General features: G+C 58.8%; 45 protein-coding genes and 1 riboswitch. Of the genes, 23 read left to right on the forward strand and 22 right to left on the reverse strand.

What is annotated here, in order from left to right:
• A riboswitch (cobalamin riboswitch) is annotated at positions 1-138 on the reverse strand.
• Between the two features lie 277 nt (positions 139-415).
• A complete protein-coding gene (locus tag K0F75_RS21195) occupies positions 416-1,741 on the forward strand; it encodes a sorbosone dehydrogenase family protein (RefSeq protein WP_219063926.1) in 1,326 nt (441 codons plus the stop codon).
• Between the two features lie 46 nt (positions 1,742-1,787).
• Here the strand turns inward: K0F75_RS21195 and K0F75_RS21200 are convergent, their stop codons facing one another.
• The 6 genes from K0F75_RS21200 to K0F75_RS21225 form a co-directional block, all read right to left on the reverse strand.
• A complete protein-coding gene (locus tag K0F75_RS21200; protein WP_219063927.1) occupies positions 1,788-2,333 on the reverse strand; it encodes a C40 family peptidase in 546 nt (181 codons plus the stop codon).
• 84 nt (positions 2,334-2,417) lie between these two features.
• Positions 2,418-3,071 carry a C40 family peptidase gene (locus K0F75_RS21205; RefSeq protein WP_219063928.1) on the reverse strand — a complete coding sequence of 218 codons (654 nt, stop codon included), beginning with the start codon at positions 3,069-3,071 and terminating at the stop codon, positions 2,418-2,420.
• 76 nt (positions 3,072-3,147) lie between these two features.
• Positions 3,148-3,912 carry an NAD-dependent deacylase gene (locus tag K0F75_RS21210; protein ID WP_219063929.1) on the reverse strand — a complete coding sequence of 255 codons (765 nt, stop codon included), beginning with the start codon at positions 3,910-3,912 and terminating at the stop codon, positions 3,148-3,150.
• 7 nt (positions 3,913-3,919) lie between these two features.
• A complete protein-coding gene (gene hda / locus K0F75_RS21215) occupies positions 3,920-4,624 on the reverse strand; it encodes a DnaA regulatory inactivator Hda (RefSeq protein ID WP_219063930.1) in 705 nt (234 codons plus the stop codon).
• A 152-nt stretch (positions 4,625-4,776) separates the two neighbouring features.
• Positions 4,777-5,850, reverse strand: a complete 1,074-nt coding sequence (locus tag K0F75_RS21220) for an AI-2E family transporter (protein WP_219063931.1) — start codon at positions 5,848-5,850, stop codon at positions 4,777-4,779.
• A 52-nt stretch (positions 5,851-5,902) separates the two neighbouring features.
• A complete protein-coding gene (locus K0F75_RS21225) occupies positions 5,903-6,955 on the reverse strand; it encodes a DUF2066 domain-containing protein (RefSeq protein ID WP_219063932.1) in 1,053 nt (350 codons plus the stop codon).
• Positions 6,956-7,304: 349 nt separating this feature from the next.
• Here K0F75_RS21225 and purM point away from each other — a divergent pair, with 349 nt between their 5' ends.
• From purM to K0F75_RS21245, 4 genes are all read left to right on the forward strand, one after another.
• On the forward strand, positions 7,305-8,363 hold the full coding sequence (gene purM / locus K0F75_RS21230) for a phosphoribosylformylglycinamidine cyclo-ligase (RefSeq protein WP_219063933.1): 1,059 nt from the start codon (positions 7,305-7,307) through the stop codon (positions 8,361-8,363).
• Positions 8,364-8,374: 11 nt separating this feature from the next.
• The gene (purN, locus tag K0F75_RS21235) at positions 8,375-9,025 is read left to right on the forward strand and encodes a phosphoribosylglycinamide formyltransferase (protein WP_219063974.1); all 651 of its coding nucleotides are present in this window, start codon (positions 8,375-8,377) and stop codon (positions 9,023-9,025) included.
• Positions 9,026-9,033: 8 nt separating this feature from the next.
• Positions 9,034-9,747: a DUF3108 domain-containing protein gene (locus tag K0F75_RS21240; protein WP_219063934.1), complete on the forward strand. Its 714-nt coding sequence runs from the start codon at positions 9,034-9,036 to the stop codon at positions 9,745-9,747.
• Positions 9,748-10,028: 281 nt separating this feature from the next.
• Positions 10,029-10,208 carry a hypothetical protein gene (locus K0F75_RS21245; RefSeq protein WP_219063935.1) on the forward strand — a complete coding sequence of 60 codons (180 nt, stop codon included), beginning with the start codon at positions 10,029-10,031 and terminating at the stop codon, positions 10,206-10,208.
• 69 nt (positions 10,209-10,277) lie between these two features.
• On the opposite strand, the gene K0F75_RS21250 is transcribed toward K0F75_RS21245, so the two are convergent.
• From K0F75_RS21250 to cysM, 5 genes are all read right to left on the reverse strand, one after another.
• Positions 10,278-10,817 (reverse strand): DUF2058 domain-containing protein, encoded by a 540-nt coding sequence (locus tag K0F75_RS21250; RefSeq protein ID WP_219063936.1) that lies wholly within the window; start codon positions 10,815-10,817, stop codon positions 10,278-10,280.
• The gene (gene mazG, locus K0F75_RS21255; protein WP_219063937.1) at positions 10,814-11,638 is read right to left on the reverse strand and encodes a nucleoside triphosphate pyrophosphohydrolase; all 825 of its coding nucleotides are present in this window, start codon (positions 11,636-11,638) and stop codon (positions 10,814-10,816) included. Before mazG ends, K0F75_RS21250 begins: the two co-directional genes overlap by 4 nt.
• Before the next feature lie 34 nt (positions 11,639-11,672).
• Entirely contained in the window at positions 11,673-13,916 is a 2,244-nt protein-coding gene (gene relA, locus K0F75_RS21260; protein ID WP_219063938.1) for a GTP diphosphokinase, read from the reverse strand.
• A gap of 161 nt (positions 13,917-14,077) precedes the next feature.
• Positions 14,078-15,433, reverse strand: a complete 1,356-nt coding sequence (gene rlmD, locus K0F75_RS21265; RefSeq protein WP_219063939.1) for a 23S rRNA (uracil(1939)-C(5))-methyltransferase RlmD — start codon at positions 15,431-15,433, stop codon at positions 14,078-14,080.
• The gene (gene cysM / locus K0F75_RS21270; RefSeq protein ID WP_219063940.1) at positions 15,433-16,335 is read right to left on the reverse strand and encodes a cysteine synthase CysM; all 903 of its coding nucleotides are present in this window, start codon (positions 16,333-16,335) and stop codon (positions 15,433-15,435) included. Before cysM ends, rlmD begins: the two co-directional genes overlap by 1 nt.
• Before the next feature lie 311 nt (positions 16,336-16,646).
• Here cysM and K0F75_RS21275 point away from each other — a divergent pair, with 311 nt between their 5' ends.
• From K0F75_RS21275 to K0F75_RS21290, 4 genes are all read left to right on the forward strand, one after another.
• A complete protein-coding gene (locus tag K0F75_RS21275; protein WP_219063941.1) occupies positions 16,647-19,406 on the forward strand; it encodes a response regulator in 2,760 nt (919 codons plus the stop codon).
• 86 nt (positions 19,407-19,492) lie between these two features.
• Entirely contained in the window at positions 19,493-20,482 is a 990-nt protein-coding gene (locus tag K0F75_RS21280) for a 2-hydroxyacid dehydrogenase (RefSeq protein ID WP_219063942.1), read from the forward strand.
• A gap of 42 nt (positions 20,483-20,524) precedes the next feature.
• Positions 20,525-20,962 (forward strand): hypothetical protein, encoded by a 438-nt coding sequence (locus K0F75_RS21285; protein ID WP_219063943.1) that lies wholly within the window; start codon positions 20,525-20,527, stop codon positions 20,960-20,962.
• The gene (locus K0F75_RS21290) at positions 20,959-21,363 is read left to right on the forward strand and encodes an META domain-containing protein (protein WP_219063944.1); all 405 of its coding nucleotides are present in this window, start codon (positions 20,959-20,961) and stop codon (positions 21,361-21,363) included. Before K0F75_RS21285 ends, K0F75_RS21290 begins: the two co-directional genes overlap by 4 nt.
• A gap of 104 nt (positions 21,364-21,467) precedes the next feature.
• Here the strand turns inward: K0F75_RS21290 and K0F75_RS21295 are convergent, their stop codons facing one another.
• Complete coding sequence (locus tag K0F75_RS21295; RefSeq protein ID WP_219063945.1) at positions 21,468-21,935, reverse strand: TlpA disulfide reductase family protein; 468 nt, start codon at positions 21,933-21,935, stop codon at positions 21,468-21,470.
• 116 nt (positions 21,936-22,051) lie between these two features.
• Between K0F75_RS21295 and arsC the strand changes: the two genes are divergently transcribed.
• Genes arsC through K0F75_RS21310 form a run of 3 tightly spaced genes read left to right on the forward strand, consistent with a single transcriptional unit; the run spans position 22,052 to position 23,416 of the window.
• On the forward strand, positions 22,052-22,405 hold the full coding sequence (gene arsC, locus K0F75_RS21300) for an arsenate reductase (glutaredoxin) (protein WP_219063946.1): 354 nt from the start codon (positions 22,052-22,054) through the stop codon (positions 22,403-22,405).
• The gene (gene wrbA / locus K0F75_RS21305) at positions 22,402-23,007 is read left to right on the forward strand and encodes an NAD(P)H:quinone oxidoreductase (RefSeq protein WP_219063947.1); all 606 of its coding nucleotides are present in this window, start codon (positions 22,402-22,404) and stop codon (positions 23,005-23,007) included. The genes arsC and wrbA overlap by 4 nt, the downstream gene beginning before the upstream one ends.
• Complete coding sequence (locus K0F75_RS21310; RefSeq protein ID WP_219063948.1) at positions 23,000-23,416, forward strand: DUF2069 domain-containing protein; 417 nt, start codon at positions 23,000-23,002, stop codon at positions 23,414-23,416. Before wrbA ends, K0F75_RS21310 begins: the two co-directional genes overlap by 8 nt.
• A 33-nt stretch (positions 23,417-23,449) precedes the next feature.
• Here the strand turns inward: K0F75_RS21310 and K0F75_RS21315 are convergent, their stop codons facing one another.
• Both K0F75_RS21315 and ttcA read right to left on the reverse strand, forming a co-directional pair.
• On the reverse strand, positions 23,450-24,121 hold the full coding sequence (locus K0F75_RS21315; protein WP_219063949.1) for a DNA-3-methyladenine glycosylase I: 672 nt from the start codon (positions 24,119-24,121) through the stop codon (positions 23,450-23,452).
• 87 nt (positions 24,122-24,208) lie between these two features.
• Positions 24,209-25,033 (reverse strand): tRNA 2-thiocytidine(32) synthetase TtcA, encoded by an 825-nt coding sequence (ttcA, locus tag K0F75_RS21320; RefSeq protein WP_219063950.1) that lies wholly within the window; start codon positions 25,031-25,033, stop codon positions 24,209-24,211.
• A gap of 285 nt (positions 25,034-25,318) precedes the next feature.
• Here ttcA and K0F75_RS21325 point away from each other — a divergent pair, with 285 nt between their 5' ends.
• Together K0F75_RS21325 and K0F75_RS21330 are read left to right on the forward strand one after the other, a co-directional pair.
• Complete coding sequence (locus K0F75_RS21325; RefSeq protein WP_219063951.1) at positions 25,319-25,921, forward strand: Yip1 family protein; 603 nt, start codon at positions 25,319-25,321, stop codon at positions 25,919-25,921.
• Between the two features lie 130 nt (positions 25,922-26,051).
• Complete coding sequence (locus tag K0F75_RS21330) at positions 26,052-26,546, forward strand: SprT family zinc-dependent metalloprotease (protein WP_219063952.1); 495 nt, start codon at positions 26,052-26,054, stop codon at positions 26,544-26,546.
• Between the two features lie 573 nt (positions 26,547-27,119).
• On the opposite strand, the gene K0F75_RS21335 is transcribed toward K0F75_RS21330, so the two are convergent.
• Entirely contained in the window at positions 27,120-28,301 is a 1,182-nt protein-coding gene (locus K0F75_RS21335; RefSeq protein WP_219063953.1) for a CaiB/BaiF CoA-transferase family protein, read from the reverse strand.
• Positions 28,302-28,470: 169 nt separating this feature from the next.
• A complete protein-coding gene (locus K0F75_RS21340; RefSeq protein WP_219063954.1) occupies positions 28,471-29,826 on the reverse strand; it encodes a dicarboxylate/amino acid:cation symporter in 1,356 nt (451 codons plus the stop codon).
• Between the two features lie 341 nt (positions 29,827-30,167).
• On the opposite strand from K0F75_RS21340, the gene K0F75_RS21345 reads away from it, so the two are divergent.
• Positions 30,168-31,166, forward strand: a complete 999-nt coding sequence (locus K0F75_RS21345; protein ID WP_219063955.1) for an AraC family transcriptional regulator — start codon at positions 30,168-30,170, stop codon at positions 31,164-31,166.
• A gap of 52 nt (positions 31,167-31,218) precedes the next feature.
• On the opposite strand, the gene K0F75_RS21350 is transcribed toward K0F75_RS21345, so the two are convergent.
• From K0F75_RS21350 to K0F75_RS21360, 3 genes are all read right to left on the reverse strand, one after another.
• A complete protein-coding gene (locus K0F75_RS21350) occupies positions 31,219-32,565 on the reverse strand; it encodes an ATP-binding protein (RefSeq protein ID WP_219063956.1) in 1,347 nt (448 codons plus the stop codon).
• A complete protein-coding gene (locus K0F75_RS21355) occupies positions 32,562-33,239 on the reverse strand; it encodes a response regulator (protein WP_219063957.1) in 678 nt (225 codons plus the stop codon). Before K0F75_RS21355 ends, K0F75_RS21350 begins: the two co-directional genes overlap by 4 nt.
• 126 nt (positions 33,240-33,365) lie before the next feature.
• Positions 33,366-33,629 (reverse strand): hypothetical protein, encoded by a 264-nt coding sequence (locus K0F75_RS21360; protein WP_219063958.1) that lies wholly within the window; start codon positions 33,627-33,629, stop codon positions 33,366-33,368.
• Between the two features lie 181 nt (positions 33,630-33,810).
• Here K0F75_RS21360 and K0F75_RS21365 point away from each other — a divergent pair, with 181 nt between their 5' ends.
• Both K0F75_RS21365 and K0F75_RS21370 read left to right on the forward strand, forming a co-directional pair.
• The gene (locus K0F75_RS21365) at positions 33,811-34,599 is read left to right on the forward strand and encodes a dienelactone hydrolase family protein (RefSeq protein WP_219063959.1); all 789 of its coding nucleotides are present in this window, start codon (positions 33,811-33,813) and stop codon (positions 34,597-34,599) included.
• 169 nt (positions 34,600-34,768) lie between these two features.
• The gene (locus K0F75_RS21370) at positions 34,769-35,497 is read left to right on the forward strand and encodes a 4'-phosphopantetheinyl transferase (protein ID WP_219063960.1); all 729 of its coding nucleotides are present in this window, start codon (positions 34,769-34,771) and stop codon (positions 35,495-35,497) included.
• A gap of 1 nt (position 35,498) precedes the next feature.
• Here the strand turns inward: K0F75_RS21370 and K0F75_RS21375 are convergent, their stop codons facing one another.
• Together K0F75_RS21375 and K0F75_RS21380 are read right to left on the reverse strand one after the other, a co-directional pair.
• The gene (locus K0F75_RS21375; protein WP_219063961.1) at positions 35,499-37,109 is read right to left on the reverse strand and encodes an ATP-binding protein; all 1,611 of its coding nucleotides are present in this window, start codon (positions 37,107-37,109) and stop codon (positions 35,499-35,501) included.
• A gap of 4 nt (positions 37,110-37,113) precedes the next feature.
• Positions 37,114-37,854, reverse strand: a complete 741-nt coding sequence (locus K0F75_RS21380; RefSeq protein ID WP_219063962.1) for a response regulator transcription factor — start codon at positions 37,852-37,854, stop codon at positions 37,114-37,116.
• Positions 37,855-38,577: 723 nt separating this feature from the next.
• Between K0F75_RS21380 and K0F75_RS21385 the strand changes: the two genes are divergently transcribed.
• Both K0F75_RS21385 and K0F75_RS21390 read left to right on the forward strand, forming a co-directional pair.
• Positions 38,578-41,466 carry a ribonucleoside-diphosphate reductase subunit alpha gene (locus K0F75_RS21385; RefSeq protein WP_219063963.1) on the forward strand — a complete coding sequence of 963 codons (2,889 nt, stop codon included), beginning with the start codon at positions 38,578-38,580 and terminating at the stop codon, positions 41,464-41,466.
• A gap of 262 nt (positions 41,467-41,728) precedes the next feature.
• Positions 41,729-42,976, forward strand: coding sequence for a ribonucleotide-diphosphate reductase subunit beta (locus tag K0F75_RS21390; protein WP_219063964.1), 1,248 nt, complete (start codon positions 41,729-41,731; stop codon positions 42,974-42,976).
• A 257-nt stretch (positions 42,977-43,233) separates the two neighbouring features.
• Here K0F75_RS21390 and K0F75_RS26075 read toward each other — a convergent pair whose 3' ends face one another.
• Positions 43,234-43,494 carry a hypothetical protein gene (locus tag K0F75_RS26075; RefSeq protein ID WP_306823068.1) on the reverse strand — a complete coding sequence of 87 codons (261 nt, stop codon included), beginning with the start codon at positions 43,492-43,494 and terminating at the stop codon, positions 43,234-43,236.
• Between K0F75_RS26075 and K0F75_RS21395 the strand changes: the two genes are divergently transcribed.
• From K0F75_RS21395 to K0F75_RS21410, 4 genes are all read left to right on the forward strand, one after another.
• Positions 43,427-43,615, forward strand: a complete 189-nt coding sequence (locus tag K0F75_RS21395) for a hypothetical protein (protein WP_219063965.1) — start codon at positions 43,427-43,429, stop codon at positions 43,613-43,615. The genes K0F75_RS26075 and K0F75_RS21395 overlap by 68 nt on opposite strands.
• Before the next feature lie 72 nt (positions 43,616-43,687).
• Positions 43,688-44,419, forward strand: coding sequence for an HNH endonuclease (locus K0F75_RS26080; RefSeq protein WP_219063966.1), 732 nt, complete (start codon positions 43,688-43,690; stop codon positions 44,417-44,419).
• Positions 44,420-44,606: 187 nt separating this feature from the next.
• On the forward strand, positions 44,607-45,860 hold the full coding sequence (locus K0F75_RS21405) for a ferric reductase-like transmembrane domain-containing protein (RefSeq protein WP_219063967.1): 1,254 nt from the start codon (positions 44,607-44,609) through the stop codon (positions 45,858-45,860).
• A gap of 9 nt (positions 45,861-45,869) precedes the next feature.
• Positions 45,870-46,790, forward strand: a complete 921-nt coding sequence (locus K0F75_RS21410) for a restriction endonuclease (RefSeq protein ID WP_219063968.1) — start codon at positions 45,870-45,872, stop codon at positions 46,788-46,790.
• Positions 46,791-47,157: the final 367 nt, after the last annotated feature.

Here is a 47,157-nt window from a genome sequence, read left to right on the forward strand (position 1 = left end):
CGGACTCATGAGCGGGCTTTGCCCTCACTGCGCGCCTTCCCACATCCTTTACGATGCAGTGACTGAATGCGCAGCTTTGACTCATTTACCGTTGCGGGGGCAGCGCCGGAATCGGTCGCTGGACGCGCCCTCACCGGCTTCCCTGTTTCACTCAGCCCATCAACGATGGCTGAGCACCTGAAACACGTCGCGAAGGGTAGAGGGTTGGGGGTAGAGCGTCAATCGAAGCGCCCTTTCCTTTCGCTGAATAACGCTGTTTGCCCCGTGCGAGGCATATTGATTGATAGTAAACGACAGCCCTCTCGCGTCACCTACTAAGCTTGCTAACTATCAACTCACCTGTAAAAGGTTGAACCTCGACAGCCCACCCTCCTCTACTGCTTTACGCGCACCTTTCGTTTTCATGGAGATCCTCATGTTCGCACTCAGACCTCAGTTGGCAGTATTGTTTGTACTGATGGCCGGCCTTGCTGCTTGCGGCGAGACCGCCCGCCTGCAAGTAGCGGAAGGCACCGGCCCGCAACCGAAGCTGCCGGAACCGAACAAAACCCTGATCCCGACCGTGAACATCGCCCCCGCAGTGGGCTGGGCAAAGGGTGCGAAGCCTGTCGCTGCACCGGGCACCCAGGTGGCGGCGTTTGCCGAAGACCTGGATCACCCGCGCTGGCTGTACGTGTTGCCTAATGGCGATGTGCTGGTCGCCGAAACCAACTCGCCCGCCAAGCCCGATGACAGCAAGGGCATTCGGGGCTGGGTCATGAACAAGGTCATGGGCCGTGCGGGTGCGGGCGTAGCGTCCGCCAACCGAATCACCCTGCTGCGCGACAAAGACCATGATGGCGTTGCTGAAACCCGCACCGTGTTCCTGCAAAACCTCAATTCACCCTTTGGCATGGCCTTGGTCGGCAACGATTTCTATGTCGCTGACACCGATCAACTGCTGCGCTTCCATTATGAAAACGGGCAAACCTCGATTACCGGCAAGCCAAGCAAGGTGACAGAACTGCCCGCAGGGACACTCAATCACCACTGGACCAAGAACGTCATTGCCAGCAAAGACGGTAAAAAGCTGTACGTGACCGTGGGCTCCAACAGCAATGTCGGCGAAAACGGTCTGGACAAGGAAGAAGGCCGCGCCGCGATCTGGGAAGTCGATGCCGCGACAGGCGCGCACCGGATCTTTGCCTCCGGCCTGCGCAACCCCAATGGCATGGACTGGGAACCGCAGACGGGCAAGCTGTGGACCGCCGTCAATGAGCGCGACGAAATCGGCAGCGATCTGGTGCCCGATTACATTACGTCAGTGAAGGATGGCGCGTTTTATGGTTGGCCGTTCAGCTACTACGGCCAGCATGTGGATGTGCGTGTCTCACCCCAGAACCCGGCGTTGGTGGCCAAGGCCATTGCACCGGATTACGCCGTCGGACCCCACACGGCGTCGCTGGGTCTGACCTTCAGTGACGGCAAATCGCTGCCGGCACCGTTCACCCAAGGCGTATTCATCGGCCAGCACGGCTCGTGGAACCGCAAACCCCACAGTGGTTACAAGGTGATATTCGTACCGTTCGCCAACGGCAAACCCAGCGGCGCGCCCGTCGACCTGTTGACCGGTTTCCTCAACGCAGACGACAAGGCCCAGGGCCGTCCGGTGGGCGTGATCAATGATCAGCATGGCGGCGTGCTGGTGGCCGATGACGTGGGGAATAAAATCTGGCGGGTGACAGCAGCGAAGGCGCAGTAAGCCCCGTGTTCGACGGGGCAGGATCTACTGCACGATCACGTCAAAATCAGGGGTTATTACGCGCCAGATGCTCTGGCTGAATGACACGCTTGGCGTTGAGGTAGGTTTTTTGCCAATAGCTGTTGTCGAGGCTGTCCAGGCGCACTGTGCCGCCCGTTGCCGGCGCGTGCACAAAGCGCCCTTCCCCCACGTAGATCGCGGCGTGGCTGACCTGCGAACCGCCTGAAGTGGCGAAGAACAACAGATCACCTGACTGCAAAGCGTTACGCCCGACATCCGGCGCGTGCATCACAATCAACTCACGGGTCGAGCGTGGTAGCGCGATGCCGGCTGCGTCACGGTAGACATAACCAATCAACCCACTGCAATCGAAGCCCGAATCAGGCGTATTGCCGCCCCAGCGATAAGGCGTGCCGACCAGGCCCAGCGCGCGAAACAACACGTCTTCAGCGGCAGGCGAGGAATACTCGGAAGTCATAGGCGCAACAGGTCGAACAACCCGTGGCTTTGAAGGGGGTGGAGCGTGGCTTGCGCAAGCGCCAAGAAGCGCAGCAACCAATGTAATCAACCCTAGGCGTACCGTAATCGACATAAACACAACAACCTGATCTGGATGCGGCTTACTCTGCCGGGAGCCCGAACTGCGTGTAACGTGAGTTACACGCTCCGGTAATGACTAGCGTTGGCTTTGGATTGTAGTCGGCGCCATCGCTAACGCACGTTTAGCTTCGATGAAGGTCTTCTTCCAGTAGCTGTCGTCCAGGCTATCGACCCGAACACCACCGCTGCGGCTGCTGCTGGAATGGATGAATTGATCATCGCCCAGGTAGATGCCGGCATGGCTGACACGACCGCGACCTTTGGTACTGAAGAACAGCAGATCACCCGGCTTCAGGTTGTTGCGAGCAACCAGCGGAGCATTCAGGTTGATCATGTCGCGAGTGGAGCGTGGCAACGTCATGCCCGCTTCTTCACGAAAAAGGTAATTGATGAATCCGCTGCAATCGAAACCGGCTTCCGACGTACCGCCTACACGATAACGGGTACCGATCAGGGACATGCCGCGTTCCAGGATGCTGTCGGCAAGGACTGGCATGCGGTAAGGCTTGCTGTCAGAAAACTCGGCCAGTTCTTTTTCAGTGATCAACTCTTCGGACAGCACGGAGTCAGATCCGTCGGCCATCTGGGAGGAGCGTGCAGACTGTGCAGTAATCGAGGTATGAGCCTGATTCTGGACGTGCTGCTGGTTCGAGGCAGGCATGTGAGCCGCGCAACCAAAAAGGAGTGAAACCAGTGCGAGAGGCACGAGGGGTGCGAAGCGATTTAGCATGGGCACGACCGTGGCTGATGATGTAAAGGAGGTGAGACTATGCCTTCTATCACCCTCATTTGCAAATTCAATCGATCTAAATGTGACTTACCAGTTCCTCCATAACTTCTAAGGCTCTACAGCCCAGGAAAACATCCATGCCTGCGCTGTGGTCGGTCGGCGTCGGATTTATCTCGGCGGTAAAGCCTCCCGACACCCGCGCCCGCAGGACCGGCTCGTGAATATACGGGAAGCTGGCGGTGGTGCCGATGCTCAATACAGCGTCGAAACCCTTGGCCATTTCTTCGTACAACGTTTCCAGCGCCCGCTCGGGCAACATCTCTTCGAACAACACCACTGGCGGGCGCAAGACCCCATGGCAGTGCTTGCACAAAGGCGGCAATGGCCGTTGCAGGTGCTCGCTCAGCTCCGGGTCGACCGCGCCACAGGATTGGCAAAACAACGGCGCCAGCTGCCCGTGGATTTCGATCAAGCGTTCAGGTGGGCTGCCAGCGGCACGATGATAGCCATCGACATTCTGCGTCAGAACCCAGCATTCAGGCTTGAGCCGCTGTAACTGAGCAATGGCGTAATGGGCGGCATTGGGTTGCGCACCAAGACAAGCCCTGCCCAACTCGGCGATATATTTCCAGCACAGCGCAGGGTCGCGGCGCAACATCGGGCCGGACAGCGCCATTTCGATGGGCAGCCCGTCCGCCGTCTTTGCGTTATACAGCCCGCCAACACCCCGATAAGTCGGGAGGCCCGAGTCGGCCGACAAGCCAGCCCCGGTAATAATCAGAATGCGCCGGGCATGACGCAGCGCCGCCGCTGTTTGCAGCAACAGCTCGCGATCTACCACGGCCGCGCTACCAACCCAACGTTTCCTTCAGGAAAGGAATCGTCAGTTTGCGTTGCGCTTGCAGCGACGCCTGATCGAGACGTTCGAGCAGGTCGAAGAGCGCGCTCATGCTGCGGGTGCCGCGCGTCAGAATGAAATGACCGACTTCATCAGTCAGGTGCAGGCCACGGCGCGAAGCGCGCAGCTGCAAGGCGCGCAGCTTGTCTTCATCGGACAGGCCACGCATCTGGAACACCAGGGCCATGGTCAGCCGTGATTTGAGGTCGAGAAGTTTGACCGGCAATTCCCGTGGAGACTGGGACGCTGCGATCAACAGGCGACGGCCGCTGTCGCGCAGGCGATTGAACAAATGGAACAGCGCCTCTTCCCACTCCGGCTTGCCAACCACCGCTTGCAGGTCATCCAGGCAAACCAGCTCGTACTGCTCGAGATTGTCGAGCAGCTCGACGCCTTGATCCATCACCTCTGCCAACGGCAGGTAAACCGCCAGTTCGCCCAACTGCTCGAAGCGCAAGCAGGCGGCTTGCAGCAAGTGCGTACGCCCGACGCCGTCCTTGCCCCAGAGATAAATCAGGCTTTCGGTCCAGCCAGCGTCGGCTTCGCACAGCCGCTCAACATAGCCGAGTGCTGCGGCATTGGCGCCGGGATAGTAATTGATGAAGGTGGCGTCATCACGCAGACGCACACCCAAGGGCAGCTGAATCGGTTTCATGCTGGCTGAACGGCTCAAGCGAGCCGCTAGGGGCCTCTGTGTAAAGTGGGCAAAGTTTATACCGGTGACGCCGGGCGCACAATGCGGCAGACCACAAGCAAAATCAAAGGTTTGCGATTGCTTCGCGTCATGCGGCGTAGCAGACGGATCACCTACAGATCAGGATCTCCCATACCACCGTAAATATCCGACTCTTTATAGAGGTCGTGCACATGGCGCACCAAAACCATGATGACGGCCGCCACCGGCAGCGCCAGTAGCACACCCGTGAAACCGAACAGCTCACCGCCCGCCAGAATCGCGAAGATCACCGCCACCGGGTGCAGACCAATCCGGTCACCCACCAGCAACGGGGTGAGAACCATGCCTTCCAGGGCCTGACCGACCATGAACACCGCGACGATGCCCATCATTGGGTACAGATCGCCACCGAACTGGAACAGCCCGGCGATGACGGCGGCACCGATGCCGATTACAAACCCCATGTACGGCACAATCGCAGCAAGACCGGCAATCACACCGATCAACAAGCCCAACTCCAGACCTACCAGCATCAAGCCGGCGGCATAGATAAAGCCCAGCGCAACCATGACCAATAACTGACCACGAATAAAGGCACCCAGCACTTCATGGCACTCGCCTGCCAGCTTGACGATCTGTCCTTCGCGATGGCGCGGCAACAGGCTGCGGACTTTGGCCATCATCACGTCCCAGTCGCGCAGCAGGTAGAAACACACCACAGGGATCAGCACCAGATTGGTCAGCCAGCCAATCAACGCCAGACCGGATGCGGTCGCCTGAGCCAGCACCACACTGACGATATCGCCCGTCTGCCCCATGTGTTCGGAAATGGCGGCCTTGACCTTGTCGAACTTCCAGAAACCATCAGCCAGCCCCAGTTTGGCCTGGGTCCATGGCAATGCCGTGTGCTGCAACCAATCGAGTATCTGTGGCGCCAGCTCATAAAGGCGGAACAACTGCTTGGCCAGCATCGGCACCAGCACCAGCAGCAGCGCCATGAGAATCATGGTGAACAAGCCGAACACCGCGACCACACCCAAGGTGCGCGACAGCCCGGCAGCTTCCAGCCGATCGACCAAAGGGTCGGCCATATAGGCCAAAAGCAGCGCAATCAGAAAGGGCGTCAGGATCGGATGCAGCAAAAACACAAACACACACAGCAGGACAACCCCGCCAATCCAGAACCAACGACGTGAGTCAGCCATTACCGCCCCTCAAACCCAAGAATAAAAACCAATCCGATGCGCCTTCCAGCCGTTACCAACGAAAGTGCAACTGCGGTGCAGAAGACGGTTGTGTCACGGGGGCAGCACCATCGACCGGAGGTTGCTGCGCCGGAACTGCAGCACTCACCTCGCCCGCAGGGACTTCCTGCAATTTGGCCAGGGACAATTGCGAACGAAGTTGATCGGCACTGCCGTTGACCTCGTAGGTGATGCGATCACCGCTCACCGTTTTCAGCTTGGCGCCAAATGGATCGAGCAAGCGACTCAACTGAGCGTAACGTTCAAGGTTCATGCCCTGCACTTCCAGCACCAGCCCGGTCGACGCGCCCGGCTTGACCACATAGCGCGGCGCCAGACGCTGGCTGACCGCCAGCAGTACAGCATCGGCCAAGGCTCCGCTGTCCGCGCCGGTGGCCGTGCCCTGCTCACTCTGCTGGCCCAGCCACAAACGCCATTTACCCTGCCATTGACCGTTCTCTTCACGGGCATGCACCGCCAGCAAACCATCGGCGCCATATCGCTCGGAAGCGGCCTTCAACGGCGCGGAGTCAGTGCCTTCAAGATTCTTGGCCGTCGCGACGATCTGCTCGCTCAAGTCCGCCAAAGGCAGACGCAACGGCAAACCACGGTGCTGCGCCGCACGACGCAGGGGTTCGGCGGCACTCTGACCGTCACCCACCAGATTGGAGCCGTCAGTGGCGTCGCTCAACCACCAACCGAGAATCGTCGGACGGTTACTGCCCCACACAGGCAAGCCTGCCTGATGCAGCGAGCGTTCGGTGCTGGCGGGATCGAAATCAACCAGCAAGCTCTCTGGCGGACCCGCTTCGTAGCCGAACTGAGTGATGATTTGTTGCGGGTCTTTGCGCACCCCGGCCAGGCCAGCGCTTTGCAGGGCCTTGGGATCACCCGTCAGCCGCAGAATCAGGGTTTCCAACGCGCGTTGCGTGGCCTGAGTGCGCTCATCAGGGGTTTGCCCACTGACGGTTTCACGCACTTGATACAAGTTGCTCACGGTTTCAGCAACGCTGGGCAGGCTGATCAACGAAAGGCAGCCCACAAACAATAATTTAGAAAGACGCATGGAAGGTTCCCGACGGGCAAAAGCGGCATGAAAAAGGCCGCGTGAAAACGACTGACATGGTTCAGACCACACATCGAGCCGAATCATTCATACAAAATCATAGCGACACCTTATACAGCCGCCGACAAACGAGCCAGCTTGAGCGCATGCATCGATTATTTTGGGTTCTAATAAGCCTGCCCGTCGGCCTAAGGATGGCCGCTGCCCTGTAAGCCTGATAAAATCGCGCGCCTTCGCAGACTGGCGATGGCGGTGGCCCCTGAAAACGCAGCATTCCTTGTATGCAGCGTTTTTCGAGAGGCCCTGCCGACTTCGGTCGACCCCCCGAATCCCCTTAAAGGCCTGGATTATGAGCAAGCAACCCTCCCTGAGCTACAAAGACGCCGGTGTAGACATCGACGCCGGTGAAGCATTGGTCGAACGCATCAAGAGCGTGGCCAAGCGCACCAAGCGTCCGGAAGTCATGGGCGGCCTGGGTGGCTTCGGCGCCCTCTGCGAAATCCCGGCCGGCTACAAGCAGCCTGTACTGGTCTCCGGCACCGACGGCGTGGGCACCAAGCTGCGTCTGGCGCTGAACCTGAACAAACACGACACCATCGGCATCGATCTGGTCGCCATGTGCGTCAACGACCTGGTGGTTTGCGGCGCAGAGCCGCTGTTCTTCCTCGATTACTACGCCACCGGCAAACTCAACGTCGAGACCGCGACTCAGGTCGTGACCGGCATCGGCGCTGGCTGTGAGCTGTCCGGTTGCTCGCTGGTAGGCGGCGAAACAGCAGAAATGCCTGGCATGTACGAAGGCGAAGACTATGACCTGGCTGGCTTCTGCGTCGGTGTCGTGGAAAAAGCCGACATTATCGACGGTTCGAAAGTCGCCGCCGGTGATGCCCTGCTCGCCCTGCCGTCTTCCGGTCCGCACTCCAACGGTTACTCGCTGATCCGCAAGATCATCGAAGTGGCCGGTGCCGACATCGAAAACATCCAGCTCGACGGCAAACCGCTGACCGACCTGCTGATGGCGCCCACCCGCATTTACGTCAAACCGTTGCTCAAGCTGATCAAGGACACTGGCGCAGTCAAGGCCATGGCCCACATCACTGGCGGCGGCCTGCTGGACAACATCCCGCGCGTACTGCCAGCAGGCGCTCAGGCGGTGGTCGATGTCGCCAGCTGGCAGCGTCCTGCCGTGTTCGACTGGCTGCAGCAGCAAGGCAATGTCGCTGAAACAGAAATGCACCGCGTCCTGAACTGTGGCGTGGGCATGGTCATCTGCGTCGCTCAGGAGCACGTCGAAGTGGCCTTGAACGTGCTGCGTGAAGCTGGCGAGCAACCTTGGGTCATCGGTCAGATCGCCACTGCTGCTGAAGGCGCTGCGCAGGTCGAGCTGAAAAACCTCAAGGTACATTGATGTCAGTGCAGATACCTGCAACGTGTGATGTGGTGGTGCTGCTGTCTGGCACCGGCAGCAACCTGCAAGCCATGATCGACAGCTTCAAGGGTGTCGACAACCCTGTCCGTATCCGCGCGGTGATCTCCAACCGCGCCGATGCGTTCGGTCTGCAGCGCGCCAGGGACGCAGGCATCGAAGCCCGCGTCCTCGATCACAAGGCGTTCGAAGGTCGAGAGGCCTTCGATGCCGCGCTGATCGAGCTGATCGACACCTTTCAGCCGAAGCTGGTGGTGCTCGCCGGATTCATGCGCATATTGAGTGCGACATTCGTCCGTCACTATCAGGGCCGCCTGCTTAATATCCATCCTTCTCTGCTGCCGCTTTATAAGGGCTTGCATACTCACCAGCGAGTGCTTGAAGCTGGTGACAGCGAACACGGCTGCAGCGTGCATTTCGTGACAGAGGAACTCGATGGGGGTCCACTGGTCGTACAGGCAGTAATCCCGGTAGAGTTGAACGACTCGCCAGCCAGCCTGGCACACCGGGTTCATGCTCAGGAACACGAGATTTATCCGCTGGCAATACGATGGTTTGCCGAAGGAAGACTAAGCCTCGGCGAACAGGGCGCATTACTGGATGGCCAGTTACTCCCGGCCAGTGGCCACTTGATTCGAATCTAGGAGATATTATGCGTCGCGCTTTGCTCTTCGCTTTCGCTCTGCTCGCACTGCCTGCTGTTCAGGCAGCAGACCTTCAGCCGTTTTCCGCCAGCTACACCGCTGACTGGAAACAGCTGCCCATGAGCGGCACCGCCGAACGCAGCCTCACGAAAAACGCGAACGACACCTGGACCCTGAGTTTCAAGGCTTCCATGATGATCGCCAGCCTGACCGAGGTCAGCACCCTGCGTGTCGACAAGGGCACCCTGCTGCCACAATCCTATAATTTCGAACGCGGCGGTCTGGGTAAAACCAAAAAAATCGACATGGCGTTCGACTGGAGCAGCAAGGTGGTAAGCGGCACAGATCGCGGTGACGTGATCAACCTGCCCATCAACCCCGGCGTGCTCGACAAGTCGACCTACCAGTTGGCGTTGCAAAAAGACGTGGCTGCCGGCAAGAAGAGCATGAGCTACCAGGTGGTCGACGGTGACTCTGTAGACACCTACGATTTCCGCGTATTGGGTTCGGAAAAAGTCGATACCAAAGCTGGCAAGATCGACGCCATCAAGGTCGAGCGTGTACGCGACCCGACGCAAAACAAACGCATTACCGTGATGTGGTTCGCCAAGGATTGGGATTACCTGCTGGTTCGCCTGCAACAGGTCGAAACCGACGGTAAGGAATACAACATCATGCTGTTGAACGGCACCGTCAATGGCAATGCGGTCAAAGGCAGCTAACAGGCCTGAGTTCGCCAGCAAGACCCAAGCCTCCGCTTTTCAGCGGGGGCTTTTTATTGCGCGCAGGACCAAGGCAAAACTGAACGTAACCTGTCTAAGACGCCAACACCACAAACCCCCAACCTCCGCGACCGCCATACAGCCTGCGCCCTCGAGCCATTCCTCCACTTTCTGCAAAGGTGTGTTACCGCTTTCAGTCATTTACTTAGATAGCTAGCTAACGATATAACAGGGACCTGCGACGTGTTGCCGCAGTTAGCCAGAGTCAGGAGCTTACAAAGATGACCGTAAAAGTTACTGAACGCGACGCTTCCCATATCTCCCACGAAAGCAACGCTGCGGGCGTACAGATCTGGGATGTGCACCAGCAGGATTTGCTGGTCGGGATGTTCCATAACGAGACGGACGCTCATCAATACAAAGCAGAACTGGAAACACTGGAAAGCCAGCGCACTGCGTAAGACGTTATTTCGGAATCGCTGTAAAAACAAAACCCGCAGAAGCGGGTTTTGTTTGTCTGGGTCCTGGGTTTACCACATCAGGTCATCAGGCACCTGATAGGCCGCGTACGGATCATCGGCATCCGGTGCTTCGGTCGGCGTGTTAAGCAACACGACTCGGCGTGGGTCGCGTTCCTGGATCTTCAGCGCCGCTTCACGCGGGATGATCTCGTAACCGCCGCCATGATGAACGATGGCGAGCGAGCCGCTGCTGAGCTTGTTACGCATCAGCGTGTTGACCGAGATGCGCTTGACCTTCTTGTCGTCGACGAAGTTGTAGTAGTCCTCGGTGGTCAGCTTCGGCAGCCGAGAGACTTCGATCAACTGCTTGACCTGAGCGGTGCGGGCTTTGAGCTCGACCTTTTCCTGCTGCTGGCGATTGAGCTCCTGATCACGCTTGGCTTTTTCGGCCATAGCGTCCTGCGCGGCACGCTTTTGCGAGTCATCGGCTTCGATCTGGCCCTTGTGCACCAGGCGTTGTTCTTTTTGCTTGTCTTTGCTGACCTGCTTGGCCTGCTTTTGGTTGACCAGACCTGCTTTGAGCAACTGGTCGCGAAGGGAAATGCTCATGATGCGTTCTTTTCCTGACGTTTGGCTTCGCCCCAGAGAGCGTCCAGTTCTTCGAGGGTGCAATTTTCAATGGGACGATGGGTCTGGCGCAATGCCTGTTCGATAAATCGGAAGCGTCTTTCGAATTTAGTGTTCGCCGCACGCAAGGCGCTTTCAGGATCGACCTTAAGGTGCCGGGCCAGATTCACCACCGCAAACAGCAGGTCACCGACCTCATCCGCGATGGCCGGGGCGTCATTGTCCGCCATGGCTTCCAGCACTTCATCGAGCTCTTCACGCACCTTGTCGACCACCGGCAAGGCGTCTGGCCAGTCGAAACCGACCTGCGCCGCGCGCTTCTGCAACTTCGCCGAGCGGGACAAGGCTGGCAGCACGCAGGGGACATCATCGAGCAGGGACAATTGCTCAGGCACGTCAGTCTTGGCCGCTCGCTCTTCGGCTTTGATTTCCTCCCAGCGTTGCTTGACCTGGGCCTCGTCCAACTGCGGCGTTTCCAGCGGCGCATACAGATCGCCAGTAGGGAACACATGCGGGTGACGACGAATCAGTTTTCGGGTGATGCTGTCGACCACACCATCGAACTCGAAGCGCCCTTCTTCACGTGCCAACTGGCTGTAATAAACCACCTGGAACAACAGATCGCCCAGCTCGCCCTGCAAGTGATCGAAATCACCGCGCTCAATGGCGTCGGCGACTTCGTAGGCTTCTTCTAGCGTGTGAGGCACGATACTGGCGTAGGTTTGTTTGACATCCCACGGGCACCCGAACTGCGGGTCACGCAGTCGGGCCATCAGGTGCAGCAAGTCTTCGAGTGTGTACATCGATTGTTCTCATTCAAACCAAAGCCGCAGGTACTCAAGGTGTGCGGTTGCGCCGCGTCTCGATGATGTTCGGCAACTGGGAAATCCGTCCCAGGAGCCGTCCTAGCGCATCCAGGCCCGGAATTTCGATGGTCAACGACATCAGCGCGGTGTTGTCTTCCTTGTTCGAGCGGGTGTTGACCGCCAGCACGTTGATCCGCTCGTTGAGCAGAACCTGAGAAACGTCACGCAGCAAACCGGAGCGGTCGTAGGCACGGATGACAATGTCCACCGGGTAGGTGAGCACCGGCACCGGGCCCCAGTTGACCTGGATGATCCGCTCAGGCTCGCGACTGCCCAACTGCAACACTGCAGCGCAGTCCTGGCGGTGAATACTCACGCCACGGCCCTGAGTGATGTAGCCAACAATGGCATCGCCGGGCAGCGGTTGGCAGCAACCGGCCATTTGCGTCATCAGGTTGCCGACGCCCTGAATCTGGATATCGCCACGTTTGCCGGGCTTGTAGCCGGTGGCTTTGCGCGGGATCAACTCCAGCTGTTCGTTGCCGCGTTCCGGCTCGACCAGTTGTTGCGCGGCATTGACCAACTGCGTCAGACGCAGGTCGCCCGCACCCAGAGCGGCAAACATGTCTTCGGCGGTCTTCAGATTGGCTTTTTCTGCCAATTTGTCGAAATCCACCTGTGGCAATCCCACGCGCGCCAGTTCACGTTCCAGCAGGGTTTTACCGGCCGCGACGTTCTGGTCACGCGCCTGTAATTTGTACCAGTGGACGACCTTCGCCCGCGCCCGCGAGGTGGTGATATAGCCAAGGTTCGAGTTCAGCCAGTCGCGACTCGGCGTACCGTGTTTACTGGTGATGATCTCAACCTGCTCACCGGTCTGCAGGCTGTAGTTGAGCGGTACGATACGCCCGTTGATCTTCGCGCCACGGCAGTTGTGACCGATTTCGGTGTGCACGCGATAAGCGAAGTCCAGCGGCGTCGAGCCTTTGGGCAGGTCGATGGCATGACCATCCGGGGTGAACACGTACACCCGGTCGGGCTCGATATCGACCCGCAGTTGATCCGCCAGCCCGCCAATATCGCCCAGCTCTTCATGCCACTCGAGTACCTGCCGCAGCCAGGAAATTTTCTCTTCGTATTGATTGGAGCCGGATTTGACGTCGGTGCCTTTGTAGCGCCAGTGCGCGCACACGCCCAGCTCTGCCTCTTCGTGCATGGCGTGGGTGCGAATCTGCACTTCCAGCACCTTGCCTTCGGGGCCAATCACCGCAGTGTGCAAAGAGCGATAGCCGTTTTCCTTGGGGTTGGCGATGTAGTCGTCAAACTCCTTGGGGATGTGCCGCCAAAGCGTATGCACGATGCCCAGCGCGGTATAGCAGTCGCGGACTTCAGGCACCAACACGCGCACGGCACGCACATCGTAGATCTGGCTGAATTCCAGACCCTTGCGCTGCATTTTGCGCCAGATCGAATAGATGTGTTTGGCCCGACCGCTGATATCGGCTTTCACCCCGGTGCTCAGCAGTTCGTTTTCCAGTTGGCCCATGACATCGCTGATAAAACGCTCGCGATCGAGGCGGCGCTCATGCAGCAATTTTGCGATCTGTTTGTACTGTTCGGGCTCCAGGTAGCGGAAGGACAAATCCTCCAGTTCCCATTTGATGTGACCGATACCCAACCGGTGCGCCAGTGGCGCATAGATGTCGAACACTTCCCGGGCAACGCGGTTGCGCTTTTCTTCGTCGGCGTTCTTGACCGCACGAATCGCGCAGGTGCGCTCAGCCAGCTTGATCAGCGGGACGCGCACGTCATCGACCATTGCCACCAGCATCTTGCGCAGGTTTTCTACCTGGGCCTGAGACCCCATCACCAACGACTCGCGAGGGCTCAGACTGGCACTGATAGCCGCCATGCGAAGCACGCCGTCGATCAGTTTGGTCACCGTCGGACCAAAACGCTGACTGACGTCCGCCAAGGGGATCTTGCCCTCGCGCACGCCCCGGTAGATCACGGCGGCGACCAGTGAGTCCTGATCGAGCTTGAGGTCAGCGAGGATCTCTGCGATTTCCAGGCCAGCCTGAAAACTGGAGGCCCCTTCTGCCCATAAATTCTTTGATGCATTGTCCTGTTGCTCGGCATGGCGGGCAAACTCGCAAGCCTCTTTCAAGGCCTGTCGGTCCAATGCAAGGTCGACGCTGACTATATGATCGAGCCATGCATCAAGATTGATACTGCCATCGGTGTTGATCGGCTGGTGCGCTCTCACCTGTACCATGTTGCTTACCTTCCCTACGGCGCGATAAAAAGCGCCTTCAGTCGCTGGGCTTCTTGGGCAAACGCTCCTTGCTGGGCAGGCAAGGGCTGTGCGTCCGCGGGCCAGTCGGATTAAACGAGATTCCCTGTGAGCGGCTGACTCATTTCCTTAAGCCGTGTCGCTCACTTACTCGCTTCAAATAAAGCCATCGCCTCGACATGAGCCGTTTGCGGGAACATATCGAGGATTCCGGCGCGTTTTAATCTATAGCCCTGCTTGATCAATTCGACCGTGTCGCGCGCCAAAGTTGCAGGGTTGCATGACACATAAAGCAACCTTTTGGCACCTAATGTCGACAGCTTGCGCACCACCTCAAAAGCACCGTCGCGCGGTGGGTCCAAGAGTACCGCAGAAAAGCCGTTTTCGGCCCAGCTCGCGTCTGCCAGCGGCTGCATCAAATCGGCCTGAATGAACTGCACATTGTGCAGATCATTGCTCATTGCATTGCCCGTGGCACGTTCGACCATCGTCGCGACGCCTTCTACCGCCACCACTTCGCGGGCCTGTCTGGCCAATGGTAATGCGAAGTTACCCAGCCCGCAGAACAGGTCCAGAATCCGCTCGTCCGCCGTGGGCGCCAGCCAGTCCAGTGCCTGCGCAACCATCGCGGCATTAACCGCGGCGTTGACCTGAATGAAATCCCCAGGCCGGTAGGCCAATTGCAAATTCCACTGTTCCAGTCGATAGCCCAATTGCTGACTCGGGTCGACCGGTTGCGGCTCGCCCTCGCCGTGCAGCCAAAGCTGGGCGTCATGGGCCTGACAGAAAGCGATCAGAGTCGCCAGATCGGCCTCGGCCAACGGCGCGGTATGGCGCAGCAGCACGGCCGTCGACGAACCGCTGAACAACTCGACGTGCCCCACGACCTGCGGCTTGCTGAAACGACGCAGCATGGCCGGCAATTCGGTCATGATCGGTTGCAAGGCCTGTACCAGCACCGGGCATTCGTCGATGGCGACGATGTCCTGACTGGACGCAGCCCGGAATCCCACATCAAGCCGTTTGGCCTTGGCATCCCAGCGCACGGCAATGCGAGCCCGGCGTCGGTAGGCGAACTCTGGACCGGTCAAGGGGGCTGCCCACTCCTCGGGCTCGACACCCGCAACCCGGGTCAACTGCTCGGCGAGCATGCGCTGTTTCAGGGCAAGCTGTTCGCTATGGGGCAAATGCTGGACGCTGCAACCGCCACACCGACCGAAATGCACACAGGGTGCCGGCCGGCGCAGAGGGCTGGGCTGGAATACCCGCTCAGTGCGCGCTTCCACGACTTTGCCGTGGGCGTTGAGCACCCGCGCCTCGACCTCTTCACCGGCCAGACTGCCGGCCACAAACCAGGTGCGACCTTCGACGAATGCAATACCGCGTCCGTCATTGGCCAGGCGCTCGATGGTCAACCGCTGTTTCTTGCCGGTCGGCACCTGGGGCACCTTTGTGCCGCCAGTGGGCTGGAAGCGCAGGCCTCTCTCTTGCTTGGCCATCAGTTAGGCACATCGTAGACGCCGGTCGACAAGTAACGGTCGCCTCGGTCACAAATGATCGCGACCATGACTGCATTCTCGACTTCCCGGGACAAGCGCAACATGCCGGCGACGGCACCACCGGACGACACACCGCAGAAGATGCCTTCTTCGCGGGCCAGTCGGCGCATGACGTCTTCGGCTTCGGCCTGGGCCATGTCGACGATCCGGTCAACGCGGTCGGCGTTGTAGATCTTCGGCAGATATTCTGTCGGCCAGCGACGGATGCCGGGGATGGAGGCCCCGTCCATCGGTTGCAGACCAATGATCTGCACCTTGGGGTTTTGCTCCTTGAGGTAACGCGAAACACCCATGATGGTGCCCGTGGTGCCCATGGAACTGATGAAGTGGGTGATGGTGCCGCCGGTCTGCTGCCAGATTTCCGGGCCGGTGCTGACGTAATGCGCTTCCGGGTTATCCCCGTTGGCGAATTGATCGAGCACCTTGCCACGGCCTTCGGCCTGCATGCGTTCAGCCAGGTCGCGGGCGCCTTCCATGCCCTCGTCCTTGCTGACCAGAATCAGCTCGGCGCCATAAGCGGTCATTGCCGCCTTGCGTTCGGCACTGGAGTTATCCGGCATGATCAGAATCATCCGGTAGCCTTTGATCGCGGCGGCCATGGCCAGCGCGATGCCGGTGTTGCCGGAAGTCGCTTCGATCAGGGTATCGCCCTGATGGATCTGCCCGCGCAACTCGGCGCGAGTGATCATCGACAGCGCCGGGCGGTCCTTGACCGATCCGGCAGGGTTGTTGCCCTCAAGCTTCAACAGCAAGGTATTAGTAGTCTCACCCGGCAGGCGCTGCAAACGGACCAGCGGGGTGTTGCCGACGCAGTCGGCGATGGTTTGATACTGCAGGGTCATGACGTCTTCGCAATCCAGACTGCGGGGGCGCCTATCATAACGGCAAACGCCTAAACCCCATATCACGCAAAGTGCGTTGCATAGGGCGAAAAGATATAAGCAGTCAATCCGGGCTCAACTGCGTTATATAAATAGCCTTCGCGAATGATTTAGCTCACAGCGGGATTGTTGCCTGGAACGTGCCTCCGCTTTGGGCCGACGTAGACATGGGTAATTTGCCGAGATTGCCCGCGAGCAACTCGCTACACTGCCGGAATATCGATCGCCGGATGCGGTCTTGAACAAAGTGGCGTGGCTGCTGGAGAAATAGCGTGCTGAACAAGCTGGGTATCAAAGGCCGTGTGCTGCTGTTGACCATTGTNATTGTCCCCGCGCTGCTGATGGCAGTGGTGCTGGGCGGTTACTTCACCTGGATGCAACTGTCCGACCTGCAAAGCCAGCTGCTGCAACGCGGTGAAATGATCGCCGAAGAACTCGCACCGCTGGCCGCCCCGGCGCTGGGCCATAGCGACCGCGCGCTGCTCGAACGCATCGCCGGGCAGGCGCTGGAGCAAACGGACGTGCGAGCTGTGTCCTTCCTCGGCCCCGACCGCGACCTGCTGGCCCATGCCGGGCCGAGCATGATCAACCAGTCGCCCATCGGCAACAGCACTCACTTGCTGCAGCGCTCCGGGAACGACGCCACCCGCTATCTGCTGCCAGTATTCGGTCGTCAACGCCACCTGAGTGGCGATCTGATCCCTGAGGAGGCCGACCGCCTGCTCGGCTGGGTCGAGCTGGAACTGTCCCATAACGGGACCTTGTTACGTGGTTATCGCAGCCTGTTCGCCAGCCTGCTCCTGATCGTTACGGGGTTGGTGTTGACTGCGATTGTGGCGATACGCATGAGCCGCACCATCAACGAGCCGATCAGCCGGATCAAAATGGCGGTGGCGCAACTCAAAGACGGTAATCTTGAAACTCGCCTGCCGCCGCTGGGCAGTCTGGAACTGGATGAGCTCGCTTCCGGCATCAACCGCATGGCCGCGACCTTGCAGAATGCCCAGGAAGAATTGCAGCACAGCATCGATCAGGCCACTGAAGACGTGCGGCAGAATCTGGAAACCATCGAAATCCAGAACATCGAGCTGGACCTGGCGCGCAAAGAAGCGCTTGAGGCCAGCCGGATCAAATCCGAATTCCTCGCCAACATGAGCCACGAGATTCGCACCCCGCTCAATGGCATTCTCGGCTTCACTCATCTGCTGCAAAAAAGCGAGCTGACCCCGCGCCAACTGGATTATCTGGACACCATCGAAAAATCCGCCGACAACCTGTTGGGCATCATCAACGAAATTCTCGATTTTTCGAAAATCGAAGCCGGCAAGCTGGTGCTGGACAGCGTTCCGTTCAACCTGCGCGACTTGTTGCAGGATGTCCTGACCATTCTTGCCCCGGCCGCACATGCCAAGCAGTTGGAACTGGTCAGCCTGGTGTACCGCGACACGCCGTTGTCGCTGCTCGGCGATCCATTGCGGCTCAGGCAGATCCTGACCAATCTGGTCAGCAATGCGATCAAGTTCACCCGCGAAGGCACCATCGTCGCCCGCGCGATGCTCGAAGATGAGCAAGAAGACAGCGTGCAACTGCGCATCAGCGTGCAGGACACCGGCATCGGCCTGTCCAGCCAGGACGTGCGGTCGCTGTTTCAGGCGTTCAGTCAGGCGGACAATTCGCTGTCGCGACAACCGGGCGGCACCGGGTTGGGGTTGGTCATTTCCAAACGACTGATCGAGCAAATGGGCGGTGAAATAGGGGTCGACAGTACGCCGGGTGAAGGTTCGGAGTTCTGGATCAGCCTGAACCTGCCCAAAGCCCGCGATGACCTGGAAGACCTGCCATCCCCGCCCCTTCTCGGGCGTCGGGTCGCGGTGCTGGAAAATCATGAACTGGCACGCCAGGCCTTGCAGCACCAGTTGGAAGATTGCGGTCTGGAAGCGGTGGTCTTCAACAACCTGGAAAGCCTGATCAACGGGGTCACGGCGGCGTATCAAACAGCGCAGGCCATCGACTTGACAGTGCTGGGCATCACCGCCCACGAACTGCCGCCCGAACGGCTGCGTCAACATATCTGGGACCTTGAAAACCTCGGCTGCAAGGTGTTGGTGCTGTGCCCGACCACCGAACAGGCGCAGTTCCAGTTGGCCGTGCCCAACGCCCACAGCCAGTTACAGGTAAAACCGGCCTGCACGCGCAAGCTGCGGCGCAGCCTGTCCGAACTGATCAGCCCCAAACAACAGCGCATCGATACCTCTACCCCCCTGTCCAGTCGGGCACCGCACTTGCTCTGCGTCGATGACAACCCGGCCAACCTGTTGCTGGTGCAAACACTGCTCGAAGACATGGGCGCCAAAGTGCTGGCCGTCGACAGTGGATATGCCGCGGTCAAGGCGATACAGAAAGAAACCTTCGACCTGGTGCTGATGGACGTACAGATGCCCGGTATGGACGGGCGTCAAGCCACTGAAGCGATCCGGGCCTGGGAGGTCGAACAGCAACGTACCTCGCTACCCATAGTCGCCCTCACCGCCCATGCCATGGCCAACGAAAAGCGCGCCCTGCTGCACAGCGGCATGGACGACTACCTGACCAAGCCCATCAGTGAGCGGCAATTGGCCCAGGTGGTGCTCAAATGGACCGGTCTGGCACTGCGCAATCATGTGCCAAAACGTCACAGCGACAGCACACGTCACAGTATCGACCAACAGGTGCTCGACCCTGACGAGGGCTTGCGTCTGGCGGCGGGCAAGGCTGATCTGGCAGCGGACATGCTGGCGATGCTCCTGGCCTCGCTGGACACCGACCGTGAAGCCATCCGCTACGCCCGCGAGGCCCACGACAAACTGGCGTTGATCGAAAGGGTCCATCGCCTGCACGGCGCAACCCGTTATTGCGGGGTGCCGCAACTGCGCGCAGCCTGTCAACGCAGTGAAACCTTACTCAAGCAGGATGCACCCGAGGCCAACGCCGCCCTCGACGAGCTGGACATGGCAATCACACGGCTGGCCGTCGAAGCACGCGTGAGCGTTTGAAGGGTGATCCCTTTGCATGAACGGCCTTCGGACGTTATCGCGGGCAAGCGGGCTCCTGCCAGGAAACATCGCCACAAGGAGATTTTATGCGGACCCTTTTATTCAGCAGTCAGAACTATGACCGCGACAGCTTTCTTGCGGCCCGCTTACCGGGCGGAGTGGATCTGCATTTCCAACCGGCACGCCTGAACCTGGACACGGTTGCACTGGCCAACCACTATCCGGTGGTCTGCGCCTTTATCAATGACGACCTCAGCGCGCCCGTACTCGAACAACTGGCCGCAGGCGGCACGCGTCTGATCGCCTTGCGCTCGGCGGGTTATAACCATGTGAACCTGGCAACTGCGCACGCCCTCGGCCTCAAGGTCGTGCGCGTGCCGGCCTACTCCCCGCACGCCGTGGCCGAACATGCCGTGGCCTTGATTCTGGCCCTTAACCGTCATCTGCACCGCGCATACAACCGCACCCGCGACGGCGACTTCACCCTGCATGGGCTGACCGGCTTCGATCTGGTGGGCAAAACCGTCGGCGTCGTCGGCACCGGGCAGATCGGCGCGACCTTCGCCCGGATCATGTCCGGGTTCGGCTGCACGTTGCTGGCGCACGACCCCTACCCTAACCCGCAAGTCGAAGCCTTGGGCGCCCGCTACCTGAGTTTGCCGGACCTGCTGGCGCAGGCGCAGATCATCAGCCTGCACTGCCCGCTGACCGCGCACAGCAAACACCTGATCAACAGCGCGTCCCTGGCGCAGATGCAACCCGGCGCGATGCTGATCAACACCGGTCGCGGCGCGCTGGTCGACACACCGGCGCTGATCGAAGCACTAAAAAGCGGGCAATTGGGCTATCTGGGACTGGATGTGTATGAAGAAGAAGCGCAATTGTTCTTCGAAGACCGTTCCGACCTGCCACTGCAGGACGATGTGCTGGCCCGCCTGCTGACGTTTCCCAACGTGATCATTACCGCTCATCAGGCTTTTCTGACCCGCGAAGCGCTGGGGGCCATTGCACAGACCACTCTGGACAATATTGCCGCCTGGGCCGAGGGTTCGCCGCAGAATCTGGTCGAGGGTTAATCACAGGCTGCATGTTAGGATGCGCGCAGATTTGGAGGACCCATGGTCGAACACGATTTCCGCTACACCCTGTTTAACCCACAACACACGCTGATCGAATGCCGCGCGCTGGCCCCCGGTCGTTATCAAGTCACCGGCAACGGCGGCTCGATCCACGCTGATGATGTGCTTTTGGTCACGCTCAAAGGGAGCAAGGACTTGTCCATGCGCCTGACCGTGGAAAAAGTCCGGCACCTGATCAACCCTCGCGGCCAATGGGTCGCGGTGGCGCAGGGGCCGGTCTTCGCTGAACTGGCGATTCATCAGTGGAAGGCCCATTGCAACGGTTGCGCGACCGAGCTGAACGTCGAGTTCGCGGTCGATGCCAAGCTCGGCATCAAAGCGCAAAAGCCGGCTGCTGCCGCTCGCATTGCCGAACTGGGCTGGAAAACCGAGGGCGACAAACACTTCTGTCCGAAATGTCAGGAGAACGCCGCATGATTCGCGCCGTCCTGTTTGGCCTGCTCGGCAGTACCCTGATGGGCTGCGCCGCCAAGCCGGTAGAATTGACACGCGATCGGGGCTACATGCTGGAATGGATCGGTGAAAATCCGCTGGTCGACCGCAGCCACCTGACCATGACCCTTGGTGAGGACGGCCGAGCCTACGGCACTGCAGGCTGCAACCATTGGTTCGCGCCGTATACGGTGGAAGACGACACGATCAGCTTCGGCATGGTCGGCAGCACCCGCAAGATGTGCGCGCCCGCCCTGATGGAGCAAGAACAACGCTTCCTCGACGCCCTGACCAAAGTGCAACGCTGGGACATCTCGCCGATCGACCAACTGCGCCTCTGGCCTGTCGAAGGCAAACCGCTACGGTTTTGGCTGGAAGACAGCTGATTTAATGGCGGCTGTACCGCCTTCACGAATGAATTCACTCCCACAGATACGCACTATCGTGGGAGCGAATTCATTCGCGAATGGCTCGCGGTGACTGACCTGCGCTACCCCTCGCCCCGCAATACCGCCAACCGCTGACTCACACCGGCTGCGGTCTGCTCGCCGAGCAATTGCTCCCGCACCTTGCCCTTGTCATCAATGATGTACGTCACCGGCAGCGCTTCGCTATGGGGCAGGTCGTAACGTTCGGCCGGGTCCAGGGCCAGGACAGTGAACGTGATACCCAAGGCCGCAGTGGCGGACTTCAGGTCTTCGCCTTGCAGGCCGTCGAAGTTGACCCCGAACACACTCACCTGCCTGTCTTTGAGCTGATTGGCCAACGCGTTGAGTTCCGGGATCTCCGTACGGCATGGCCCGCACCACTCAGCCCAGTAATTGATCACCAGCCAATGCTTGTCGACCCGCTCGCTGGCAACCTTCTGCCCGTTTTGATCAGGCCCCAGGTCTGCGCCACAACCACTGAGCAGCAAACTGCCGATGAGCGCTGCCATCGCTGCCAATCGCCTTGTCATGTGCCCTTCCTTCATCCAGATATTCACTTTAACTGCGACCAATCACCGCCCAAGGTTCAGGAGCGGACCTCACACAGGTAGAATAGCCGCCACCTTACGCAAGATGCGACCCGCAAATGACCGATCTGACGCTTTATCACAACCCGCGCTGCTCGAAATCTCGCGGTGCGCTGGAACTGCTTGAGGCCCGCGGCCTGACGCCGACCATCATCCGCTACTTGGAAACCCCGCCAGACGCCGCGCAATTGCGCGACCTGCTGGGCAAGCTCGGCATCGGCGCCCGGGAGCTGCTGCGGACAGGTGAAGAGGAATACAAAGCCCTGAACCTGGCGGACACCGGCCTGAGCGACGAGCAACTGATCTCCGCCATGGCCGCCCACCCCAAGTTGATCGAGCGACCGATTCTGGTGGTAGGCGACAAGGCCATCATTGGCCGTCCACCAGAAAGCGTGCTGGGGATCCTGGCATGAGTGCCCCGTACATCCTGGTCTTGTTCTACAGCCGCAATGGCTCAACCAGCGAGATGGCTCGGCAGATTGCCCGGGGTGTCGAGTTGGGTGGCATGGAAGCGCGACTGCGCACCGTGCCCGCGATTTCGTCCGAAATCGAAGCGGTCGCGCCAAGCATCCCCGAGCAAGGCTGCTTATATGCCAGCCTCGACGACCTGAAAAACTGCTCCGGCCTGGCCCTGGGCAGCCCGACGCGCTTCGGCAATATGGCCGCGCCGCTGAAATACTTCCTCGACGGCACCAGCACCCTGTGGCTGACCGGCGCCCTGGTGGGCAAGCCCGCCAGCGTGTTCACGTCGACTGCCAGCCTGCACGGCGGCCAGGAAACCACGCTGATGTCGATGTTATTGCCGTTGTTGCACCACGGCATGCTGGTCGCAGGCCTGCCCTACAGCGAAGCCGCGTTGCTGGAAACCAGCGGCGGTGGTACGCCTTATGGCGCCAGTCACCATGCCGGTGCCGACGGTAAACGCGCACTGGATCAACACGAAATCACCCTGTGTCGTGCGCTCGGTCAGCGCCTGGCTAAAACCGCTTTGCTGTTGGAGACGCCTCGTGGCTAAAAAGCCTAAAGTCCTGCCCCCGCTGGAATGGCTGGAGCCGCGAGTGCGCCTGAGCCGGATCGCCAGTCTGATCTGTTTTTTCGGCCTGATCCTGCTGCTGGCCGCGTATTACCTGGTCTTCGCCGACCTGCATGGCGCGCGCCCTTGGGTGATCCTGCTCATCGAACTGGTGCCGCTGATCCTGCTCGCTCCGGGCATGATCAGCGGCAGCGCCCGCGGTCATTCGTGGACCTGCTTTGTGATCAACCTGTACTTCATCAAAGGCGCACTGGCCGTTTACGACCCGAACCGCAGCCTGTTCGGCGCCCTGGAGATGCTCGCGAGCCTGGCAGTGTTCGTCAGCGCCTTGCTGTATGTGCGCTGGCGTTTTCAGTACAACCGCAAGCTGGCGGGAGAAGGAGCCCTCTGACAGACCGTCATCGCGCATGGCATTGATGCGAAGTCAGTGGTTGACCGTATACGCCAGCATCAGCGACAGCTGACACATCGGTCGTCCACTCTCTGCGTGCCACTGGTTGAACGCACCTTGCACAGTGGCGAGGTCCTTGAGGCTGGTCGGCACTTTGTCGATGATGCCCTGCGCGTTGAGCCCGGCGACCACGTCGTAGGTCGGGATGAACGTGTCCTTGCCGACCATGCGCAGAAAACTCGGCGCTGACATCCCGCCCAATTGATGCCCGTGTTTGGCCAGGTACTTCCACAGGCCGACGATATCGGTCACGGGCCAATCGGCGATGAAATGACCGAAGCTGCCCTTCTCCTTGCTGATGTCCAGAATCATCTGCGCATTGCGTGGCACACTTTTCAGCTTGCCCAAATGACGAATGATTCGTGCGTCCTGCATCAGGCGCTCCAGGTGCTCGGCGCCCATCAGCACGACTTTCTCGGGATCGAAGCGAAAGAACACTTCTTCGAACATCGGCCATTTGGCGTCTACCAGGCTGTGCTTGAGGCCTGCGCGAAACACCCGTCGGGCGAGGGCCGACAGGTAACGGTCATTGCTGATTGCACGGAGTTGCGCCGGGGAATTGGGAACAGGCAGATGCGCTTCGAGCGCCGAGGCCGAGCCAAAGCGGTTCAGGCAATATTCATGAAGCCATTTGTAATCGCGCATGCTCTTTCCTACTGACAATTGATAGAGGTCTGACACTTCGCCGAGGCCAGGTGTCATGCAGCAAATAGAACAGAGTGTCGGGATCGATCAGAGGTTCACGACATTGACGAAGCGCGAGGCCGCGGTTTCATCGATGCGCAGGTTGGCGAAGTCGAACAGAGTGCGGTCCGCCAGTTGCGACGGCTGCACGTTCTGCAACGCACGGAAGATGCTTTCGGTACGGCCCGGGGTGGTGCGCTCCCACTCCGACAGCATGTCCTTGACCACCTGACGCTGCAGGTTTTGCTGAGAACCGCAGAGGTTGCAGGGAATGATCGGAAACGCTTTCAGATCGGAAAAAGCCTGAATATCACGCTCATTACAGTACGCCAGCGGACGAATCACCACATTACGACCGTCGTCAGCCCGCAGTTTGGGCGGCATGGCCTTGAGCGTACCCGTGAAGAACAGGTTGAGAAAAAAGGTCTCGATGATGTCGTTGCGGTGATGACCCAGCGCCATCTTGGTCGCGCCGATTTCATCGGCAAAGGTGTACAGCGTGCCACGGCGCAGGCGCGAACACAGCGAGCACGTGGTCTTGCCTTCAGGGATAAGCTCTTTGACCACCGAATAGGTGTCTTTTTCGACGACGTGGTACTCCACACCCAGCGCTTCGAGGTACGCAGGCAGCACATGCTCGGGGAAGCCTGGTTGTTTCTGGTCCATGTTCACAACGACGATATCGAATTTGATCGGCGCCACTTTCTGCATATGCAGCAGCACATCGAGCAAGGTGTAGCTGTCTTTACCGCCCGACAGACACACCATGATCTTGTCGCCTTCCTCAATCATGTTGAAGTCGGCCACCGCTTCGCCCGCGAGCCGACGCAGACGTTTCTGCAGTTTGTTTTGATTGACTGAAAGGGTGCCCATGGCGCAGATATCCGCTAACGATGACTCGGTAAAAGGCCGGCATTTTACGCGACAAGGGTCATAGGCGTATGCCGATTTATTGCTGGCACTCAAATAGCGCATTGCGATTAACAGCAGTCTCTAGAGCACAATTTACTCTAAAGCGTCGCGTCTTCCCTTCCTATACTGCGTCATAGGGTCGCACCCATTCCTGTAGCGAGGCTGTGGCCTTACACCTGTCGTGGCACTTAGGCCCGACAGGCGCTCCGCTGGGGGGCGACGGTAAAACAAAAAGGAGTGACCGGCATGATCCATCACGTTATCGGACTGTTCACCCATCCTGATCAAGAATGGCAGCAAATACGTGGCGAAAAAGAAGAAAGCATCGGCCACATGTACCTCACGCATACCCTGATTCTTGCGGCGATTCCCGCAGTCTCGGCTTATATCGGCACCACTCAGGTGGGCTGGGTGATTGGCAGCCGAGCGGCGGTCATGCTGACCCCCGTAAGCGCGCTGTGGATGACCATCATGTCCTACCTCGCCATGCTGGCCGGCGTGGCTGTCATGGGAGCATTCATCCACTGGATGGCGCGCACGTACGACGCCAGTCCGAGCCTGGCGCGCTGTGTCGCCTTCGCCACCTACACCGCAACACCGCTGTTCATTGGCGGGCTGGCGGCACTGTATCCGCATATGTGGCTGGGAATGATGGTCGGCCTCGCGGCCATTTGTTACACGGTCTACCTGCTCTACGTCGGCTTGCCGACGTTCATGAACATCCCGTCCGATGAGGGCTTCATGTTCTCAAGCTCCGTATTGGCCGTGGGCTTGGTGGTGCTGGTCGCCATCATGGCGTTCACCGTCGTCCTGTGGGGCGTCGGTGTAGGGCCTGAATACACCAACTGATACGGTTAACCGTTGACCATGAGCCGCCTTTGAGGCGGCTCATGCGTTTTACCATGACCATTGGGCGCCTTCAGTTTTCGGCAGGCCAGGGCTTTACGGCATACTTGCCACCTCTGGAGAGCCTTTAAGAATGCCCGAGCAGCTCAATACCCGCGTCGAAGTCTGTTATCAGCAAGCCGAAGCCTTTTTCAAACGCCCCTTCAAACGGCCGGTGGTCAGCCTCAAGCTGCGCGGTCAAAAAGCGGGCGTCGCCCATCTGCACGAGAATCTGTTGCGCTTCAACCCACAGCTGTACCGGGAAAACAGTGAAGATTTTCTCAAGCAGACTGTCGCCCACGAAGTCGCACACTTGATCGCCCATCAATTGTTTGGCGAGCGTATTCAGCCCCACGGCGAAGAATGGCAATTAATCATGCGCGGGGTATACGAACTCCCGCCCAATCGCTGCCACACTTACGCGATCAAACGTCGCCGCATGACCCGCTACATCTACCGATGCCCTTGCGCCAACAGCGATTTCCCCTTCTCTGCCCAGCGCCACCTGCTGGTCGGGAAAGGCCGACGCTATTTGTGCCGTCGCTGCCGAGAGACGTTGGTGTTCAGTGGAGAAGTGCGGGTCGAGTGATGAAGGAATCAAGTACTCCGCGCACAGCCATTCGCCCCTATCAAACGACCCATAACCATTTGAAATATAAAATTATTTGTAGGAGCTGACTTGTCTGCGAACAAGCCCGGTACGGGCTTCCGTCAGGTTTGGGTTTGACCGCATGACCATGATCTGGGTCGAGGGGCGGCAGGTAGACCGTGTTGAATGGTCTTCGCAGCGGGACGCGTAGTTACAAGTCAGCTCCCACGCCGTAGCGGTATCTCCGACCAAACAACCTATAACCATCTGAAATATAAGATCATTTGTAGGAGCTGACTTGTCTGCGAACAAGCCCGGCACGGGCTTCCGTCAGGTTTGGGTTTGACCACATGACCATGATCTGGATCGAGGGGCGGCTGGTAGACCGCGTTGAATGGTCTTCGCAGCGGGACGCGTAGTTACAAGTCAGCTCCCACGCCGTAGCGGTANACCTATAACCATCTGAAATATAAGATCATTTGTAGGAGCTGACTTGTCTGCGAACAAGCCCGGTACGGGCTTTGAACTGCGATTGTGCGCAGGCTGTGTGGGCGAATTCACTCGCGACAGCGGTCAGGCAATAACCCCCGCCGCCCGCAACTCAGCGATGCGTTCAGTGCTGTAGCCCAACGCCGCCAGCACTTCCTCGCTGTGTGCCCCCAACGTCGCGCCGATATGCCGGGGCGCGGGCAGGCCGTCGGAGAACTTCAGCGGGCAGGCCATCTGCGCCTGCAAGCTGCCGTCTTCACGGGGCACTTGGCAGACCAGCTCACGCGCCTGCAACTGTGGGTGCTCGACCGCTTCGGCAACGCTCAGCACCGGTTCGACACACGCATCCAGACCGGCAAAGCACGCGCACAGCTCTTCGAAAGAACGTTTCTCGAATTCAATTTTCAGCTCGTCCTTCAACAACGCCTGCACCTCGGGACTCGACGACAGGCCGAGCGCGGCCAGCTCCGGTCGGCCCAGCGCGGCGCACAGAGGTTGCATGAACGCAGGCTCCAGGCTGCCCACGGAGAACCAACGGCCATCGCGACAACAGTAGTAATCATAAAAACTACCGCCGTTGAGCATCTGGCTTTCCCGGGCCGGCTCCACGCCGCACGCCAGATAGCCCGCCCCGGCCATGGCATTCAGGCTGAACACACAGTCGGTCATGCTGACATCGACGTATTGCCCGAGCCCGGTTTGCTGGCGAGCGATCACGGCAGCCAGCAGACCGACCACCCCATGCAGCGACCCTCCCGCCACATCCGCCGCCTGAATGCCCAATGGCACCGGCCCACTGTCATGGCGCCCGGTATAGCTGGCGATGCCCGACAGTGCAAGGTAGTTGATGTCATGCCCGGCGCGATCCCGATAAGGGCCTGTCTGGCCGTAGCCGGTGATCGACACATAAATCAGCTTCGGGTTGATCGCCTTCAACGCCTCGTAGCCCAGCCCCAGCCGCGCCATGACACCCGGTCGAAACTGTTCGAGCACGATGTCGTATTCAGCCACCAGTTGCCGGACCACTTCGAGCGCCTGCGGTTGTTTCAGGTCCAGGGCGAGGCTGCGCTTGTTGCGATTGAGGTAGGCGTGGCTGGCAGACGTGCCGTGATCGTGAGGCGGCAACAGCTTCAGAAGGTCCATGCGCGTCGGTGATTCGATGCGCAACACGTCGGCCCCCATGTCGGCGAGCAGCAACGAAGCGAACGGTCCCGGCAACAAGGTGGAAAAATCGAGAATCTTGAGCGATGACAATGGCCCTTGCATGCTTACTCCCTTAGCAGTCCTGTATCCAGACCTTACACCTGAGGCTTTCAGAGTAAGCAACCCCAGGCCACCCTTCAATGGCCTCAGCACTCATCGTCGCTGACTGATTCGATCAATTGACAGGCAAAAAAAACCCATCCGGAGATGGGTTTTTCATCACTGCGCCGCGTTATGCAATTTTAGGCGCGGTGCTGGTTACCGTCGCTGGAATCGGGCCTTCATTCACGCCCAGGTCATCTTCCGGGCCTGTGTTGGAGATCCCGCGACCACCGGAAGCCAGTTCGATTTGCAGCTTGTCTTCGTCCAGTTCTTTAACCCACTTGGCCACAACCAGGGTCGCAACAGCGTTACCAACCAGGTTGGTCAGCGCGCGGGCTTCAGACATGAAGCGGTCGATACCCAGGATCAGCGCCAGACCGGCAACCGGCAAGTGGCCAACGGCGGACAGGGTGGCGGCCAACACGATGAAGCCACTGCCGGTCACACCGGCTGCGCCCTTGGAGGACAGCAACAGCACCACCAACAAGGTGATCTGGTGAGTGATGTCCATGTGGGTGTCGGTCGCTTGGGCGATGAACACGGCAGCCATGGTCAGGTAGATTGCAGTACCGTCGAGGTTGAAGGAGTAACCCGTCGGAATAACCAGACCGACAACGGACTTCTGCGCGCCCAGGCGTTCCATCTTGACCAGCATGCGCGGCAAAGCGGATTCCGAGGATGACGTACCCAACACGATCAGCAGCTCTTCACGGATGTAGCGAATCAGCTTGAGTATGCTGAAGCCGTGAGCGCGAGCGATGCCGCCCAGCACAATCAGGACGAAGAGTGCGCAGGTGATGTAGAAGCACAGCATCAATTGACCGAGCTGCACCAGCGAACCGACACCGTAAGCGCCGATGGTGAAGGCCATCGCGCCGAAAGCACCCAGCGGAGCCAGCTTCATGATCATGTTGATGATGTTGAACATCACGTGAGCGAAACGATCGATGAAGTCGAGCAGCGGTTTGCCGTAGGCACCCAGGCGATGCAGGGCGAAACCGAAAATCACCGAGAACATCAGCACTTGCAGGATATCGCCGGTCGCAAAAGCGCCAACGATGGTGCTTGGGATGACGTTGAGCAGGAAGCCGGTGATGCTCTGGTCAGCGCCTGCAGCAACGTAGGCCGCGACCTTGGAAGCATCCAGCGTTGCCACGTCGATGTGCATGCCTGCACCCGGTTGAACGACGTTAACCACGACCAGACCGATCAGCAGTGCGATGGTGGACACGATTTCGAAGTACAGAAGCGCATAACCGCCGGTTTTACCGACTGACTTCATGCTCTGCATGCCAGCGATACCGCTGACGACCGTGCAGAAAATGATCGGGGCGATGATCATTTTGATCAGTTTGATGAACCCGTCACCCAGCGGTTTGAGCGACACACCGGCTTGAGGATAGAAGTGGCCGATCAGAATGCCAATGACAATGGCTACGATGACCTGGAGATACAGGGATTTATACAGCGGCTGACGAGTCGTCATTGCAAGTTCCTCAAGAGCCTCGCCGGTCATCATCCATCTGATGCGAGCGATGCCATAAAGCGCTAACCCTCCTGCACTGGAGGGATTTGTTTTGGCGAGTTGCGCGGGCGGACCCATCGCAAACCTCTGCTGGTGTTATTGCAGGGCGCGTGCCACTTCCGACAAAACCGCTCTAGATCAACAAACGCGCTGACCTTCGCCTGAATTCCGGGGCGTTACCGGCCAGGAATGTGGCGGATTTCCGCCCATTACCGCAAAAATACCCCCTGCATTGGCGGGTATCCGCCTTGTCCGTTGCCCGTGCGATGACTACCATCGGCCGTTCACCGGATGAGCACCCTATGCGCCAACGCACGATCGCCAGTCACTTCGCCCGCGCTGCCCTCGGTGGCGTGCAACGGCGTGGCATCGATTGTTCGAACCTGCTGCAACAATCGGGGATCCAGCCTGAGCTGTTGAGCGAGCCTCGCGCCCGCATCGCTCCGGAACAGTTTGCTTGCCTGATTCAATTGGTCTGGCAGCAGCTGGACGATGAATACATGGGCTTCGGCCATGGCCCGAGTACGCGCGGTACGTTCGCCATGATGTGCCATGCGCTGATCCACTGCCGCAGTCTGGAAAAGGCACTCGCACGCGGCCTGTTGTTTTATGGCTTGTTCCCCGACGCGCCGCGCCTGAGCTTGCGTCGCGAGGGGGATTGGGCGCGGCTGAGCCTGGACGACTCGGCGCTGCGGGACCCGGACCATTTTCTCAGCGAGTGCCTGCTGGTGATCTGGCACCGGCTAGGCAGTTGGCTGATCGGCCAGCGCATCCGCCTGGAGCAAGCGACATTCAGTTATGACAGGCCGGAGCACAGCGGCGAATACGACCTGCTGTTCCCGTGCCCGATCCTGTTCAACGCCGAAACCACCAGCCTGCTGTTTCACGCGCGCTACCTGAGCATGCCGCTGTTGCAGGACGAACGCACGCTCAAGCATTTTCTCGAACGCTCCCCCGCCGATCTGCTGGCCCGTCCCGATGATGGCGACAGCCTGAGTAACCAGCTGCGACGCTTGCTCAGCCGCGATTGCAACCGCTGGCCCGATCTGGAAAGCGTCGCCGAGCAGATGCACATCAGCCCGCAGACCCTGCGCCGGCATCTGCGTGAAGAAGGCACGAGTTTTCAGGGATTGAAGGATCAACTGCGCCGCGACATGGCGATTTATCACTTGAGCCGCGCCGAGCTGTCATTGCAACAGATTGCCGAACAGCTCGGTTTTTCCGAGCCGTCGGCCTTTCATCGCGCGTTCAAGAAGTGGACCGGACTGACACCGGGGGCTTACCGGGCTCAGGAAGTCTGACGGCCCCCATGATGGAGGTATGCCGGGTACGCCGCAAACACGACAGGACGCCTCAATTGGCCGGAAAATGAATCCGGAATGCTGCGCCGCCCAATGGAGAGTCCTCCAGAGTCAGACGCGCGTTGTAGCTTTCAATGATGTCTTTGACCACCGCCAGACCAATGCCCTGCCCCGGATTCTGCCGATCCAGCCGCTCACCACGCTCTAGAATCCGCGCCCGCTGACTCTCTGGTACGCCAGGGCCATCGTCTTCGACGCACAACTCGTCACCGGACAATGACGCGTGCAGGCTGATGCGTATTCGGCCCAGACAGAGGCGATAGGCATTTTCCAGCAGATTGCCGAGCATTTCGAGCAAGGCGCCCTGCTCCATCGCCACTTGGCATCCGTCGGGCAGATCAAGGCAGACGTTGACCTGTTTGTCGCGATAAACCTTGTCCAGGGTATTGCACAGGCTTTCGACCACCGGCCGCAACACCACATGGTGCCGCACCAGTCCACTTTTGCGCAGGCTGGCGCGTTGCAGCTGGTAACTGATCTGCTGGCTCATGCGTTCGATCTGCGATTGCAGGAGACGGGCCTGTTCCAGGTCTTGCGGACGTTTGGCCATGGTTTCGCTGACGCCTTGCAGCACCGCCAGCGGCGTTTTCAAACTGTGGGCCAAGTCGCCCAAGGAATCGCGGTAACGGATGCGCTGCTCGCGTTCGCTGAGCAGCAGGCGGTTCAGTGAGCCGGTCAGGCGCAGCAACTCTAACGGGTGTTCCTCACTCAGGCTTTCCCGCTCGCCGGTTTCGACCTGATCCAGCTCCTGACTCAATCCCCTCAGCGCTTTAAGGCCCCAGGTCAGGCCCATCCAGAGCAAGGCCAGCAAGACCACCAAGGCGGCACCAAAGCCCAGATAGAGTTTCTCGCGCAGCGCGGAGATGATCACCTGATACTCGCGCACCGGCTGCAAGGCGACGATGCTGAACGCTGCGTTTCTGCCGCCCAGCAGTTTGATTTCTACGTCATAGACGAAAAACTCTTCGCCATTGGCGTTCTTGATTTTGCCGAACTGATTACCCGTCCCGTCATAACGCGGGCGGTAGTCGATACCTGCCAGTTCGGTGGCACGCGAACGCCACACCAGCTCGCCATTACGGTTGTAGATATAACCGAGGAGACGGCTGTCTGACAGATTGAATTGCTCGCCCGGCAACAACAGGGGCATCAACAAACGATTGTCCTCGACCCGTGCCGCGGAAATCATCGTGGTCACGTCCGAGGCCAGGCGCTGCTCGATGGAGTCCTGCAGGGCCAGGCTGTAGGCGCCCTGCAACGCGGGCAACAGGGCCAACATGAAGATCAACGCGAGCATCGCGGCAGCCATCATCAGCCGCAGCCGCAGCGAACGAATCATCGGCAGCGCTCAGTGAACAGATACCCCAGGCCCCGCACCGTTTCGATAGGCTTGAAACCCAACGAGCCTTCCAGCTTGCGGCGCAAGCGCCCAACCAGCACCTCGATCACGTTCGGATCGCGCTCGTCATCGTCGGGGTAGAGCTGCTCCATCAAGCGCTCTTTGGCCACCACTTGCTGATGGTGGCGCATCAGGTATTCGAGAATCCGGTACTCATAGGCCGTCAACGCCAGCGGCTGCTCTTCAAGGGACGCCTGTTTGCGGTTCAGGTCCAGCAGCAAGGGCCCGGCGGTGATGGTCGACTGGATAAAACCACTGGAGCGGCGCAACAGGGCATTAAGCCGCGCTTCCAGTTCTTCGAACTGAAACGGCTTGACCACATAGTCGTCCGCGCCGGCGGCCAGCCCTTCGACCTTGTCCTGCCAGTTGCCACGGGCCGTGAGGATCAGGATCGGGAATGCCTTGCCCTGGGAGCGCAGTTGGCGAATCAAGTCCAGCCCGCCCATGCCCGGCAAGCCCAGGTCGATCACCGCCAGGTCATGGTTGAACTGCCCCGCCTGATACAGCGCTTCCTCTGCATTGGCCACGGCCTCGACCACATGGCCGCTCTCGGTCAGTCGGGTTTGTAAGTGATGGCGCAACAAGGCCTCATCTTCAACCACCAGCAGTTTCATGAGGCTCTCCCAGGCAAAATCATTCCTCTCAAGATTAAGGCTAATACACCATGACCGGTTGAACAGCGCCCCGCCTGTTGAGTGTGCGGGCTGGGCGGAAAATGTCCAGCACCAGTCTGTTAACGGTTAAAAGATGTAGTTGGAGGGCAGGCCAGGGTCGAAGCTGCCGAGCAAGATGGCCTGGCTCAGTTGAATACCGTTATGCGTACCGGAGACGTTGGGATAACTCGAGTAATAGTGATCCGCGACGGCTCCCAGATAGGCGCCGTAGGCATCGACGCTCTCGCCGGTCTTGCCCTGAACGAGTTTGCTGCTACCGTCAGTGGCCTGCGCGGTGGCGCTGCCGCCGAGAAAAGCCAACGCAAAAAAGAGCTTATTTAAGGTGAGCATGGAAATTTCCTCTTGCGCCGGGCGCTGTTGGGGTACGCCACAAGACTAATCACCCGGCCCTGAACCCCCACTGAACGCGGCCTGAACCTAAGCTGAATGGACCCACCGCCTCGATGCCGAACAATCGTCTAGGCTCTTTTGATTAATCTACGTTCCCTATCAACCACAGGAGAAACCGACCATGCGTTTCTGGACAGCGTTAATAATGATGAGCCTGGCCGGGCTGACTCAGGCCGCGATCAAGACTGAAACCATCGACTATCAAAGTGCTGACGGCACCAAGCTGATCGGCTATTACGCCTACGACGACGCTATAAAAGGCCAACGCCCCGGTGTCCTGGTGGTGCATGAATGGTGGGGCCTGAACGACTACGCCAAACGCCGCGCCCGCGACCTTGCGGCACTGGGTTACAGCGCCATGGCCATCGACATGTACGGCGAAGGCAAGCACACCGAGCACCCAACGGACGCCATGGCGTTCATGCAGGAGGCGACCAAAGACAGTGCAGCCTCGGCCAAGCGTTTCGATGCAGGCCTTGAACAGCTGAAAAAACAAGCGCAAACCAATCCAGCCAAGATCGCTGCCATTGGTTACTGCTTCGGCGGCGCGGTGGTTCTCAATGCGGCGCGGCGTGGCGAACCGCTGGCCGGCGTGGTGTCTTTCCACGGTGCGCTGTCGACCCAGTCACCGGCCACACCTGGCAGCGTCAAGGCGCCACTCCTGATCGAGCACGGCAACAGCGACAGCATGGTCACCCCGGACAGCGTCATCGCCTTCAAAGCGGAAATGGACAAGGCCGGTGCCAACTATAAATTCGTCGGTATCGATGGCGCCAAACACGGTTTCACCAACCCCGACGCCGACCACCTGAGCCACGGCGACCATGCCCCCGACATCGGCTACAACAAAGCCGCCGACGAGAGTTCATGGGCAGACATGCAGGCATTTTTGAAGAAAGTGTTTGGTTAAATACCTGATCCTGCAAGAGATCTATGGCGGGCCTCAATCTGTAGGAGCTGACTTGTCTGCGAATAGCTTAACGCGGTGTATCTGACACACCGCCTTCGCGGACAAGTCCGCTCCTACAATTAATCTGTGCCCCTACCCAGCCCGCCTCCGACACTGCAAAATGCCAGGCATGACTCAGCCTCCAGTACTCCCCGCCTGTTGCCCCGCGCTCATCAACCATTGGCCGCTGCCCGTTGCCCTGCCCGACGTGGTGCTGGTCAGTGGCGCGTTCAATCCGCACCATCTGGCTGATGGCGATTTTCAGCGTTGCCTGATCGAATCACCCGACAGCATTCAGCGCTCCGTCGCCAAGCGTCAGGCCGAGTTTCTGGCGGGACGCCTTTGCGCTCGAGAAGCCTTGCAGCAGCTGGACGGCCGGCACTATGTGCCGAGCATCGGCGAAGACCGGGCGCCCGTCTGGCCAGCAGATGTCCGGGGCTCGATTACCCACAGCCACGGCTGGGCGGCGGCCATTGTCGGCCACCAACAGCAATGGCGCGGCCTGGGTCTGGACATGGAACCCCTGCTAGACCACGAGCGCGCCCAGCGCCTGGCCGGGGAGATTCTGACTGACGACGAATTGCAACGCATGGCCGCAGGCCCGGATGCGCAGATTGCACTGCTGGTCACCCTGACCTTCTCCGTGAAAGAGAGCCTGTTCAAGGCGATCTACCCCCTCGTGCAAAAGCGTTTCTATTTCAAAGACGCGCAAGTGCTGGAGTGGTCAGACAGTGGCAGTGCCCGCCTGCGTTTGCAGATCGACCTGTCCAGCGAGTGGCGCAACGGCACCGAACTGGACGCGCAATTTCGCGTGGACAATGGCAAATTGCTGAGTCTGGTCAGCGTCGCGGCCCTGTGACTCAGGGCTTCTCCTGCTGACGCGGCCACGCCAGACTGAAGCAGGCGCCGCCTAGATTTTTGCTTTTACTGATCAGCGCCCGACCGTTGTGCCAGTAAATGATTCGCCGCACGATCGACAAGCCCAGGCCATGCCCGCCCGACGCCCGGGTGCGACTGTCGTCCAGACGCATGAAGGGCGTGAATATCCGTTCCCAAGCACTTTCCGGGACGCCGGGGCCGTCGTCCTCGATGTCGATGCGACAGCGTAACTGACCGACCTGATAACTGACGCTGACCCTGGATTCGGCGTGACGCATGGCGTTGCTCACCAGATTCTGCAAGGCCCGATGCAAATAGCGCGGCTCAGCCTCGACCCACGCCCCGTCGTTATCGGCCGCAGCCAAGCATTGCCCACGCGTGACCGTGACATTGGCGCGCAAGGGTGCCAGCTCGGCAATTACCTGATTGACCAGTGCATCCAGATCGACGCGCTGAAAATTAAGGGTCGGCGAACCCTGCTCCAATCGCGCGTACGTCAGCATCTCGTCCACCAACTTGTCGAGGTCCTGAATATCGCTGTCCATGCCGAGCCTGTACTTATCCCGAGCCTCTTGCGTGGAGGCCTGGCCGATCATTTCCAGGCCAAAGCGCAAACGCGCCACCGGCGTGCGCAGTTCATGGGAGACCGCACGTACCAGCTCTCGCTGCATCGCCAGCGAACGTTGCAAATGCTCGGCCATGCCGTTGAACGCTGCCGCCAGCCGCCCAACCGAGTCAGCCCCAGCAGTGGGCACGCGGGTTTCCAGACTGCCCTTGGCGATGCGGGTGGCGGCCGATTCCAGGCCCAAAAGGCGGCGCTCAAGCCGACGCACCAACAGGTAAACCACCACCCCGATAAAACACAGGCCCAGAAACGCAATCAGCACCAGCAGCTCAGGCGGGTAAGGGTTCATTTGGTAAAGGGGGCCGATCTCCAGGACCCACGGCGTGCCGACCATGCCGGCGAACACGCGGATCGAGTCACCGCCCTTGCCCAGCGCCATCACGGTATCGCCTTCATCGACCCGACGTCGCTGGTCCTCGTCGACATCCGCCTGCTCCAGACGGATCAGACTGATGTCGAAACCAAAGCCCTTGTCCCGTTTCAGGGCGGCCAGGCGACTGGGCTGTTCATCGATGGGGAAGCGCACCAGTTCGTCGGTCAGCAGATAAATCGTCGCCCGCGCCAATTGCTCACTGATTTGCTGCACCTCCCCGGTCAACACCCACGGTTCCGCGTCGCTGACCAGCCGGAACACCTTGGCCGCATGAGGCCCGGTTTGTTCGACCACCACCTGCCCGCGCAGCAGGCGACTCTGGTCACCGCTGTCGAGATGGGCTTCGCTGAGCGTTTGCAGGGTCAACGGAATCCCCAGCAAACGCTCCCAGACCGCCAGCGAACGATTGCGATCAATCGCGTTCATTGGTTGCAGGTTGTCGGCCATCAGGGTGAACGTGCCGTGGGCCAGGCGCTCGCGGTACTGCTCGCCACGCACCTGATTGACCAGGTGCAGGGCCAGCACGCCGAGCAATGCCACCAGCACCAACACACCGAGCATGCCGCCGTAGATACGCAGGAAGATGGAGTTCATGGCATCAGGTATTCAGCACGTAACACGTCAGGTCTTGCGCCGCTTCCGGAACGAACAGGTACCCTTTGCTACGAATGGTCTTGATCAGGCGCGGATGAATCGGATCGTCGCCGATCTTGGGTCGAATCCGTGAGATACGGACATCGATTGAGCGGTCCTGACCGTCATAACCAAAGCCGCGCAAGGCCGTGAAGATCTCTTCGCGGGAAAGAATCCGCCCTGCGTTGGCCACCAGCAGCCATAACAAGTCGAACTCGGCGCTGGTCAATTCGATGCTGTTGCCTTGCAACCAGGCTTCGCGCAGGGCGTTGTCGACCACCAGCGGGCCGAACACCAGGCGCCGCGGGTTCGTCGCCGCCTCAGGCTCAGGCCCTTCGCTGCGCCGTAACAACGCATGAATGCGCGCCAACAACACACGAGGGTGCACCGGCTTGCAGACAAAATCGTCGGCGCCCATGTCCAGCCCCTGAATTTGATCAGTGTCATCGGTGCGTGCCGTGAGCATCAGAATCGGTCCGTCATAGCGATCGCGCACCTTGCGGCAAATGCTCAGGCCGTCTTCACCGGGCAGCATCAGGTCGAGAATCACCAGATCCGGCTGCTCGGCGATGATGCGCTCAGCGGCGCAAGCACCATCACCTTCGAGGGTTACCCGCAGGCCATTACTCTGAAGGTAGTCACGGGTCAGTTCAGCCAGACGCTGATCATCCTCGACAATAAGCACCTGCCAGGCTTCTTGCTCCACGGGTTACCTCTGCTGCCATTGTTCTTATTAATAGAGACATCTTTTGTCGAATCATCGCGCAAAACACCCTGTGTCAGGGCGAGATCGAAGGCGATTGTAGCAACCGCTCGCGCCAAGCACACGACATGCCAAAATACCCTTGTTATCTGTGTTTTTTGTGATAGGGTTCGCGCCCGCAAAAACCCGCGAAAACAGTAAAAAGCAGTGACAAGCGGTGCAGTCCAGCAGCGGCGCGGCCTACAGCCGACTTCCCCGTTTCATACACAATATACCCACAGCTTTATCCACAATGACCACGTTGCAATCCATCCCCAAAACGCTTTATCTTGTATGTCGCGGCGAAAAAAACCCTACATGTAGGGTTTTCGACCAAAAACCAAACACATTTCAATCGAGAAACTCAAGCAGTTTTCTTGTGTCAGTTTGGTTGAACTTAAGCATTTTTCAGTACACCAACCGCTGATGCGGATGGCCGCTGCTCTGCCTCAATCATCGGGGCAAAACGGCACACGTGTTGCAACAAATAGCGAGCATCCTCCAAAAGATTTCCGGTAGCGGGCATTGGCCCGAAACCATCGACTTCAAAGCCAGGGAATGGCGGCAAAAGCCTTCCTTATCCGTTTTGAAGTCTTTCTAGCTGGCGTTTGTCGGCTGACTGCCTCAAGACGGAACGGTGGGCACGTATTCAGTGCCCAAACAAACATAGAGAACGTGGAGACACCCATGCAAACCGACACAACCCGCGAGAACCCGCAGGCCACTGCGCCGCAGGCTGGCGAATCCCATCAGGATCTGTCCGCTACGGCACCTGGTCAGCTGCGCGTGATCAAGCGCAACGGCACTGTCGTTCCTTACACCGATGACAAAATCACCGTCGCCATCACCAAAGCGTTTCTCGCAGTTGAGGGCGGCACAGCTGCCGCCTCGTCGCGTATCCACGATACCGTTGCGCGCCTGACCGAACAGGTCACTGCCACGTTCAAACGTCGCATGCCTTCGGGCGGCACTATCCACATCGAAGAAATCCAGGATCAGGTCGAACTGGCCCTGATGCGTGCCGGCGAACAGAAAGTCGCCCGCGACTACGTGATCTACCGTGATTCGCGCGCCAAAGAGCGGGCTGTTCGCTCTATCGACGAACCGGTACAAGCGCACCCGTCGATCCGCATCACCCGCGCCGACGGCAGCCTTGCGCCGCTGGACATGGGTCGCCTGAACACCATCGTCACCGAGGCCTGCGAAGGTCTGGAAGAAGTCGATGCGAACCTGATCCAAAGCGAAACCCTGAAAAACCTCTACGACGGCGTAGCGCTGAAAGACGTCAACACCGCGCTGGTGATGACCGCTCGCACCCTGGTAGAGCGCGAGCCTAACTACTCGTTCGTGACTGCTCGCCTGCTGATGGACACCTTGCGTGCCGAAGGCTTGAGCTTCCTGGAAGTGGCCGACAGCGCCACTCACCACGAAATGGTCGACCTGTACGCCAAGGCTCTACCGTCCTACATCGCCAAAGGCATTCAGCACGAATTGCTGAACCCGATTCTGGCCACCTTCGACCTGGAAAAACTGGGCAAGGCGATCAACCACGAGCGCGATCAGCAGTTCACCTACCTGGGCCTGCAAACCCTGTACGACCGTTACTTCATCCACAAGGATGGCGTGCGTTTCGAACTGCCGCAGATCTTCTTTATGCGCGTGGCCATGGGCCTGGCGATCGAAGAGAAGAACAAAGAAGATCGCGCCATCGAGTTCTACAACCTGTTGTCGTCCTTCGACTACATGTCGTCGACCCCAACCCTGTTCAACGCCGGCACCCTGCGTCCACAGCTGTCCAGCTGCTACCTGACCACCGTACCGGATGACCTGTCGGGCATTTACCACGCCATCCACGACAACGCCATGCTGTCCAAATTCGCAGGCGGTCTGGGTAACGACTGGACGCCGGTTCGCGCGCTGGGCTCTTACATCAAGGGCACCAACGGCAAATCTCAGGGCGTCGTGCCGTTCCTCAAAGTAGTCAACGACACCGCAGTAGCAGTCAACCAGGGCGGCAAGCGCAAAGGCGCGGTCTGTGCTTACCTGGAAACCTGGCACATGGACATCGAAGAGTTCATCGAGCTGCGCAAAAACACCGGTGATGATCGTCGTCGTACCCACGACATGAACACCGCCAACTGGATCCCTGACCTGTTCATGAAGCGCGTCTTCGATGACGGCCAGTGGACCCTGTTCTCGCCATCGGAAGTGCCAGACCTGCACGACCTGACCGGCAAGGCTTTCGAAGAGCGTTACGAGTACTACGAAGCCCTGTCCCAGTACCCAGGCAAAATCAAACTGTTCAAGACCATCCAGGCCAAAGATCTGTGGCGCAAGATGCTCTCGATGCTGTTCGAAACCGGCCACCCATGGTTGACCTTCAAAGACCCGTGCAACCTGCGCAGCCCGCAGCAGCACGTCGGCGTGGTTCACAGCTCGAACCTGTGCACCGAAATCACCTTGAACACCAACAAGGACGAAATCGCCGTTTGCAACCTGGGCTCGATCAACCTGCCGAACCACATCGTCAACGGCAAGCTGGACACCGCCAAGCTTGAGCGCACCGTCAACACCGCCGTGCGCATGCTCGATAACGTGATCGACATCAACTACTACTCGGTGCCGCAAGCGAAGAACTCCAACTTCAAGCACCGTCCAGTCGGCTTGGGCATCATGGGCTTCCAGGACGCGCTGTACCTGCAGCACATCCCGTACGCCTCCGACGCTGCCGTCGAGTTCGCCGACCGTTCGATGGAAGCTGTCAGCTACTTCGCGATCCAGGCGTCCTGCGATCTGGCCGACGAGCGTGGCGCTTACGAGACGTTCCCGGGCTCGCTGTGGTCCAAAGGCATCCTGCCGCTGGATTCGCAACAGATCCTGATCGAACAACGTGGCCAGAAGTACATCGACGTTGACCTGAACGAAACCCTGGACTGGGCGCCTGTCCGTGCCCGTGTACAGAAAGGTATTCGTAACTCCAACATCATGGCCATCGCACCGACCGCGACCATCGCCAACATCACTGGCGTATCGCAGTCGATCGAACCGACGTATCAAAACCTGTACGTGAAATCGAACCTCTCCGGCGAGTTCACCGTGATCAACCCGTACCTGGTTCGCGACCTCAAGGCTCGCGACCTGTGGGACTCGGTCATGATCAACGACCTGAAGTACTACGACGGTTCCGTACAGCAAATCGACCGCATCCCACAGGAACTCAAAGACCTGTACGCCACCGCGTTCGAAGTCGACACCAAGTGGATCGTCGACGCCGCCAGCCGCCGCCAGAAATGGATCGACCAGGCGCAATCGCTGAACCTGTACATCGCCGGCGCATCGGGCAAAAAACTCGACGTGACCTACCGCATGGCTTGGTACCGTGGCCTGAAAACCACTTACTACCTCCGTGCCCTGGCCGCGACCAGCACCGAGAAGTCGACCATCAGCACCAGCAAGCTCAACGCAGTCTCGAGCGGCAACCACGGCGACGACTCCGTACTCGCCGCCCCTGCCGGTCCAGCGCCAGTGCCTAAAGCCTGCGCTATTGATGAGCCGGATTGCGAAGCCTGCCAATAAGTTAGACGGGCGCCTCTCGCGGGCGCCCTTACTCCGGCGATTCCCTGTAGGAGCTGCCGAAGGCTGCGATCAACCGCACCAGCGGTTACAAGGACCGAAGGTCCTTCAACCTTCGCAGCCTTCGGCAGCTCCTACAAAGGTTCTCGCCTGAGCCCCACAATAATTTTATGTTTTTTGCGTGCAGCAAACGTAACGCAAGCAACACACCTAAAGATCCACAGGCCAGTCCAACCGACTGGCCCTCACGCAGGAGACGAACATCATGCTGAGCTGGGACGAATTCGATAAAGAAGACGGCGAAGTAGCCGCCAAGGCAACCAACGCAGGTCACGCCAACGAAGCCAACATGGACCGCCTCGACAGCGCCGGTGGCGCCGCCGCCCTCGCCGCCCGTGCGGTCACAAGCACCGACTCTGCCGCGATCATCCGCGCCAAGGCCGCCCTGGACAGCCTCGACGTCGCCGAAGGTCTGGCTGAACTCGAAGGCGCGAGCGCCCGCGTTGCCGTTGACGAAAAGATGATGATCAACTGCCGCGCCGACCTCAACCAACTGGTCCCGTTCAAGTACGACTGGGCCTGGCAGAAGTACCTGGACGGCTGCGCAAACCACTGGATGCCGCAAGAAGTCAACATGACCGCCGACATCGCCGTCTGGCGTGATCCGGAAGGCCTGACCGACGACGAGCGCCGCATCGTCATGCGCAACCTCGGCTTCTTCTCCACCGCCGACTCCCTGGTTGCCAACAACCTGGTACTCGCCGTATACCGCCTGATCACCAACCCGGAGTGCCGCCAGTACATCCTGCGCCAAGCCTTCGAAGAAGCGATCCACACCCACGCCTACCAGTACTGCATCGAATCGCTGGGCATGGACGAAGGCGAGATCTTCAACATGTACCACGAGATCCCGTCGGTCGCCAAAAAGGCAGCCTGGGGCCTCAAATACACCCGCTCGATCTCCGATCCGAAGTTCGAAACCGGCACCGTCGACACCGACAAAGAACTGCTACGCAACCTGATCGCCTACTACTGCGTGCTGGAAGGGATCTTCTTCTACTGCGGCTTCACCCAAATCCTCTCCATGGGCCGTCGCAACAAAATGACCGGCGTCGCCGAGCAGTTCCAATACATCCTGCGCGACGAATCCATGCACCTGAACTTCGGCATCGACGTGATCAACCAGATCAAAATCGAAAACCCACACCTGTGGGACGCTGAAATGAAGGAAGAAGCCAGCCAAATGATCCTCCAGGGCACCCAACTGGAAATCGAATACGCCCGCGACACCATGCCTCGCGGCGTACTGGGCATGAACGCGGCAATGATGGAGGACTACCTCAAATTCATCGCCAACCGTCGTTTGAGCCAGATTGGCTTGAAAGAAGAATACCCAGGCACAACCAACCCGTTCCCATGGATGAGCGAAATCATGGACTTGAAGAAAGAGAAAAACTTTTTCGAGACTCGGGTTATTGAATATCAAACCGGTGGGGCGTTGAGCTGGGATTGATTCTGGTTTGATTGCTTAGCGATGTTTGAAGTGGAAAAGCCAGAAGCGGTTGCTTCTGGCTTTTTTGTTTGGGTGGCCTGACAGTGATGCACCCGACACAAATCCCCTGTAGGAGCGGACTTGTCCGCGAAGACTGAATAACAAACGCCCCACGCTCACGCCAAGAGCGGCACCACTCAATGACAGAGCGCCACGGGATGCCGTGCCCTCACGGACGGGAGAAATACTCTAAAATCAGTTTTCAGCAATGTATACGGTCATGCCTTCAGTCGCCGACGATAATCCTCAACCATCTCCTTAGAAACATCCTCTTTAAAGCAAAGCGGCGCATACCCTCCGGCGCGGTTATACGCACTACGCTTGCCGCAACGGCTACCGTTTCTCGCAGAATTATATGGGCACGGACAATTGCCTGGGTATGACGATATCGAGTCGTCAATGAGGGTCTTGATGATTGCTGAATCGGGAAGTTTCGCGTCCTTGCCAGACACTGAAAAAGCACAGAGCAGCGACAGCACTGCAACAAATCCTATCCCTATTTTTTTCATGGCAGTTCCTTCGCTTGCGGATGACATATCCAGCAAACTTTTTACCATGATGCCGAAAAGCCATCAAACATCACCACCTCATTTTCTGTAGGAAAAATCCCTCAATAGACACAGATTCGTCCTACACGTATCTTCGCGCTGGCATTTCAATATCGGCGCTGTTATGACCAAAAAACCATCTACACGTTGGAGCGACATGGAGCTTGAGGCCGCTGTGGATGCGTACCTCAGCATGCTTCAAAAGGAGAGGATGTTTGAGCCGTTCAACAAAGCGGAAATCAACCGAAACCTACGTGAAGGTGCGCTTTCCGCACGAGGAAAGTCTTCCGTAGAGATGCGCATGCACAACCTTTCCAGCATCTTTCTTGCTATGGGTTTACGACGCGTCGAGGGCTATGTCCCTCGGGATAACGCAGGAACAAACATCCGCAGTAAGATCCAGGCGATTCTAGAAAGAAAAGGCGTTTCCACATCAACTAGCTACGTCGCATCAACCGACGTCAAATCACTTAATCAAAAAACTGAAGAGTCCTCTGCTGACTTCCTAAGCTCACCGCCACCAGGCAACAAATATCCAAAGTCCGTAACGAGTACAACGACTACTTACGAACGTGATCTCAAGGTTAGAGACTGGGTGCTCAAAAACGCAAAAGGGAAATGCGAAGGTTGCGGGCAGAATGCACCGTTTTTGCTCACCGACGGGGCACCTTGTCTTGAAGTCCATCATGTTCGTCGCTTAGCTGATAACGGCAGCGACAGAACTACGAACGCCGTCGCACTCTGCCCGAATTGCCACCGACGCTGTCATTTGTCAGCGGATGGGGAAATGTTTACAGCATCGCTCTACGAAAGACTTAATCGTTTGATTATCGAAGATCCCGATGTGAGTAAATGAGCACATAAAGCCCGGGCCAGAGCCTTGCGCCAATTAAGATACCTGACTAAAGCGATGACCGAGGTCAGGGTCACACAGCACTCAATGCCGTACCATGCCGTACTTCAATTCTGCTTTCTCCCGGTTTTGCCGGTCAGTATTTATTCAGAATTATCGTTAAAGCCGTAAATGGCTGGAGCATGCGCCCTTGAAAAGCTGGCACTGTATCGTTGGTATTCTGCTGATCACGGCGATGACCCTGCTCATCGAGATCCCCTCCGACACTTGGCTGACCTCGGCGACGCTTAGTCTGATTCTGGGCACAGCGGCGTTGGCCTATATGGCGGTTGCCGCCTTGCTGGCCAGTCGCTCGCGTGCCGTTGAGGTGTTGTTCGGGGGCCTGGATCGGGTCTATGAAACCCATAAATGGTTGGGTATTTGGGCGCTGGTGTTTGCCTCTTACCATTTTGTGTTCAAGGCCAATCTGGACGTCTGGCACAGCGTGCCGATCCTTGAGATGTCTAAATACTGGACGCGCCTGGTGCGCCAACTGAGTTACGTGGCGCTGGGCATGATTGTGTTGCTCGCCTTGAACCGGAATATCCCCTATGGCCTGTGGCGCTGGTGGCACAAGCTGTCGGGCCCGCTGTTTGTGATCGTCATCCTGCATTGGCTAAGCTTCAAGTCGCCTATGACGTTGAGCAATCCCGCCGGCCTCTGGTTGGCGCTGTTGTGTGGCGCGGGTGTGCTCGCGGCGTTCTACAAGCTGCTGCTTTACCCCTTCATCGCTACCGCTGGCGAATACAAGGTGTCGGCCGTTTCCCTAGGCAAGAATTCCCTGAGCCTGGAGCTTGAGCCGATCCATAGCGGCTTTACGTTCAGGGCTGGGCAGTTTGCGTTCCTGGCCATGAAGGAGAAAGGCTTGCGCGAGCCTCATCCGTTCACTATTGCTGCCGCCCATTCCGACAGTGGCCGTATCAAGTTTGTGATCCGCGCCTTGGGGGACTACACGCAGAAACTGCGCGATCAGGTCAAGGTTGGGATGCTTGCAGATATCTATGCACCGTACGGACGCTTCAAGCGTCAGCCCGGCGCGGAGCGGGAAATCTGGATCGGCGGAGGTGTCGGTATTTCGCCATTCATCTCTTGGCTGCAGGACACGTCTGCCAGCCACTTCGACAATGCCACTCTGGTCTATTGCTTTAATCCGTCGCGGGCATTCCCGAGCGTCGAGCTTTTGCAAGGTATGGCCGAAAAGCGCGGGGTCGAGTTCGTTGGCAATGGCGGGGGTGCCGATCAGTTGGCTGAAACCGTACGTCAGGCAGCCACCCAGACAGATCCGGCACAGATCCACGTTAGCTTCTGTGGTCCCAAGGGCTTGATGTCACGCGTCCGTGAACTGATGCGTGAAAGCGGGATTCCTGAAGGTAATCTCCACTACGAATTTTTTGAGTTCCGCTGAAGCGAAGTCATGGCTAAAAAAACCTCCCCATTCGAAGACCTCTTTTACATCGCCAGCAAACTCCCGTGGTGGATCAGTGCAATGATCGCCATTGCGTCAGGTATGTATCTGCATTCGATCGCCATCGCCTCGACACCGATCTATTCGGACCTGCAACACCTGGATTCAATGATCTTCAACACTGCCTTCAAAACTTTCGCCACCTTCGGCCAGTACCTGGTCCCGCTGATTTTTCTCGGCGGTGCTGCGGCGTCGGTGTTCGGTCGACGTAAACGGCGTCGGTTGCTGGCGGCGGTCGCGATGCCGGGTGGCAAGACGCTTGAAGGCATTACCTGGCAGCAGTTCGAGCTGTTGGTGGGTGAGGCGTTGCGGCATCAGGGCTTTAGCGTTCAGGAAACCGGTGGGAACGGGCCGGACGGCGGGGTCGATTTGGTTGCTCGCAAGGACGGCGAAAAGTATCTGGTGCAGTGCAAGCAGTGGCGGTCGCTTCAGGTTGGCGTGCCGACGGTTCGCGAGCTGTATGGGGCAATGGCGGCTGAGGGTGCGACGGGCGGATTTGTGATCACCAGCGGCCGCTTTACAGCGCCAGCGAGGCAGTTCGCTTCGGGACGGAACCTGCGGCTGGTGGATGGGGAGCTGCTGAACCAATGGATCGCAGCGACCAAGCGTCCAGGGCCGCGGCCTACTTCGGCTGTCGTAGAGGAACGGGTGGAGCCGGTCATTGTTGCTGAGGTTGCAAAAGCGCCACCAGTCGCTGAACCTCCGGCCAAACCATCCCCAGCTAAACAGGTAGCGCCTGCTTGCCCTCATTGCAGGAAGCCGATGGTGATCAGAGTCGCCCGAAGTGGCGCTAATGCGGGGGGCGATTTCTGGGGGTGTTCTTCATATCCGGGTTGTAAGGGCATTCGTCCTATATTCCGGCCTCTGTAAGACAGCTCCTGTTAAACAGCTTATACGCAATTGAAATGGCTGGATTCACCACCGCAGGAAGGTCGTGCCGACCTTATCGCAGACAAGTCAGCTCCTACCTTGACCCGATTTGCTGCGCGACAGTCCTATCAAACAATCGATAACCATCTGAAATAGATCATTATTTGTAGGCGCTGACTTGTCTGCGAATAAGCCCGGCACGGGCTTCCGACAGGTTTGGGTTTGCCCCTGCCGCCATGATCACCTGCTGGCGGGTGTTGGATCGAGGTGCGGCAGGTGGTCCTGCGCTGGATGGTCTTCGCAGACAAGTCAGCTCCTTGTATCTCGACTATCGCTTTTCAACGAGCGATAGTTCTCGACTGATCAT

Origin of the sequence: Pseudomonas sp. UMAB-08 (assembly GCF_900095225.1) — a bacterium.
Taxonomy (GTDB): domain Bacteria; phylum Pseudomonadota; class Gammaproteobacteria; order Pseudomonadales; family Pseudomonadaceae; genus Aquipseudomonas.

What these genes read in the sequence shown, in the direction of transcription:
- K0F75_RS21195 (WP_219063926.1), top strand. Translation starts at nt 416, where the DNA reads ATGTTCGCACTCAGACCTCAGTTGGCAGTATTGTTTGTACTGATGGCC.
- K0F75_RS21200 (WP_219063927.1), bottom strand. Translation starts at nt 2,333, where the DNA reads ATGTCGATTACGGTACGCCTAGGGTTGATTACATTGGTTGCTGCGCTT.
- K0F75_RS21205 (WP_219063928.1), bottom strand. Translation starts at nt 3,071, where the DNA reads ATGCTAAATCGCTTCGCACCCCTCGTGCCTCTCGCACTGGTTTCACTC.
- hda (WP_219063930.1), bottom strand. Translation starts at nt 4,624, where the DNA reads ATGAAACCGATTCAGCTGCCCTTGGGTGTGCGTCTGCGTGATGACGCC.
- K0F75_RS21220 (WP_219063931.1), bottom strand. Translation starts at nt 5,850, where the DNA reads ATGGCTGACTCACGTCGTTGGTTCTGGATTGGCGGGGTTGTCCTGCTG.
- K0F75_RS21225 (WP_219063932.1), bottom strand. Translation starts at nt 6,955, where the DNA reads ATGCGTCTTTCTAAATTATTGTTTGTGGGCTGCCTTTCGTTGATCAGC.
- purM (WP_219063933.1), top strand. Translation starts at nt 7,305, where the DNA reads ATGAGCAAGCAACCCTCCCTGAGCTACAAAGACGCCGGTGTAGACATC.
- K0F75_RS21240 (WP_219063934.1), top strand. Translation starts at nt 9,034, where the DNA reads ATGCGTCGCGCTTTGCTCTTCGCTTTCGCTCTGCTCGCACTGCCTGCT.
- K0F75_RS21245 (WP_219063935.1), top strand. Translation starts at nt 10,029, where the DNA reads ATGACCGTAAAAGTTACTGAACGCGACGCTTCCCATATCTCCCACGAA.
- K0F75_RS21250 (WP_219063936.1), bottom strand. Translation starts at nt 10,817, where the DNA reads ATGAGCATTTCCCTTCGCGACCAGTTGCTCAAAGCAGGTCTGGTCAAC.
- mazG (WP_219063937.1), bottom strand. Translation starts at nt 11,638, where the DNA reads ATGTACACACTCGAAGACTTGCTGCACCTGATGGCCCGACTGCGTGAC.
- relA (WP_219063938.1), bottom strand. Translation starts at nt 13,916, where the DNA reads ATGGTACAGGTGAGAGCGCACCAGCCGATCAACACCGATGGCAGTATC.
- rlmD (WP_219063939.1), bottom strand. Translation starts at nt 15,433, where the DNA reads ATGGCCAAGCAAGAGAGAGGCCTGCGCTTCCAGCCCACTGGCGGCACA.
- cysM (WP_219063940.1), bottom strand. Translation starts at nt 16,335, where the DNA reads ATGACCCTGCAGTATCAAACCATCGCCGACTGCGTCGGCAACACCCCG.
- K0F75_RS21280 (WP_219063942.1), top strand. Translation starts at nt 19,493, where the DNA reads ATGCGGACCCTTTTATTCAGCAGTCAGAACTATGACCGCGACAGCTTT.
- K0F75_RS21285 (WP_219063943.1), top strand. Translation starts at nt 20,525, where the DNA reads ATGGTCGAACACGATTTCCGCTACACCCTGTTTAACCCACAACACACG.
- K0F75_RS21290 (WP_219063944.1), top strand. Translation starts at nt 20,959, where the DNA reads ATGATTCGCGCCGTCCTGTTTGGCCTGCTCGGCAGTACCCTGATGGGC.
- K0F75_RS21295 (WP_219063945.1), bottom strand. Translation starts at nt 21,935, where the DNA reads ATGACAAGGCGATTGGCAGCGATGGCAGCGCTCATCGGCAGTTTGCTG.
- arsC (WP_219063946.1), top strand. Translation starts at nt 22,052, where the DNA reads ATGACCGATCTGACGCTTTATCACAACCCGCGCTGCTCGAAATCTCGC.
- wrbA (WP_219063947.1), top strand. Translation starts at nt 22,402, where the DNA reads ATGAGTGCCCCGTACATCCTGGTCTTGTTCTACAGCCGCAATGGCTCA.
- K0F75_RS21315 (WP_219063949.1), bottom strand. Translation starts at nt 24,121, where the DNA reads ATGCGCGATTACAAATGGCTTCATGAATATTGCCTGAACCGCTTTGGC.
- ttcA (WP_219063950.1), bottom strand. Translation starts at nt 25,033, where the DNA reads ATGGGCACCCTTTCAGTCAATCAAAACAAACTGCAGAAACGTCTGCGT.
- K0F75_RS21325 (WP_219063951.1), top strand. Translation starts at nt 25,319, where the DNA reads ATGATCCATCACGTTATCGGACTGTTCACCCATCCTGATCAAGAATGG.
- K0F75_RS21330 (WP_219063952.1), top strand. Translation starts at nt 26,052, where the DNA reads ATGCCCGAGCAGCTCAATACCCGCGTCGAAGTCTGTTATCAGCAAGCC.
- K0F75_RS21335 (WP_219063953.1), bottom strand. Translation starts at nt 28,301, where the DNA reads ATGCAAGGGCCATTGTCATCGCTCAAGATTCTCGATTTTTCCACCTTG.
- K0F75_RS21340 (WP_219063954.1), bottom strand. Translation starts at nt 29,826, where the DNA reads ATGACGACTCGTCAGCCGCTGTATAAATCCCTGTATCTCCAGGTCATC.
- K0F75_RS21345 (WP_219063955.1), top strand. Translation starts at nt 30,168, where the DNA reads ATGCGCCAACGCACGATCGCCAGTCACTTCGCCCGCGCTGCCCTCGGT.
- K0F75_RS21350 (WP_219063956.1), bottom strand. Translation starts at nt 32,565, where the DNA reads ATGATTCGTTCGCTGCGGCTGCGGCTGATGATGGCTGCCGCGATGCTC.
- K0F75_RS21355 (WP_219063957.1), bottom strand. Translation starts at nt 33,239, where the DNA reads ATGAAACTGCTGGTGGTTGAAGATGAGGCCTTGTTGCGCCATCACTTA.
- K0F75_RS21360 (WP_219063958.1), bottom strand. Translation starts at nt 33,629, where the DNA reads ATGCTCACCTTAAATAAGCTCTTTTTTGCGTTGGCTTTTCTCGGCGGC.
- K0F75_RS21365 (WP_219063959.1), top strand. Translation starts at nt 33,811, where the DNA reads ATGCGTTTCTGGACAGCGTTAATAATGATGAGCCTGGCCGGGCTGACT.
- K0F75_RS21370 (WP_219063960.1), top strand. Translation starts at nt 34,769, where the DNA reads ATGACTCAGCCTCCAGTACTCCCCGCCTGTTGCCCCGCGCTCATCAAC.
- K0F75_RS21375 (WP_219063961.1), bottom strand. Translation starts at nt 37,109, where the DNA reads ATGAACTCCATCTTCCTGCGTATCTACGGCGGCATGCTCGGTGTGTTG.
- K0F75_RS21385 (WP_219063963.1), top strand. Translation starts at nt 38,578, where the DNA reads ATGCAAACCGACACAACCCGCGAGAACCCGCAGGCCACTGCGCCGCAG.
- K0F75_RS21390 (WP_219063964.1), top strand. Translation starts at nt 41,729, where the DNA reads ATGCTGAGCTGGGACGAATTCGATAAAGAAGACGGCGAAGTAGCCGCC.
- K0F75_RS21395 (WP_219063965.1), top strand. Translation starts at nt 43,427, where the DNA reads ATGATTGCTGAATCGGGAAGTTTCGCGTCCTTGCCAGACACTGAAAAA.
- K0F75_RS26080 (WP_219063966.1), top strand. Translation starts at nt 43,688, where the DNA reads ATGACCAAAAAACCATCTACACGTTGGAGCGACATGGAGCTTGAGGCC.
- K0F75_RS21410 (WP_219063968.1), top strand. Translation starts at nt 45,870, where the DNA reads ATGGCTAAAAAAACCTCCCCATTCGAAGACCTCTTTTACATCGCCAGC.